This window comes from Longimycelium tulufanense (assembly GCF_014645795.1).
GTDB classification, from domain to species: domain Bacteria; phylum Actinomycetota; class Actinomycetes; order Mycobacteriales; family Pseudonocardiaceae; genus Longimycelium; species Longimycelium tulufanense.
In genome coordinates this window covers 68,118-125,788 of sequence record NZ_BMMK01000012.1, presented here as the reverse complement: position 1 = coordinate 125,788, position 57,671 = coordinate 68,118, and the positions used below count along the sequence as shown (strand labels likewise).

Annotated in this window: 45 protein-coding genes and 1 riboswitch (1 of these 46 only partly in view); of the genes, 25 read left to right on the top strand and 20 right to left on the bottom strand. The window is 70.3% G+C overall.

What is annotated here, in order from left to right; translation table 11 throughout:
* Positions 1–465 carry the beginning of an ABC transporter substrate-binding protein gene (locus IEY55_RS14635; RefSeq protein WP_229686385.1) on the bottom strand. The gene continues 603 nt to the left of window position 1, outside the view, so 465 of the gene's 1,068 nt are visible here — the first part of the coding sequence; the start codon lies at positions 463–465; its stop codon lies off the left edge, out of view.
* A gap of 312 nt (positions 466–777) precedes the next feature.
* On the bottom strand, positions 778–1,143 hold the full coding sequence (locus tag IEY55_RS14630) for a hypothetical protein (RefSeq protein WP_189058092.1): 366 nt from the start codon (positions 1,141–1,143) through the stop codon (positions 778–780).
* 142 nt (positions 1,144–1,285) lie between these two features.
* On the opposite strand from IEY55_RS14630, the gene IEY55_RS14625 reads away from it, so the two are divergent.
* Positions 1,286–2,290 (top strand): endonuclease/exonuclease/phosphatase family protein, encoded by a 1,005-nt coding sequence (locus IEY55_RS14625; protein WP_229686383.1) that lies wholly within the window; start codon positions 1,286–1,288, stop codon positions 2,288–2,290.
* 549 nt (positions 2,291–2,839) lie between these two features.
* Positions 2,840–3,175 carry a hypothetical protein gene (locus IEY55_RS14620; RefSeq protein WP_189058090.1) on the top strand — a complete coding sequence of 112 codons (336 nt, stop codon included), beginning with the start codon at positions 2,840–2,842 and terminating at the stop codon, positions 3,173–3,175.
* A gap of 45 nt (positions 3,176–3,220) precedes the next feature.
* Here the strand turns inward: IEY55_RS14620 and IEY55_RS14615 are convergent, their stop codons facing one another.
* The 5 genes from IEY55_RS14615 to IEY55_RS14595 form a co-directional block, all read right to left on the bottom strand.
* A complete protein-coding gene (locus tag IEY55_RS14615; protein WP_189058088.1) occupies positions 3,221–4,324 on the bottom strand; it encodes an NAD(P)/FAD-dependent oxidoreductase in 1,104 nt (367 codons plus the stop codon).
* Between the two features lie 414 nt (positions 4,325–4,738).
* Complete coding sequence (locus tag IEY55_RS14610) at positions 4,739–5,140, bottom strand: ankyrin repeat domain-containing protein (protein WP_189058086.1); 402 nt, start codon at positions 5,138–5,140, stop codon at positions 4,739–4,741.
* A gap of 49 nt (positions 5,141–5,189) precedes the next feature.
* On the bottom strand, positions 5,190–6,080 hold the full coding sequence (locus IEY55_RS14605; RefSeq protein WP_189058084.1) for a universal stress protein: 891 nt from the start codon (positions 6,078–6,080) through the stop codon (positions 5,190–5,192).
* Between the two features lie 67 nt (positions 6,081–6,147).
* A complete protein-coding gene (locus IEY55_RS14600) occupies positions 6,148–6,834 on the bottom strand; it encodes an ABC transporter ATP-binding protein (RefSeq protein ID WP_189058082.1) in 687 nt (228 codons plus the stop codon).
* A gap of 52 nt (positions 6,835–6,886) precedes the next feature.
* Positions 6,887–7,954: an FtsX-like permease family protein gene (locus tag IEY55_RS14595; RefSeq protein ID WP_189058080.1), complete on the bottom strand. Its 1,068-nt coding sequence runs from the start codon at positions 7,952–7,954 to the stop codon at positions 6,887–6,889.
* A gap of 166 nt (positions 7,955–8,120) precedes the next feature.
* On the opposite strand from IEY55_RS14595, the gene IEY55_RS14590 reads away from it, so the two are divergent.
* On the top strand, positions 8,121–9,308 hold the full coding sequence (locus IEY55_RS14590; RefSeq protein ID WP_189058078.1) for a sensor histidine kinase: 1,188 nt from the start codon (positions 8,121–8,123) through the stop codon (positions 9,306–9,308).
* Positions 9,305–9,934 carry a response regulator gene (locus IEY55_RS14585; protein ID WP_189058076.1) on the top strand — a complete coding sequence of 210 codons (630 nt, stop codon included), beginning with the start codon at positions 9,305–9,307 and terminating at the stop codon, positions 9,932–9,934. The genes IEY55_RS14590 and IEY55_RS14585 overlap by 4 nt, the downstream gene beginning before the upstream one ends.
* Here IEY55_RS14585 and IEY55_RS14580 read toward each other — a convergent pair.
* Positions 9,918–10,856: a class II glutamine amidotransferase gene (locus IEY55_RS14580; protein ID WP_229686382.1), complete on the bottom strand. Its 939-nt coding sequence runs from the start codon at positions 10,854–10,856 to the stop codon at positions 9,918–9,920. The genes IEY55_RS14585 and IEY55_RS14580 overlap by 17 nt on opposite strands.
* Positions 10,857–11,281: 425 nt before the next feature.
* Positions 11,282–12,046 carry a sigma-70 family RNA polymerase sigma factor gene (locus tag IEY55_RS14575; protein WP_189058074.1) on the bottom strand — a complete coding sequence of 255 codons (765 nt, stop codon included), beginning with the start codon at positions 12,044–12,046 and terminating at the stop codon, positions 11,282–11,284.
* 337 nt (positions 12,047–12,383) lie between these two features.
* Between IEY55_RS14575 and IEY55_RS14570 the strand changes: the two genes are divergently transcribed.
* The gene (locus IEY55_RS14570; RefSeq protein ID WP_189058072.1) at positions 12,384–12,686 is read left to right on the top strand and encodes an aldo/keto reductase; all 303 of its coding nucleotides are present in this window, start codon (positions 12,384–12,386) and stop codon (positions 12,684–12,686) included.
* A gap of 127 nt (positions 12,687–12,813) precedes the next feature.
* Here the strand turns inward: IEY55_RS14570 and IEY55_RS14565 are convergent, their stop codons facing one another.
* On the bottom strand, positions 12,814–14,496 hold the full coding sequence (locus IEY55_RS14565; RefSeq protein WP_189058071.1) for a glycoside hydrolase family 13 protein: 1,683 nt from the start codon (positions 14,494–14,496) through the stop codon (positions 12,814–12,816).
* 379 nt (positions 14,497–14,875) lie between these two features.
* Entirely contained in the window at positions 14,876–15,334 is a 459-nt protein-coding gene (locus IEY55_RS14560) for an Hsp20/alpha crystallin family protein (RefSeq protein ID WP_189058069.1), read from the bottom strand.
* Between the two features lie 272 nt (positions 15,335–15,606).
* Between IEY55_RS14560 and IEY55_RS14555 the strand changes: the two genes are divergently transcribed.
* The 7 genes from IEY55_RS14555 to IEY55_RS14530 all read left to right on the top strand — a co-directional run bounded on the left by IEY55_RS14555 (position 15,607) and on the right by IEY55_RS14530 (position 21,704).
* On the top strand, positions 15,607–15,888 hold the full coding sequence (locus IEY55_RS14555; RefSeq protein WP_189058067.1) for a metal-sensitive transcriptional regulator: 282 nt from the start codon (positions 15,607–15,609) through the stop codon (positions 15,886–15,888).
* Positions 15,889–15,921: 33 nt separating this feature from the next.
* Positions 15,922–16,134 carry a heavy-metal-associated domain-containing protein gene (locus IEY55_RS14550; RefSeq protein ID WP_189058065.1) on the top strand — a complete coding sequence of 71 codons (213 nt, stop codon included), beginning with the start codon at positions 15,922–15,924 and terminating at the stop codon, positions 16,132–16,134.
* 49 nt (positions 16,135–16,183) lie between these two features.
* Positions 16,184–18,442, top strand: coding sequence for a heavy metal translocating P-type ATPase (locus IEY55_RS14545; protein WP_189058063.1), 2,259 nt, complete (start codon positions 16,184–16,186; stop codon positions 18,440–18,442).
* A gap of 56 nt (positions 18,443–18,498) precedes the next feature.
* Positions 18,499–18,651, top strand: coding sequence for a hypothetical protein (locus IEY55_RS32050; protein WP_229686381.1), 153 nt, complete (start codon positions 18,499–18,501; stop codon positions 18,649–18,651).
* A gap of 111 nt (positions 18,652–18,762) precedes the next feature.
* Complete coding sequence (locus tag IEY55_RS14540; RefSeq protein ID WP_229686380.1) at positions 18,763–19,131, top strand: hypothetical protein; 369 nt, start codon at positions 18,763–18,765, stop codon at positions 19,129–19,131.
* A gap of 144 nt (positions 19,132–19,275) precedes the next feature.
* A complete protein-coding gene (locus IEY55_RS14535) occupies positions 19,276–20,427 on the top strand; it encodes a PLP-dependent cysteine synthase family protein (protein WP_189058059.1) in 1,152 nt (383 codons plus the stop codon).
* The gene (locus tag IEY55_RS14530) at positions 20,424–21,704 is read left to right on the top strand and encodes an MDR family MFS transporter (protein ID WP_189058057.1); all 1,281 of its coding nucleotides are present in this window, start codon (positions 20,424–20,426) and stop codon (positions 21,702–21,704) included. The genes IEY55_RS14535 and IEY55_RS14530 overlap by 4 nt, the downstream gene beginning before the upstream one ends.
* 137 nt (positions 21,705–21,841) lie before the next feature.
* On the opposite strand, the gene IEY55_RS14525 is transcribed toward IEY55_RS14530, so the two are convergent.
* The gene (locus IEY55_RS14525) at positions 21,842–22,204 is read right to left on the bottom strand and encodes a hypothetical protein (protein ID WP_189058055.1); all 363 of its coding nucleotides are present in this window, start codon (positions 22,202–22,204) and stop codon (positions 21,842–21,844) included.
* 299 nt (positions 22,205–22,503) lie between these two features.
* Here IEY55_RS14525 and IEY55_RS14520 point away from each other — a divergent pair, with 299 nt between their 5' ends.
* From IEY55_RS14520 to IEY55_RS14510, 3 genes are all read left to right on the top strand, one after another.
* Positions 22,504–24,009 carry an FtsW/RodA/SpoVE family cell cycle protein gene (locus IEY55_RS14520; RefSeq protein WP_229686379.1) on the top strand — a complete coding sequence of 502 codons (1,506 nt, stop codon included), beginning with the start codon at positions 22,504–22,506 and terminating at the stop codon, positions 24,007–24,009.
* Between the two features lie 164 nt (positions 24,010–24,173).
* A complete protein-coding gene (locus IEY55_RS14515) occupies positions 24,174–25,355 on the top strand; it encodes an LCP family protein (protein WP_229686378.1) in 1,182 nt (393 codons plus the stop codon).
* 235 nt (positions 25,356–25,590) lie between these two features.
* On the top strand, positions 25,591–27,651 hold the full coding sequence (locus IEY55_RS14510) for a hypothetical protein (protein WP_189058051.1): 2,061 nt from the start codon (positions 25,591–25,593) through the stop codon (positions 27,649–27,651).
* A gap of 326 nt (positions 27,652–27,977) precedes the next feature.
* Here IEY55_RS14510 and IEY55_RS14505 read toward each other — a convergent pair whose 3' ends face one another.
* Positions 27,978–29,555, bottom strand: a complete 1,578-nt coding sequence (locus IEY55_RS14505; protein WP_189058049.1) for an FAD-dependent monooxygenase — start codon at positions 29,553–29,555, stop codon at positions 27,978–27,980.
* 1,160 nt (positions 29,556–30,715) lie between these two features.
* On the opposite strand from IEY55_RS14505, the gene IEY55_RS14500 reads away from it, so the two are divergent.
* The 3 genes from IEY55_RS14500 to IEY55_RS14490 all read left to right on the top strand — a co-directional run bounded on the left by IEY55_RS14500 (position 30,716) and on the right by IEY55_RS14490 (position 34,679).
* On the top strand, positions 30,716–31,054 hold the full coding sequence (locus IEY55_RS14500; protein ID WP_189058047.1) for a histone-like nucleoid-structuring protein Lsr2: 339 nt from the start codon (positions 30,716–30,718) through the stop codon (positions 31,052–31,054).
* 147 nt (positions 31,055–31,201) lie between these two features.
* On the top strand, positions 31,202–31,402 hold the full coding sequence (locus IEY55_RS14495) for a DUF8847 domain-containing protein (protein ID WP_189058045.1): 201 nt from the start codon (positions 31,202–31,204) through the stop codon (positions 31,400–31,402).
* Positions 31,403–32,552: 1,150 nt separating this feature from the next.
* Positions 32,553–34,679, top strand: coding sequence for an MMPL family transporter (locus IEY55_RS14490; protein WP_189058043.1), 2,127 nt, complete (start codon positions 32,553–32,555; stop codon positions 34,677–34,679).
* 20 nt (positions 34,680–34,699) lie between these two features.
* Here the strand turns inward: IEY55_RS14490 and IEY55_RS14485 are convergent, their stop codons facing one another.
* Positions 34,700–36,103, bottom strand: a complete 1,404-nt coding sequence (locus IEY55_RS14485; RefSeq protein WP_189058041.1) for an MFS transporter — start codon at positions 36,101–36,103, stop codon at positions 34,700–34,702.
* On the opposite strand from IEY55_RS14485, the gene IEY55_RS14480 reads away from it, so the two are divergent.
* From IEY55_RS14480 to IEY55_RS14465, 4 genes are all read left to right on the top strand, one after another.
* The gene (locus tag IEY55_RS14480; protein ID WP_308424760.1) at positions 36,092–37,150 is read left to right on the top strand and encodes an alpha/beta hydrolase; all 1,059 of its coding nucleotides are present in this window, start codon (positions 36,092–36,094) and stop codon (positions 37,148–37,150) included. The two genes, IEY55_RS14485 and IEY55_RS14480, sit on opposite strands and share 12 nt — an antisense overlap.
* A 329-nt stretch (positions 37,151–37,479) precedes the next feature.
* Complete coding sequence (locus IEY55_RS14475) at positions 37,480–39,243, top strand: fatty acyl-AMP ligase (protein ID WP_189058038.1); 1,764 nt, start codon at positions 37,480–37,482, stop codon at positions 39,241–39,243.
* Positions 39,240–45,869 (top strand): type I polyketide synthase, encoded by a 6,630-nt coding sequence (locus IEY55_RS14470; protein ID WP_189058036.1) that lies wholly within the window; start codon positions 39,240–39,242, stop codon positions 45,867–45,869. Before IEY55_RS14475 ends, IEY55_RS14470 begins: the two co-directional genes overlap by 4 nt.
* 315 nt (positions 45,870–46,184) lie before the next feature.
* Positions 46,185–46,451: a UBP-type zinc finger domain-containing protein gene (locus IEY55_RS14465; protein WP_189058035.1), complete on the top strand. Its 267-nt coding sequence runs from the start codon at positions 46,185–46,187 to the stop codon at positions 46,449–46,451.
* A gap of 223 nt (positions 46,452–46,674) precedes the next feature.
* Here the strand turns inward: IEY55_RS14465 and IEY55_RS14460 are convergent, their stop codons facing one another.
* The 6 genes from IEY55_RS14460 to IEY55_RS14435 all read right to left on the bottom strand — a co-directional run bounded on the left by IEY55_RS14460 (position 46,675) and on the right by IEY55_RS14435 (position 53,568).
* On the bottom strand, positions 46,675–47,160 hold the full coding sequence (locus IEY55_RS14460) for a hypothetical protein (protein ID WP_189058034.1): 486 nt from the start codon (positions 47,158–47,160) through the stop codon (positions 46,675–46,677).
* Positions 47,157–49,235 (bottom strand): galactose oxidase early set domain-containing protein, encoded by a 2,079-nt coding sequence (locus IEY55_RS14455; RefSeq protein WP_189058033.1) that lies wholly within the window; start codon positions 49,233–49,235, stop codon positions 47,157–47,159. The genes IEY55_RS14460 and IEY55_RS14455 overlap by 4 nt, the downstream gene beginning before the upstream one ends.
* Entirely contained in the window at positions 49,232–50,821 is a 1,590-nt protein-coding gene (locus tag IEY55_RS14450) for an ArnT family glycosyltransferase (RefSeq protein WP_229686376.1), read from the bottom strand. The genes IEY55_RS14455 and IEY55_RS14450 overlap by 4 nt, the downstream gene beginning before the upstream one ends.
* Positions 50,822–50,868: 47 nt before the next feature.
* Positions 50,869–52,104, bottom strand: coding sequence for a glycosyltransferase (locus IEY55_RS14445; protein ID WP_229686374.1), 1,236 nt, complete (start codon positions 52,102–52,104; stop codon positions 50,869–50,871).
* A gap of 651 nt (positions 52,105–52,755) precedes the next feature.
* Positions 52,756–53,337, bottom strand: coding sequence for a disulfide bond formation protein B (locus tag IEY55_RS14440; RefSeq protein WP_189058031.1), 582 nt, complete (start codon positions 53,335–53,337; stop codon positions 52,756–52,758).
* A gap of 9 nt (positions 53,338–53,346) precedes the next feature.
* Positions 53,347–53,568, bottom strand: a complete 222-nt coding sequence (locus IEY55_RS14435; protein WP_189058030.1) for a DUF5993 family protein — start codon at positions 53,566–53,568, stop codon at positions 53,347–53,349.
* A 119-nt stretch (positions 53,569–53,687) separates the two neighbouring features.
* Here IEY55_RS14435 and IEY55_RS14430 point away from each other — a divergent pair, with 119 nt between their 5' ends.
* From IEY55_RS14430 to metE, 3 genes are all read left to right on the top strand, one after another.
* Entirely contained in the window at positions 53,688–54,467 is a 780-nt protein-coding gene (locus tag IEY55_RS14430) for an SDR family NAD(P)-dependent oxidoreductase (protein WP_189058029.1), read from the top strand.
* 5 nt (positions 54,468–54,472) lie between these two features.
* The gene (locus IEY55_RS14425) at positions 54,473–54,925 is read left to right on the top strand and encodes a cupin domain-containing protein (protein WP_189058027.1); all 453 of its coding nucleotides are present in this window, start codon (positions 54,473–54,475) and stop codon (positions 54,923–54,925) included.
* A gap of 89 nt (positions 54,926–55,014) precedes the next feature.
* Positions 55,015–55,235: riboswitch (cobalamin riboswitch) on the top strand.
* A gap of 117 nt (positions 55,236–55,352) precedes the next feature.
* A complete protein-coding gene (metE, locus tag IEY55_RS14420; RefSeq protein WP_189058025.1) occupies positions 55,353–57,647 on the top strand; it encodes a 5-methyltetrahydropteroyltriglutamate--homocysteine S-methyltransferase in 2,295 nt (764 codons plus the stop codon).
* The last annotated feature ends 24 nt before the right edge of the window (positions 57,648–57,671 follow it).

The window sequence follows — 57,671 nt, the reverse complement described above, 5'->3', positions numbered from 1 at the left end:
GAGGTGCTTGATGTTCGCGGCGGCGAACTCCTGGTCCGTCGGCGGCCCAACCGCACCGCCGCCCATGTTCATGCTCGCGAAGGTGTCGATGTAGAGCTCCGCGCCGGAACCGAGCAGCTTCTCCTTGGGGATGACCGAGTCGGACAGCACCGGCACCTTCTCCGCCGCCGTGGCGAACGAGCCGGGCAAAGTGCCCTTCCCGGGTGGGAAACCGGTCCCGATCACGCGGTCGCCCGCGCCGAGCCAGAACAACATCTCCAGGGCCGAGGCGTTGCTGGTGACGATCCGTTGGGGCGAGGCGGTGAACTCGACCCGCTTGTCCCCGCAGTCATCCACTGTCACGGGGAACCCCGCCGAGGCACCGGAGGTGGGTGCCTGTGCCGCCGGCCCCGCCTGGCCTCCTCCACAGGCGGCCGCCAGCACGGCGGTGCCCACCGCGAGGGCGCACATCACACGAGAGCGCATACCCAACTACTCCCTGATCTCGATCCTGTCGGCCCGGTCGCTCTGCGGCCCGTGCACCTAGTCGGGGCGGCGCACACGAAAGTTCCCGGCGACCACGAGATCAGTTGGCCGGGTTGCTGGGGAGCTGTTCCCCGGCAACCCGCCTGCCTGCTGGTCCAACCCCCGCCTGCGGGTGAGCCCCATCCCTGTCAGCGGAATTCGAGACACGCGTCACGTGACCAAGCTGCTACTCGCTCGCGACGCCATCAACCCGCGTTATAGCGGGTTGGCGAGCTACTCAGGACGGTGATGTCGACCGATGAGTCTGTTGGCCTAGATATCGAGGTACTCGTACCTGCTGTCTGCCCGCGAGATGAAGACCTGGCCGTCACGGACCTGCCACTCGCTCATGCCGTCCACCTCGTGGCTGGCAAGGAACAACCCACGGACCAGGTCGTTGTCCGCATCGGAAGCCGGAATCCCGGCAATTTCCCGAAGTTGGTCCAGTAGCCAGTCGACGGCCTGCTCGCGAATATCGGCGGAGTAGAAGATATAGCTAGTCCAGTTGACGGCTCTCCTCGGCGTTCCCCACCCACCGGAATAGTGGTCGTCGTCATGAGACTGGATGATGGCCTGAATCGCTACAAGCTGCTTTTCGTCGCACTCCAGCCATCCTCGGACCCCGACATACACGCCCATGAAGCATCCCCTGCATGGTCTGGGACAACGAAACCTCGGGACACGGTAGAGGAAAGCAGTGGTGGAGGCCACAGGTTTTCGATCCGCTTCGGGTGGCCGGCCGACGGTTACGGTTGGATCGGTTGAAGAACCTGGAGGGTGGATGACCAGCGTTGGGATGCCTGGGCCGGCAAGGGCGGCCGAACAGCCGCCTGTTTCTCGACGCGGACGGTTCCGCTCCTCCGTCCTGCTTGTCTGCGCGGTGGCGCTGGCGGGCGTAGCCGCGCTGGTGATGGTCCGACTGACGGGACTCGATGCTGGCACGTTTCTTGCGATGCCGGTTGCCGCGTTTCCCCTTGTCGCCGTGGGCACCGTTGGACTTCTTCTCGCCGTGCTGGCGCTGAAGGCCAGGTGGCTGGCTGTGACGGCGGTCGTACTGGTGGTGACCGAACTGATCTTGCTGGTGCCCCGGTTCGTTCCCCGAGACGTTGTCATCCCCGCCGACGTGCCGAGGTTGCGGATCGGCACCAGCAACACCTATGTGGGCCAGATCGACGCCCGTGCCCTCGTCGAGCTGGTTCGTGCCGAGCGGTTGGACGTCCTTGCCGTCCAAGAGCTGACGCAGCAGGGAGTACGTGAACTCGACGAGGCGGGTCTGCGCGAGCTGATGCCCTACCGCGAACTGCACCCCGAAGTCGACTCTTCGATCTACTCGCGGCTGCCACTCAGCCGTGGTGGACTTCTCGATCGTCCGACGACCTGGCCCCAGACCACAGCGGAACTGAGGGTTGGCGGTCGTGCGGTGAAACTCGTCGCCGTACACACCTTCTACCCGGCAGGTGATCCGCAGCAGTGGACGGTCGATCTCGAGGCACTGCGGGACGAAGCCGCCGCTGCGGGGCGGGACATGGTGGTGCTCGGGGACTTCAACGCCACGCTCGACCACGCACCGATGAGGTCGCTCCTGGCCGCCGGCCTTGTCGATACCCACGCTGAGCTCGGCCGTGGTTGGGCGCCGACCTGGCCGGTGGGAAAAGCTTTTTTGCCTCCGTCGTTCCAGATCGATCACGTGCTGCACGGCCCGGGACTGGTGGCGGTTTCGGCGCGTGAGCACACGATCGCCGGAAGCGACCACCGGGTTGTCACCGCGGAGCTTGCTCTCACCTGAGCCGACGCCATATGCCGGGCTCGTGACGCCTGGTCCACTCCAGGGTAGGTCGAGCCCTGACAGCCCGCTCGAGCCCAGCAGGTCGCCGAAACCCTTGAGCGCCCGTACTCCCCGTCGCGCCGAGCCGCAGCGGTTCCTGCACCACCTGTTCACCGACTGAACATCCGGACTCACTCCTTGGAGCTGCATAGCGGTCCCGGTACCGGGTAACCGGGGCCTACCAGCGCCGGTGGACCCGCGGGCGGAGTCGCATCGACGCCGGATCGTGCGGACTCGGCGTCCCTGGCGGCCCCCGCATGTCGTCCGGGCAGCGTTCCGCCGCTCGACCACCGGCGTTGGCTCGCAGGCAACCTTGGCCTGCGACTACTCGATTGGACGACGGAGCCGGCGATCTTTGCTCACCCCGGGTTGTTGACCTGGCAATGGTGCTGGGCCGTAAGGTGGAAGCTCCAAGGGTGAGTGGGTGCGGAACGTGATCATTGGTCCGTGCTCGGCAGGTCCTCGGCTCCATGTCGTTGTCAGGACGTGGGGTGGTGCGGAGGTGACGTGATGGACCTGGACCACTGGCATCGGGTCGAGTACTGGGTGGTCCGACGCGGCCAGCTCCAACTCGTGCGGACCGAGGACATCAACGATCACGGCTTCTACGTCGGAAGCAGCGCGCAACGCCGGGCCGGCACCACCGCGCCGGACTACGCCTGCGCGCTCGCCGAGGAGTTCTTCGACAAGTACCGGCAGCCGCCCGGCGAGCGGTGGCGGGTCAAGGTCTGGCGGATCACCGGCTTCGGCGGGGACAAGACCGATCCGGTGTGCGAGGTCGAGATGCGGTCGGGCGGTACGCCGGAGCCGGCCGCGAACGCCCGCACGTGGACCGGAGTCGCCTAGGACGTCGATACCTGTGCCGAGTGCGGTGACGGCCCGCGCCAGCGGTCAGCGCTGGGTGTTCCGCAGTGTGTCTCGGGTGGGCGCGATGCGTTCGACGGGCAGCCCCTCGGCGGGGGTTCCCGAGGCACCGGTGATCAGCGCCGCGGCGAGTCGGGCCAGCGCCGGCGCCATCTGGATGCCGTAGCCGCCCTGCCCGGCCAGCCAACAGAACCCGGGCACGTCCGCTGCCATTCCGACCACGGGGTTGCGGTCCGGGGCAAAGGTCCGCAGCCCCGCCCACGCGGTCCGAACACTGCGCAACCCCAACGTGGTCGCCGCGTTCACCCGCTCCAGTGCGAGGGCCACGCCGAGCTCGTCGGGCCGGGCGTCACCGGGCTGGTCGGGTGTCTCGTCGGCCGGCGAGACCAGCACGCTGCCACCCTCCGGACGGAAGTAGAACTCGTCATCGACGTCGCAGACCAGCGGCCAGCCCCGCGGGTCGACCGCCACCGGGCACACCGCCGCGGTCCGCCGGAGCGGCCGCAGCCCCACGGGCGCAACGCCGAGCCGTTCGGCGACCTGGTCGGCCCACGCGCCTGCCGCATCGACCACGACACCCGCGCGCACCTCGCCGGCACCCGTCTCGACCTGCCACCGGCCTCCGCGGTACTCGCCCGCGAGCAGCGTCGCTCCCTTCCGGATCTCAGCCCGGCCCGAGCGCCGGGCCACCGCGACGTAGTGCTGGTGCAGGCCGTTCACGTCGATGTCGGCGGCGGAATGGTCCACTGCGGCCCCCCCGACGTAGTCCGGCCGCAACACGGGGCACAGCTCCAGCGCCTCCCGGACGTCCAGCGGCGCCAGTCCCGGAGCCGCGCTGATCTCCTTGGCGAGCCGGTCCTCCTGGTCGGCCCGGGCGACTTGGATCATCGGCCGCGCCGAGAGCAGCGGGTCGGTGCCGGCGGCCTCGATGATCGGTCGGCTCGCGCGGGTCAGCGCGCGGACCTCCGGCGAGCCGTAGCTCTCCAAGAAGACCGCGGCGGAACGACCGGTGGTGTGCCGGGCGAGCTCGCCCTCCTGCTCCAGCAGCGCGACGCTGCCGAACGGCACCAGCTCGGCGGCCACCGACACCCCGGCCATGCCCCCGCCGACGACCAGAAAGTCCACGTGCACAATGCCCTCCCCGCAAGCAACCTGACCGACCCTAACTCCGCCGTCCCCGGGCAACCACGGAGTTCCGCTGGCAGCATTGGCCACTCCCGTCGTGCCCACCAATGAGTTGCCACCACAACCCGCCCGCGTGCCATCGGATCGATCACACGTCTGAACGGAGGTATTACCAAGCCCGGATCACGATCCGACGTCGGCGGGACGCTGTTCACCGCGGTCTTTGCGGTGGTTCGTCGAACGACATGGGTAAGTGCGAACTTCGCGACTCCATGCAGCCAGGCTGGCCCCGGCAGGTTGCACGCCCCGCGACCCGAACATGAAGGGAACGCAAATGATCAGGGGGCTATGAAAGCCTTGTACACCAAGAGAAACCAACGCCGTAGGACACCCGTCGGGTTGCCGGCGGGGGAACCGCGGTCAGCCTCCCTGCCCGAAAAGGGAAAGCAGATCGTCCCGGCCGAACATGCGTGCGGTGTCGACAGCTGACGGCTGTCCGGCGTACGGGTCGGCACCGCCGTCGAGCAACGCACGCACGACCTCGACCTCGCCCTTGAAAGTGGCGCCGGCAATGGGGGTCTGGCCCCGATCGTTGGGCCGGTCCGCGTCGGCGCCGCGCTCCAGCAGGGCCTGCACGGCACCCGCGTGCCCGTGGTAGGCGGCGAGCATGAGGAGGCTGTCGCCCTTCTCGTTGCTGAGGTTGACGGGCACGCCAGCGTCGACGTAGGCGGCCAGCGTGGCGCTGTCCCCGGAGCGCGCCGCGTTGAACAGCTTCGTGGCGAGCTCCTGTACATCGGGGTCCTGAGCCGGGTCCGTCGTCACCCGGCCAGCCTCGCACACCTGCCCTCGAGGCGGCCACCGCAGCGTCCGGTCAGCTCGGGCGCAGCACCGCCACCGGGCAGGTCGCCCGGTTCAGCACGGCGTGGCTCACCGATCCCAGCAGGGCCCGCCGCACCGCACCGCGGCCATGGCTGCCGACCACCAGCAACGCCGCCCCGTCCGCCCGCTCCAACAACGCGTCGACCGGCCGCTCGGTCGTCACCACCCGGTGCAGCGGCACGTCCGGGTAACGCTCCTGCCAGCCGGCGAGGGACTCCGACAGCAGCTCCCGCGCCTCCGAGCGGACCTCCTCCCAGTTGAAGTCCCACACCCGCACCGGTGCCAGCGCGTCCAGCGGCAGGTCGGCCCAGGCGTGTACGGCAACCAGCTCGTGCCCGTGCCGGGAGGCGAAGTCGAAGGCGAAGCCGATGGCCCCGGAGCTCACCCGGGAGCCGTCCGCCCCGACCACCACCTGGCCGCCGGTCTCCGGGCCCTGGTGCTCGGCCTCACCGCGGACCACGACCGTGGGGCCGGTCGCGTGCCGGACCAGCTCGGCCGAGGTGGAGCCGAGCAGGGCCCGCGCCGCGCCGGTGATGCCCGAGCGGCCGACCACGACCAGGTCCGCCTCCTCGCTGGCCTGGGCCAGCGTCTCGACCGGGTCGCCGGCCTCGATCTCGGTGGTGACGGTGAGGTCGGGGTGGGCCTGCCGGCACTCCTCGGCGGTGTCGGCGAGAATGCCCTCCAACCACTCCCGGACCGGCTCCTCGGCCAGCACGCCCGCCGGGAGCCGCACCTGGACCAGGTCGACGAACGGCCAGTGGAAGGCGTGCAGCAGGTGCAGCGGCCGGTGCCGGCTCGCTGCCTCCCTGGCGCCCCACAACGCGGCCCGGCGCGCGACCTCGGATCCGTCGAATCCCACCACCACGGCACCATGCCTGGGCATCGCGACCGCACCTCCCGAGCGTCGAGGCGACGGGCCCATCGTCCCGCCGCCGGGCGCGGTGCGCAGATCAGGCGGGCGTGGGGGTGACCGCGGTGAGCCGCCCGTCGTGCATCTCGACGACACGGTCCACCCGGTCGAGCTGCTCCCGGTCGTGGGTGACGAGCACGGTCGCCACCCGGTGGTGCCGCGTGACCTCGGCGATCAGCTCGACGATGCGGCGGCCCCGCTCGTGGTCCAGCGCGCTGGTGGGCTCGTCGACCAGCAGCACGCTCGGCTCGTTCATCAGCGCGCGGGCGATGTTGACCCGCTGCCGCTCCCCACCGGAGAGCTGGTGCGGCCGCCGGTTCGCCCGGTGCGCCACGCCGACGGCGTCCAGCAGGTCCAGCGCCCGACGGCGCCGGTCCCGCGGCCGGTGCCCGGCGAGGTGTGCCGCCACCAGGAGCTGGTCTTTCGCGGCCAGGGCGGACAGCAGGTTGGGCTGCTGGAACACCAGCCCGATCCGGTCGCGACGCAGCGCGGACCGTTCGGCCTGGCCGAGCCTGGTCACATTCGTCCCGTCCACCAGCACCAGCCCGGAGTCGGGGAGCAGCAGGGTGCCGGCCACCGCGAGCAGGCTGGACTTGCCCGAGCCGGAGGGGCCCACGACGGCGACCAGCTCCCCGGCCGACACCTCCATGCAGACGTGGTCGAGGGCGGTGATCGTGGTGTCGGCGTCGGTGTAGCTGAGGTTGACCTCACGCAGGACGAGGCTCATCAGAACTCCATTCGGCTTCCAGAACCCGGCCGAGGGCGCGGCGCGGATGACGTCAGCGGGCGGCACCCAGGGCGATCAGCGGGTCCACCGCCGTGACGCGGCGAACGGCCAGTGCGGCGCCGCCGGCTCCGAGCAGGATCATCACCAGCACCGGTAGCACCGTGGTCGCGGGATCGAGGACGAACGGCACGGCCCGCCCGGCCAACGCGCCGAGTGCCGCACCGACGAGCCCACCGAGGCCGGCACCGGCCACGAGCACCACGACGGCTTGCGCAAGGGCGTCGCGCAGTACGTAGCCCGTGCTGGCACCGAGCGCCTTGAGCACGGCGATCTCCGGCTTCCGCTGGATCGTCCACACGGTGAAGAACGCGCCGATCACCAGCGCGGAGATGACGAACAGGAAGCCACGCATGGCCTGCAGCGAGGCGTTTTCCGCGGCGTAGGAGCCAATCGCGGTGAGCGAGTCGTCCAGCGCGACGGTGTGGGTACCGATGCGGGCATCGGCCGCGGCGATGTCGGCGCCGGGAGCATCGAGCGCCACGACCGTGGCGCCTCCGGCGGCCCGCGGGTCCAACCGGTTCCAGTCGTCGAGCGTGAGCCAGATCCCGGGGGTGTGGCTGTAGTAGGCATCGCCGCCCACGGCTGCCACCCGGAAGATGCTGCCTGCGCCGAGGGTCACCTCGTCGCCGACGGTGATGCCCTCCTCCGCCGCGAGGGGGGCCGACACCACGACCTGTCCCGGGGCGAGGCCAGCCGGTGCGAGTGGGCTGCCCCGGGGCACGCCGAGTGCGGTCGCGCCGGCGGTGCGGTCGGCCACGGCGAGCCGGGTCGGGCTGATGCCGAGGGGATGCGCCCACTCCACGCCGGGCACCTCGGCCCAGCGCCGCCAGTCCTCCGGCCGGACCCGGCTGTCGGCGAAGGAGAGCTTCTCGCCGTCCGGTGGGGCGGCGAACGCCAGGTGCGTGGCGGGCAGCCCGGTGACGGCGGACACGTTCTGCTCGGCCAGCCCGGCGGTGAGCCCGGACAGCAGGGTGACGAGCAGCGTGATCAACGCGACCACGGAGCCCATGAGGGCGAACCGGCCCCGGGCGAAACGGAGATCACGCAATGCGACGAACACGATTGAGCCCCCTGGCGGTGTCTCGGGTCTGCACCTCCCACGCTCGCCCCGTCCGGCCGTGCCGGCATCGCTCCTCGGATCGGACGGGCGACGACGTCCGATCGACACCGGGGTCGAACTTTCGATTGACCCCCACCCCCGCGGGCAGACCTAAACTGGCTGTCGAATGACTGACCGGCCGTTCTCCTCGACCCTGGGACTGCTCCGTGCCGCCGTGCACGGCGTGTTGGTGACCCTGCTGGTGGTGGGGGTCGTCCGGTCCCTGGCCCGTGAGGACGCGCCGGCACCGGCGGTGCTCACCATCGCGGCATTGTTCGCCGCGACCTACGCGGTCGGCGTGGTGTCCGAGCGGCGGCTGCACACCCCGCGCCGGGGGCGCGTCTGGCTGCTCGCCGTGACCGCCGCGTGGGTGGGGTTGGTGTTGACCAGCCCCGACTTCGCGTGGGTCGCCTTCCCGCTGTTCTTCCTGCACCTGCACGTCCTGCCGCTGCGCTCGGCGATGCCGGCGGTGGTGGCGTTGACGGTCGCGGTCATCGCGGCCATCGGCTGGCACGAGGGGCGGCTCGCGGTCGGCTCCGTGCTGGGGCCGATCATCGGGGCCTCGATCGCGGTCCTCATGGCCACCGCATACCGAGCCCTCTACCGGGAGAGCGCCCGACGGCAGCAGCTGATCGACGACCTCGTCCGCACCCGGGACGAACTGGCCGTGGCACAGCGGAAGGCGGGCGCGTCGGCCGAACGCGAGCGGTTGGCCCGGGAGATCCACGACACCCTGGCGCAGGGCTTGTCCAGCATCGTGTTGTTGCTGCACGCCGCCGAGCGGGCCGACGACCGGGGCACGGCGCTGGGGCATGTGCGACGGGCCCGGAAAGCCGCCGAGGAGAACCTGGCCGAGGCGCGGCGTTTCGTGCACGCGCTGACGCCGCCGGCCCTGGTCGGCGGTTCCCTGTCCGAGGCGTTGGAGCGGCTGTGCCACACGACGGCCGAACGCATCGGCGCGCCCATCCGGTGGCATGTCGACGGCGAGCCGTCCCCGCTTCCCACCGAGCACGAGGTGACACTGCTCCGCATCGCGCAGGGCGCATTGGGCAACGTGGCCCTGCACGCACGGGCCGGTTCCGTGGGGGTGACCTTGTCCTACCTGGATGACATGGTGGCGTTGGACGTGGTCGACGACGGCATCGGGTTCGACCCCGAGAACCTCTCGCTCCGCAATGGTGAGGGCGGTGGGTTCGGGCTGCGGGCGATGCGTGGCCGGGTCGACGCGCTGGGCGGCACCCTCACGCTCGAGTCGGCACCCGGTGACGGCACCGCGGTGGCGGTCACCCTGCCCGTGCCCGGGGAGCCGTCATGACGGTAAGGATCCTGCTGGTCGACGACCATCCCGTGGTGCGCACCGGGCTGCGGGCGATGCTCGGTACCCAGCCGGACCTGGAGGTGGTCGGCGAGGCCGAGAACGGTGAGCGGGCGCTGGCGCTCGCGGCGACGCTGCGCCCGGACGTGGTCCTCATGGACCTCCAGCTGGGCGCCGGCATCGACGGTGTCGAGGCCACCCGCCGGATCGTCGCGCTGCCGGAACCGCCCCGCGTCCTGGTGCTGACCACCTACGACACCGATGCCGACATCCTGGCGGCGGTGGCGGCCGGCGCCGCCGGTTACCAGCTCAAGGACACCCCGCCGGAGGACCTACACGTCGCGATCCGCACCGCCGCGGCCGGGGACACCGCCCTGGCGCCCCGTGTCGCCTCCCGGTTGCTGGGCCGGATCCGCGCTCCCGGCACCCAGCTCACCGCCCGCGAACTGGAGGTGCTGCGGCTGGTCGCCGACGGGCTGTCCAACCGCGAGATCAGCCGCACGCTCATGCTCAGCGAGGCCACCGTCAAGACCCACCTGGTTCGGATCTACGACAAGCTCGGCGTGGACTCCCGTACGGCGGCGGTCGCCGCCGCCCAGCGCAGCGGGCTCATCCGCGACCGCTGACGCGCAGGGGCACGGTTTCTACCTCGCCCCCGCGACGGATCGTCACGACCGTGGACGGCGGCACCTCGATCCAGTGCGGTCCGTAGTGCAACTCCAGCGGCTCGGAGACGACGATGACGGCCTTCTCGGGAATGGGGATGCGGTCACCGGCGCAGGTTCGCAGGGCCTCCGGGCCCGCGTTGTAGTAGAGCGTCTTGGCGGTGTCGTCGGTCGCGTACCGCCACGCGTAGATCACCTCGCCGTCGGTGGTGGCGCCGGTGCACCGGAAGACGCCGTCGACCCCACGGTCCCGCTGTGCCCGCTCCACCCTGGCGATCGTGCGTTCGATGGCCCGGACAGGGTCCTCGGCGAGGCCGTAGGTGAGGGCGAGGAAGAAGCACGTCTCGGTGTCGTTGTTGCCCTTGATCGACGGGTACAGCTCCGGCGCGATCTCGAACCGGAGATCCCGCACCACGTGCTCGAACTCGTCGATCTCGCCGTTGTACTGCCACAACCACCGGTCGTGTTGGAACGGGTGGCAGTTCGTGCGGGTGACCGTGCCCCCCATCGCCGCGCGGATGTGTGCCAGGAACAGGCCGGAGCGCACCTGCTCGGCGATCCGGTGCAGGTTGGCGTCGTTCCACGCCGGCCGGACGTCCCGGTACACCCCGGGAACCTCGCGCTCGCCGTACCAGCCGAGACCGAAGCCGTCGCCGTTGGTCGTGACCGCCCCGGGGTGCTTGGCGTGCGCCATGGGCGAATGCGGCAGGTAGTTCTGCCGGGCGTACATGCTCTGGTCGATCAGCGAGTGGCTGGGACGCACGACCAATGTGTCCATGAAGATCGGCTCACCCGAGTACGCCAACCATCGACACATGACCCGCCTCCGATCACCGTTGGTGACCAGTGTGGCGTGCCGGTGTCCGTCCTGCCTGTCGTCCACGGAACTCGCGATGGGTGGCTGGGTTGGTGGCGGGGGCGAATCACTCGCGACCGAAAGGTGACGACGAGGGGAACGGCGGGTGTTCTCCAGGTGTAGAAAACGGACCGGGTGCGTGCGTTCGCTTCTACTGTTATTCCGTCTCCCGGAAGGGGGGTGAAACGCGTGGAGATCCTCGTGCGATTAACGGCGCTGGGGTTTGCTGTCGCGTCCAATGGGGGCGGAACCGAACAACACAACCGGGGCCGGTGGGCGGGTGGCATCGGGGTAATGGAGGCGAAGGCACGCTCCGTTGCGTCCGGCGTGGTGGACCAGTGCATTGGGAAAGTTCGGGTCAACCTGCATGATCGCTCGATCTTTCCGACCAGGCCCCTACGTGACATGCCTGCCGCGGCGCGCCGCCAGCCGGCTGCCCTTCCACCACCCGGTCAGGCCGACCGCGCCACGGCCATCCGCATCGACCTGTTGACGTGGGCCAGTTCCGTCGCCACGTCCTGGCACCGCGGGCACTCGGCGAGATGGTCCTCCACCCGGGCGGCCTCCTGCCCGTGCAGCCTCCGCCGGGCCCATGCGCCCAGGCGGCCGGCCGTGCCCCGGCACGCGTGGGCACCCACCGGGGCGACGTGGGCCTGCAAATACGCCTGGCGCAGCTTCTCCCGTGCCCGGTAGGCCAGCGCGGACACCGCGTTCGCGGTCATCCCGAAGACCGCGGCGGTCTCGGCGGGGGAGCGGCCCTCGATCTCGGTGTACCAGAGCACGGTGCGCCAGCGCGGAGACAGCCGGTTGAACGCGTCGAGCGCGAGCCACCGTTCCACGCACCGGCCGGTCTCGTCGGTGACCCCGTGCGCCCCCGCCACGGACTCCAGGTCATCGAGGTACACCTCGCGCTGCGACCTCCGGTGCCGTTCGTGGATCGTGTTGCGCACGGTGACGAGCAGGTAGCCGCGGAAGTTGGCGTCGGGGCCGGCCCCGGCGGTCAACAGCGCGAACACCTTGGCGAACGCCTCGGCGACGACGTCCTCGGGATCCTCGCCCGAGAAGCACAGCTGCGCCGCCAGACGGCGCGCCGCGCGGACATGACGGTGGTAAAGATCGGCGAACGCCTCGGTCGTACCCCCTCGGACCGCATTGATCAAATTCTGGTCGTAGCCGTTCGGGTCGGATGGGGCAGTTTCGGTTTGCTCCGCCGTCACGCTTCATCTCCCTCGTGCTGTGCCCACCTTGGTCGAGAGAGGGGGAAACACGCAGAGCATGACACCATTACCGCGTGGATATATGGGTGAGCGGAGAAGTGTCTCACGTGGTGGAAACTCGGAGGGTCTCGTTATGGTTCCGGTTATTCGTCGAGTACTGAATATAAGCTCGGTGGCGGCGACACCCCCGGCACCTTATCGGCTACCGGGATGGCCGGCTGGCCGAAACCGCTCAGCGGCCGGGAGCCGATGTCCTCACCAGTCCCGTGGCTCCGCTGGTGGCGGTGACGCGGGAGGAGCGATCGGGTGAGGACGAGAGGGTTGCGGGAGGCGGGTCGTGAAGTACCGGACGCTCGGGGCCGGTGGGCTGCGGGTCTCGGCGATCGGACTCGGTTGCATGAGCATGTCGGTCGCCCACGGTGTCGCGGACGAAGCGGAGTCAGGTGGTCCTGGCGATGAAGTTCGCCTCCGGCACGATGCGGACAGCGGGCGGGTGAACGATGTGGACACCTCGCCGGAGTACGTTCCGGTCTCCCGTGACGCGTCGCTGTGTCGGCTCGGCGTCGACCACATCGACCTCTACTACGTCCACCGCCGCGATCCCGAGGTCCCGATCGAGGACACCGTCGGTGCGATGTGAGGAAGCCGGACGATCCGGGCCCCAACGCGACGAATCGCGCTGGGGTGTTGCGAATGTGGTCGGCAGCACTGACATGGTGGGGAGGTGCTTCGCCGCAAGGCAACGATCTGTGCTGATGTGCGTGCGGCTAATCCGCCGTAGCGCTCTCGCTTTTCCCACTGTTGAGCCAGATCGCGTGGTCCGGCGGTAGAAGGCCATCGCCGAGCGGGCAGCTGACCAACAGCGGCTCGCTGCCTTCGGGGAGCGGGAACGGGTCGGGGGAGAGGTTCACCGCGCACAGGAAGTTCGGATCCCGAGCGAAGAGCAACACGCCGGAGGGTGCCTCGAGCCACCGCAGCGTGCCACCGCCGAGCGCCGGGTGTTCCCGTCGGATCCGGAGCGCGGCCCGGTACAGCGACAGCATCGAGTGCTCGTCATCGGCCTGCGCCTCGACGGTGTAGTCCTTCCACGCCACCGGTTGCGGCAGCCATGGCCGCGCGCCCTCGCCGGGGCCGAAGCCGAACGGTGGCGTATCCCCGGACCAGGGAAGGGGAACCCGGCAGCCGTCCCGACCCCGCACGGCGTGCCCGGACCGCTCCCAGGTCGGATCCTGCAGCAGCTCCTCGGGCAGATCCTCCACCTCCCACAGCCCCAGCTCCTCGCCCTGGTAGAGGTAGGCGCCACCGGGCAGGGCGAGCATCAACAGTGCCGCGGCCCTGGCGCGCCGAACCCCCAGCTCCAGGTTCACCGCCTCGAGCAACGCCTCCCGGCGCGGACCGTGGCCGCTGGTGTGCGGCCGGCCGTAGCGGGTGACCTGCCTGGTGACGTCGTGGTTGGCCAGCACCCACGTGGTCGGGGCACCGACCGCGTGCAGCGCGTTCATCGTGGTGTCGATGACCTCGCGGAGCCGGTGCGGGTGCCACGAGCAGCGCAGGAAATCGAAGTTGAACGCGGTGTGCAGCTCGTCGACCCGTACGTAGCGGGCCAGTCGGGCCGGGCTGGCCACCCATGCCTCGGCCACGAACATCTGTTCACCCGGGTACTCGTCGACCAGCCGTCGCCACGAGCGGTAGATCTCGTGTACCGGGTCCCGATCCCAGTGCGGGTGGTCCAGCCGGTCCGGTGGCTCCATCACGTCCTCGTGGTCGACGCCCAGGTTCGGGAGGCCACGTTGCTTGACCAGCCCGTGCGCGACGTCGATCCGGAATCCGTCGATCCCCCTGTCCAGCCAGAACCGTAGGATGTCGAGGAACTCCGCACGAACGTCCGGGTGTTCCCAGTTCAGGTCCGGCTGCTGGGGCGCGAACAGGTGTAGGTACCACTCGCCCGCCACGTCGTCGGGCGCTCGGCTCCAGGCCGGGCCACCGAACACACTGCGCCAGTCGTTGGGCGGCAGCTCCCCGTCACGTCCCCGGCCCGGGCGGAACACGTAGCGGTCCCGTTCCCGGGAACCGGGTTCCGCGGCCAGTGCGGCCTGGAACCAGGGATGGCGGTCCGAGGTGTGGTTCGGCACCAGGTCGATGACCACCTTCAGACCGCACTCGTGGGCCTCGCGGATCAGGGCCTCGGCGTCGGCCAGCGTGCCGTAGGTGGGATGGATCGAGCGGTAGTCGGCGACGTCGTAGCCCCCGTCGGCCATGGGTGAGGGGTACCAGGGGGTGATCCAGACGGCGTCCACGCCGAGGTCACGGAGATAGGACAGGCGCGAACGGATCCCGCCGATGTCGCCGGTCCCGTCACCGTCAGCGTCCGCAAAGCTGCGGATGTAGATCTGGTAGATGACGGCACCGCGCCACCACGCCGCATCGTGCACCAAAGGCAGCTCGTCCATACCGGATACTTCTACGGGCGGGGTTCGGTCTCGGGAAGGACGGCGGGCCGAACCGGTCGTAACCCGATCAGGTTGCACTGAACATGATCAAGCACGTACGGCGGGCGATTCTCGCCTCGGCTACCGGGAACTCGGGAGGCATCTGATCCGACACGTCGGTCAGGAGGTGGTGATGGCAACCGAGCCGAGGCGCCCGCGCCCCGATCTCGTGCACCTCAACCTGGTGGACCCCAACTCGGGCGGGTCGCGGCGAGGGACCATGTTGGACCGCACCGGCCAGCGGCACGCGAGCAGGCCGCCATGGCGTCCGATCACACCGTGGATCCACGTCGTCGCCCCAGCCCGCGGCGGTCGGCCGGGGCGGCCCGGCCCCCGCCGGTCACCGCCTGGTGATCTGGATCCTGCGCGGCTTGGCCCCCTCGGCCTTCGGGATCCGCAGTGTCAGCACGCCGTCGGCCAGGTTCGCCTCGATCCGCTCGGCGTCCACGTCGTGCGGCAGGCTCGTGCGGTACTCGAAGTGTCCGGTCCGCCGGGTCCGCCGGCGGACCAGGCCCTCCCGTCGGGTCTCCCGCAGCTCGCCGGTCACGGCCAGCTCGGTGCCCACCATCTCGACGTTGAGGTCCTCCTCCCGCACCCCGGGGACCTCGACGTCGACGATGTAGGCGTCGTCGGTCTCGCACACGTCGGCCAGCGGGGACCAGCCCGCCGTCGAGGCGAGGTTCGGCCCCAGGACCGACTCCCACAGCCGGCCCATCTGCGTGTAGAGGTCCTCGAACTCGCGGAACGGATCCCACCGGGTGGTCGGGTGCTCGGAGCGTGGGGCAGGCAGTGTCGTCATCGCGTCGGCCCTCCTCAACTCTTGCCGTCGGGCGCGAGCCGTCGCCGGGGCTCGGCGCCCCGTAACCCCGGTTACCCCGGCCCCCGCGGCGCTAAGCAGGCCCACCCTCGTCGTGCCGTCGGACGGGAGGAGCCCTCCGAGACGTCGCGCACCCTCCCCGAACCGGGCGGCATGCCCAGCGCGTCGACAGGTGACCGAGGACACTCTTATCCCTACCCCCCTAGGGTATAAGGTCGGGCACGGGAAGCGCCGAAAGCGCTAGGGAGGCGGCAATGCGCGGCTACACGGCTGACAAGGACGACTACCTCAAACGGCTACGTCGCATCGAAGGTCAGGTCCGCGGTCTCCAGCGGATGATCGAGAACGACGAGTACTGCATCGACGTGCTGACGCAGATCTCGGCGGCGACAAAGGCATTGCAGGCGGTGTCGTTGGGGCTGCTCGACGAGCACCTCCGGCACTGCGTCGCGCAGGCGGTCGCGGAGGGCGGCGAGGGGGCCGAGGCCAAGGTGCGCGAGGCCAGCGCGGCCATTGCCCGGCTCGTCCGCTCCTGACAGGAAGTTCCACCGAGGGAGAAAGAGGATCCGATGTCCCAGAGCACCTACACCGTCACCGGGATGAGCTGCGGGCACTGCGCCAACGCGGTCACCGAGGAGCTGGGCAAGATCGCCGGCGTGTCCGAGGTCGCGGTGGACGTCCCCGCCGGACTGGTGACGGTGACCAGCGCGGAACCGTTGCGCGAGGAGGACGTCCGCGTCGCGGTCGAGGAGGCGGGCTACGAGCTCACCGGCGTCAACTGACACCCGCCGACGCCGAGTCCGGACACCGGAGTAGAGCGAGGAGGACGCCATGAGCTCGGCGCTGTACGAGCGGGCCGGCATTCCCAGCCGGGTCGAGCTGGCGATCGGCGGCATGACGTGCGCGTCCTGCGCCGCACGCATCGAACGCAGGCTCAACAAGCTCGACGGGGTCACCGCGACCGTCAACTACGCCACGGAGACGGCCCAGATCGAGTGCCCGGCCGGCATGGACCCCGATCAGCTGGTGGCCCAGGTGCAGGCCGCCGGCTACACCGCGACCCCGCGCCGGCAGACCGCGGACTCCGATGCGGCCGAGGGGGCCGTGCCCGGGGACGAGACCGCCGATTTGCGTCTTCGGCTGCTCGTCTCGGTGGTGGCCGCCGCGCCGGTCATCGCCATGGCGATGATCCCGGCGCTGCAGTTCCCGTACTGGCAGTGGGTGTCGCTGATGCTGGCCAGCCCGGTGGTGCTCTGGGGCGGCCTGCCGTTCCACCGCGCCACCTGGGCCAACCTCCGGCACGGCAGCGCCACCATGGACACCCTCATCACCATGGGCACGCTGTCGGCGTTCCTGTGGTCCTTCTACGCCCTGGTGTTCGGCTCGGCCGGACGGCCCGACCTCACCCACGGCTTCGAGATCACCGTCCGGCGGATGTCCGGGGACGGCAACATCTACCTGGAGGTCGCCGCCGGGGTGATCACCTTCATCCTGGCGGGTCGGTACTTCGAGGCCAGGGCCAAACGGCGCGCCGGTGCCGCGCTGCGGGCCCTGCTCGAGCTCGGCGCCAGGGACGTGGCCGTGCTGCGGGACGGCCGGGAACAGCGGGTCCCCATCGGCCAGCTGGCCGTGGGGGAGGTGTTCGTCGTGCGGCCCGGCGAGAAGATCGCCACCGACGGCATGGTCGTTGACGGCGGTTCCGCGGTCGACATGAGCATGCTGACCGGGGAGTCGGTACCGGTGGAGGTCGGCCCGGGCGACCAGGTGGTCGGCGCCACCGTCAACGCCGGCGGCCGGCTGGTCGTGCGCGCCACCCGGGTAGGCGCCGACACCCAGCTCGCGCAGATCACCAAGCTGGTGACCCAGGCGCAGAACGGCAAGGCCGCGGTCCAGCGGCTGGCCGACCGGATCTCCGCGGTGTTCGTGCCGACCGTCCTCATCCTGGCGCTGCACACCCTCGTCGGCTGGCTGGTGTTCGGCGGCACCCCGGCTGAGGCCTTCACCGCCGCGGTGGCCGTACTGATCATCGCCTGCCCGTGCGCCCTCGGCCTGGCCACGCCGACCGCGCTCCTGGTGGGCACCGGTCGCGGTGCGCAGCTGGGGATCCTCATCAAGGGGCCGGAGGTGTTGGAGTCCACCCGGCGGGTGGACACGGTCGTGCTCGACAAGACCGGCACCGTCACCACCGGACGGATGGCCCTGATCGAGGTGCACGCGGCCAACGGGGTCGAGGTGGCCGACGTACTTCGGTTCGCCGGGGCGGTGGAGTACGCCTCCGAGCACCCGATCGCTCGCGCCATCGCCGAGGGTGCCGCGGCACGGGTCGGGGCCCTGCCCCCGGTCACGGGATTCGGCAACATCGAGGGTCTCGGGGTGCGCGGCATCGTCGACGGCCGCGCGGTGATCGCCGGCCGGGTCACCCTGCTGGAGCGGTCGGGAGCACGGATGCCGCGCACGCTCGACCGGATCAGGCAGGCGGCCGAGCAAGCCGGCCGGACCGCGGTGGTGGTGGGCTGGGACGGCGCCGTGCGTGGCGTCCTGGTCGTCGCCGACACGGTCAAGCCCACCTCGGCCGAGGCGGTCCGGATGCTCCGCGATCTGGGCCTCACCCCGGTTCTGCTCACCGGGGACAACGCCGCGGTGGCGCACTCGGTGGCCGCCCAGGTGGGCATCGACCAGGTCATCCCGGAGGTGTTGCCCGCCGACAAGGCGAACGTGGTCCGGCAGCTGCAGGCCCAGGACCGGGTGGTGGCCATGGTGGGCGACGGCGTCAACGACGCGGCGGCCCTGGCCCAGGCCGACCTGGGCCTGGCCATGGGCACCGGCACCGACGTCGCGATCGAGGCCGCCGACCTCACCCTGGTCCGGGGTGACCTACGGGCCGCGGCCGACGCGATCCGCCTGGCCCGCCGCACCCTGGGCACGATCAAGGGCAACCTGTTCTGGGCCTTCGCCTACAACGTGGCGGCGCTGCCGCTGGCCGCCCTCGGCCTGCTCAACCCGATGATCGCCGGCGCGGCCATGGCCTTCTCGTCGTTCTTCGTGGTGAGCAACAGCTTGCGGCTGCGCAGTTTCCGCGCCGCGGCCTGACCGGGTTCGCCTCGACACCCCTCACCCAGGTGGGGGTGTCGAGGCGAATTCGCCTTGTGCGCAATGCCACGGACGCGCTGATCGCGCGCGGTTGTGTGCCGTCGACACCCGTCGTCGGACCCGGCGGCTTCGGCGACAAAAACGCAGCGGAGCCGGCGGGTCGAATGTGCGGTGAAACCGGCGTGAAGGAACTCGGCGCCGGATTGTGACCCACCGTTATTACCCCACTGGAGGTAGCGCAAATCGGGTGAACCTTGTTAGTCTCGCCGCGAGATCGGTTCCTTCTTCGGCTAGTGTTCACGGTACACCCTGTTGTTTTGGTGTCGGTGGTGGTCAACGTGCGGGTTGTGTTACTCGCGGTGCTCCTCATGGGGCATCTGCTGAGTTGCCTGGCCGCCGTGCCCGACCCCGGGGTGGCCACCGGCGCCCGACCGCTCGCCGCGTCGGTGACGGCCGATATCGACTGTCACGGCAGGCATCTTCCGGACCGGCAGGGGCACGCGCACACGGGTTGCGACGTGGTCCGCACCGCCTCCAGCGAGGTGTCCGCGCCGTTGCCGGGTCCCGGCGCCGAATCGTTCGTGGTGTCCGCCGAGTCCGGTGTTCCCGGCTCGGTTCGTGCGGCTTCCGATGAGAAGAAACCGGCCAAGAAACGGCCGCAGTGCGTCCTGTGCGTGTGGCGGAACTGAACCATTCTCGGCCGCGGTACGTGTTTCACCCGACAGCTGATCGCCGCCCGGCGGTCGGTGACCCTGCGTGCCGCAATTCGCCGCTCCCCGCATTCACCTCTTCCTTTGCGCACGAGCGCGCCCGAACCAATCGTGAGGACGTCAATGACCAGCGACGCCGTCAATGCTGTCACCCTCGCCGTCGAGCGGGGCCGGTCGTCGATTCCGCTCACCACTCCCGCCCGCCTCGTCCCCTCCGCGTGGTCGGCCTGCGACACCCCGGCCGGACTGGTCGGCAACACGCCGGTGCTCTGGGTTGGTGAGCCGCTCTGCCCGCCCGGACGCGGCTTCTGGGCGAAGCTGGAGGGGGCCAACCCGGGCGGGATGAAGGACCGGCCGGGGCTGCACATGGTCCGCTGCGCCCGAGAACGCGGCGACCTGCGCCCGGGCGCCTCGATCGTGGAGTCCACCAGCGGCACCCTGGGACTGGGCCTGGCGCTGGCCGGCATGGTCTACCGGCACCCGGTGCACCTGGTCACCGACCCCGGACTGGAGCCGTCCGTCGAGGGCCTGCTCACCGCCTACGGGGCCGGCGTGCAGCGGGTGACCGAACCACACCCGGTCGGCGGCTGGCAGCAGGCCCGGCGGGACCGGGTCGCCGAGCTGCTGGCCGCCGAGCCGGACGCGTGGTGCCCGGACCAGTACCACAACCCGGACAACGTGTCCGCCTACGCCGGGCTGGCCACCGAACTGGTCGCCCAGCTCGGCCGGATCGACGTCCTGGTGTGCAGCGTGGGCACCGGCGGGCACTCGGCCGGTGTCGGCGCGACCCTGCGCCAGTTCTTCCCGGACCTGCGGGTGGTCGGCGTGGACACGGTGGGGTCGACCATCTTCGGCCAACCCGCCAGGCCGCGGCTGATGCGCGGGTTGGGAAGCAGCATCCATCCCCGCAACGTGGCCTACCCGCTGTTCTCCGAGGTGCACTGGGTGGCTCCGGCCGAGGCGGTGTGGGCCTGCCGCACGCTGGCCGCCAGCCACTACACCTCCGGTGGCTGGAGTGTGGGCGCGGTCGCCCTGGTGGCGTCCTGGCTGGCACGCACGCTCCCGCAACAGGTTCGCATCGCGGCGGTCTTCCCGGACGGGCCGCACCGCTACCTGGGCACCGTCTACGACGACGACTTCGCCGGTGAACACGGGCTGTTGGGCGTCGAGCCGGCCGCGGACCCCGACGAGATCGACCATCCACTGCACACCGAGGTGCGGCGATGGGCCCGGTGCCGCACGGTTGTGGATCCGGTCGCGGAGGGGCAGCGGTGAGGGCCACGCTGACCCAGTACCGGTCGTTCGACCGTGCGATCCGGTTGCTGTTGCTCAACCAGCTCGGTATCAACCTCGGCTTCTACATGTTGATGCCCTACCTCGCGGATCATCTTTCCGTCGGGCTCGGCCTCGCCGGCTGGTTGGTGGGGCTCGTGCTGGGTGTGCGCAACCTGTCGCAGCAGGGCATGTTCCTCGTCGGTGGCAGCCTGGCCGACCGGTTCGGCTACAAGCCGCTCATCGTCGCGGGTTGTGCCCTGCGTACGGCCGGGTTCGGGTTGCTGGCGGTGGTGGATTCGCTGCCGGCGTTGGTTGTCGCCTCCGCGGCCACCGGGTTCGCCGGAGCGTTGTTCAACCCGGCGGTGCGCGCCTACGTTGCGCACGATGCCGGGGAGCGTCGGGTGGAAGCGTTCGCGTTGTTCAACGTCTTCTACCAGACCGGGATCTTGGTGGGCCCGCTCGTCGGGGTCGCACTGACCAATGTGGACTTCCGTGTCACCGCGGGGGTCGCCGCCATCGTGTTCGCCGGCCTGACCGTGTTGCAGGCCAGGGAACTGCCGTCCCGCCGCGCGGAGTCCGGTCGGGCGGAGCGGGTGCTGACCGAATGGCGCGCGGTGCTCACCAATCGTCCGTTCCTGTTGTTCTCGTTGGTGATGATCGGTTCCTACGTGCTGCAGTTCCAGGTCTATCTGTCGCTGCCGCTGGAGATCCGCCGGTTGGCCAGCAACGAGACGAGCGCGACGGCGGGTGTGGCCGCGTTGTTCGCCACCTCGGGACTGCTTGCGGTGCTGTGTCAGGTGCGTTTCACCGCCTGGCTCAAGCAACGGGTTCCGCCCTCCCGCGCCATGGCGTTGGGCTTGGGCCTGATGTCCGTGGCGTTCCTTCCTCCGGGGCTGGCCGCGGTGCTGCCGGAGGTGGGCACGTCGGGCTGGTGGGGCACCGTGATCGCGTTCGCGCCGGTGGTGTTGTGCGGCCTGACCCTGACCATGGGAACGCTGGTGCTCTACCCGTTCGAGATGGACACCATCGTGACTCTTTCCGGGAACCGGCTGGTCGCCACCCACTACGGGCTCTACAACACGCTGTCCGGTCTCGGGATCACACTGGGCAACCTCGGCGCCGGCGGTGCACTCGACCTGGCCCGGGACTGGGGCCAGCCCGGCCTTCCGTGGCTGACGCTCGGCGTTGTCGGTGTTGCGTGTGTAGGTGCGCTGGCATTCCTGGAACGCACGGGACGGCTCACGGCGGACGTGACGGCGAAAGCACCCGTCGTCTGACCTTGGCCGGGGCCACCCGTCACCCGGCGAGTGGCCCCGGCCTGGTGGTCCGCCGACCGCGCGGTATCGAGGATGAAGCTTGTCGTGGGCGAAGTGAGTGATTTGCCTGATCCGTCAGAGCGGGCGTCCGGGCGGTGTCAACGGTTGCCGAAGAACAGCGGGCGGCCGATGCGGGCCTCGATCCGTACGTACCGCCACAACCGGTGCTGGCCGACGCGTGTTTCCCGCACCAGGTCACAGATCGCGACCACGGTGTCCATATCCGGTGCGTCGACGAGCACGTAGCTGGTCCACGGCCAGGAGGTGTTGGCACCCACCGAGACCCGGTCGTCGTCGAGCGTGCCGAGCACCGTCACACCGAACCGGTTCGTGAGGTTGGCGAAGGCGTGCTCCAGCGCCTCGGCCACGGCCGCCGACTCCTCGTCCGGCGCGTCGAAGAAAGCCTGGGTCGCGCCCAGGCAGAACAACACGCGCAGCGGCGTGGTGGTGGGCACCGACACGTCCCCTCCCAGTCGTGATCGAGCCGGGTACCCCTCCGAGCCTAGATCGACATCGCTGAGACGGGTGACATGACGTCCCCATTCGTCGCGTTTGGTTGCGTCGATCGTCCGGTTTGCCGGTATGGCGTCGCTCTCCTCGGAGCACAGCCCCCCGATCGGATGACCAAATGGACGAGCCGCGTCGTCCCGGTTCCACCCGATCGACCGATGAGCGGGCCCGACGGGCGTCGGAACGTCGAGAGGGGAGGGGCGCACGGGCCGCCGTGTGCCGGCGGTGTGCTGGGGAGGGAAGGGAAGCCTTGGAGAACGAGATCGCGCCGCCGGCGTCCCGCCCGGCCGCGTTCCGTCGCCTCGAGCTGGCCCTCATCCTGCTGGCCGGCGTGGTCGTCGCGGGGGCGCTCGCGCTCACCGACGCCAACCTTGGCCGGGGCCTGTCCACGGCACCGCTGGAGCTGGCCGGCGGGTTCCTCTGCCTGTTCCTGATGGCGCACGTCGCGGTCCGGTTGCTGGCACCGCACGCCGACCCGCTGTTCCTGCCGTGCATCGCCCTGCTCAACGGCCTGGGCATCGTGCTGATCTCCCGCATCGACGCCAGCGTGGCGGACCGGGCCGCCCGGCTGGGCCAGCCGATCCCGGCCGGCGACGCACCCAAGCAGCTCGCCTTCACCGCTGCCTCGGTGCTCATCTTCGTCCTCATCCTGGCGTGGGTCCGCGCCCCGCGGCAGCTGCGCCGCTACGGGTTCGTCTGCGGCCTTCTCGGGCTGGGCATGGTCCTGTTGCCGGTGCTGCTGCCCAGCGCGTTGTCCGAGGTCAACGGAGCCAAGCGGTGGGTGAAGCTGGGGCCGGTCTTCCTCCAGCCCGCCGAGCTGGGCAAGGTCGCGGTCCTGGTGTTCGTCGCGACGTTCCTCGCCCTCAAGCGGCAGCTGCTGCTCACCGTCGGCCGGCGGGTGATGGGCATGACGTTCCCCAGGGCCCGGGACCTCGCCCCGGTGCTGTGGGTGTGGGCGGTGTGCATCGGGGTGGCCGCTCTGGGCAAGGACCTCGGCACCGCCCTGCTGTTCTTCGGGACCGTGCTCGCGATGCTCTACGTCGCCACCGAGCGGGTGCGCTGGGTCGTCGTGGCGCTCGGCGTCTTCGTCCTCTGCTGCGTGGTGGCCTACCACGTGTTCGCCCACGTGCAGGTCCGGGTGGAGGCGTGGTCGGATCCGTTCGCGCACTACGACGGCGCCGGCTACCAGATCGGCCAGGGCCTGTTCGGTATGGGTACCGGCGGGGTGCTGGGAACCGGGCTCGGCCTGGGACGCCCGGACCTGGTCCCGTTCGCCCGCACCGACTTCGTCACCGCCGCCCTCGGTGAGGAGCTCGGACTGGCCGGCCTCACCGCCGTACTGCTGCTCTACCTCGTGCTGGTGACCAGGGGGCTGCGTGCCGCGATCGTGTCCCGCGACGACTTCACCACACTGCTGGTCACCGGGCTCGCCTTCTCCCTGGGGTTCCAGGTCTTCGTCGTGGTGGGTGGCGTCACCACCCTCATCCCCCTCACCGGCATGCCCATGCCGTTCCTGTCCTACGGCGGGTCCTCGCTGATGGCCAGCTACCTCGTTGCCGCGCTGCTGGTCCGCGCCTCCGACAACGCCCACCGGCCAGCGCCGGAACGGCCACCCCAGCGTGCCCCGCTCCAGGAGGCGGCAACACACCTGATGCACCGACCGAGCAGGAGTGCCAGATGGAGAACGGTTGGAGACCAGCCCGGCAGCACGACCGGGTCCCGCCACGTCCACTCCCACACCCCGACACCGAGGTGACCCGGCCCATCGGGCGGGTGGACGGCCGGCGGCACCGGTGGAACCAACCGGTCTCCGGCACCATCCGGCGGCACCCCGAACCGCGGTCTACGCGCGGATCCGCGCCCCCTCGTCGCGCGACAGCCCGGCGCGGGCGGGGCGGGTTCCGGCGCGCGGCGAAGATCGTGACCGCCCTGGCGGCGACCACCGTGCTGGCCACCACGGGATTCGCCTGGGCCACGCTGCGCGACCTCCAACGCGGACTCCTCACGTCCAACGCGCTCGGTGACGCCGCCGCGGCGCCCGGTGCGCCGATGAACATCCTGCTCATCGGTCTGGACAGCCGGCGGGACCAGCAGGGCCGACCATTGCCCCGGGAGGTCCTGGACCAGCTGCACGCCGGAACCAGCGACAACGGCGGCTACAACACCAACACCCTCATCCTCATCCACGTCCCCGCCGGCGGCGGCAAGGCACGCGCGTTCTCCATCACCCGCGACAGCTACGTGGACGTCCCCGGCGAGGGAAAGCGGAAGATCAAGGAAGCCTACGGACTGGCGAAGTTCCGGACCGAACAGCGTCTGATGGCGCAGGGCGTCGAGGACCAGGCGACAGTGGAGCGGGAAGGCCGGGAGGCCGGCCGCAAGGCCACCCTCACCGTGGTGCGCAACCTCACCGGGGTACCCATCAACCACTTCGCCGAGGTCAACCTGGCCGGCTTCTACCAGCTCGCCACCGCCTTGGGCGGCGTGGAGGTCTGCCTCAACAACCCGGTGCACGACAGCTTCTCGGGCGCGAACTTCCCCGCCGGCAAGCAGACCCTGGGCGGCGCGCAGGCGCTCGCCTTCGTCCGGCAGCGGCACGGGCTGACCAACGGCGACATCGACCGCACGCACCGTCAGCAGGCGTTCCTCGCCTCCGTGGCGCACAAGCTCCGGGACCAGGGCGCGTTCACCAACCCAGCCACCCTCCAGCGACTCCTCGACGTGGCCAAGCAGTACGTGGTCATCGACAGGGGCTGGGACCTGCTGTCCTTCGCCCGGCAGGCACAGAACCTCAGCGGGGGCAACATGTTCTTCGAAACGTTGCCCATCGAGGGTTTCGCGAAGATCAATGGTCAGGACGTCAACCTCGTCAATCCCGACAAGACCAGGAAGATCGTGCGGGAGGCGTTCGGCGAGAAGGTGGGTGACAAGGCCGCACCGACACAGGGACCGGGCGCTGCCCCCGCACTCCAACCCGGCACAGGCGCACCCGGAGGGAACACCACGGGAGTCGTCGAGCCCAACGCGGCCGTCGCGGGACCCACCACCTCCGACTCCGAGGGCGAGGTCGTCAAGGTGGACGGGATCCCCTGCGTCGACTAGCGGTTCCCGCGGCGGAGGAACGACGGTTCCCGTGGCGCGGCGCTCACCCGCATCCGCGTTTCCGTGGGATGGCCGGTCCGGCAACCGCGTGCCCGGGCCTGTCCGATCCACCGTGCGGACCGGCCACCGCCGGGCCATCACCCGGTGCGGTGAGCGCCGGTGAGCGCCTTTGCGGACTGCTTCCTAGCCTTGGTCCAGCCCGTCCGGGCACGGTGGCCACCCCGGGGAGGAAGCCATGCGGTGGGGCAGGTGGCTGGCCAGTGGAGTGGCCGCCATGCTGGCGTTAGCGATGGCGGTCGGCCCGGCCGCTCAATGGCGTCCCGCCGCGGCCTCCTGGCACGAGGACGATCGTCTTGTCCGGCAACGGAACGCCGTCCCACACGGCGGGGTGCGGACCGTGATGTCCGGCGGCAACACCATTGGTGCCTGGCTCAGGGAGGAACAGCCACGGGCCGATGGCTTCCGGCACATCGACAGTCCGGCCATGGTCTCGCGGTTGAAGGCACTCGGCGTCACCACCTACGTCTTCACCGTGTGGGAGGTGCGCAGCGACTGGGACGACCTTCGTGACGAGTTCGCGCCGCTGGCCCAGCAGAACGATCTCGACATCTGGGTCTACCTGGTGCCGCCGAGCGAGTGCTGGTCGCCCGAGGGCAGGTGCTCGTACCCCTACGAGCTCGACTTCGTGGCGTGGGGTGCGGCCATCGCGGAACTGTCCCTGGAGTACCCGAACATCACGGCCTGGGCGATCGACGACTTCAACTTCAACGAGGGAACGTTCACCGAGACCTACGTCGAGCGGTTTCTGGACACGCAGCGGGAGATCAACCCCGAGCTGGCCTTCTACGTCACCGCCTACTTCGGCTCCGCCACCGATGATCGCTTCCTGAACAAGTACGGCGCACATGTCGACGGTCTGATCTACCCGTACCTGGGCAACCACAACAACGTCCAGGATCCCGACCACGTGCGGGCAAACGTCGAGCTGATCCGGAGGAAGACCGAGCCGCGTGACCTTCAGCTGATCTTTCTCGTCTATGCCAACAGGTTCCTGGATGCACCCCGGCCGCCCACCGAGGACTACGTCGACAAGGTCCTCACCGATGCGATGTCCCTGATGGCAAACGGGGATCTGGCCGGTGTGTTGGCCTACGGCACACCGCTGGACGAGGCACCGCAGGTCAACACCGACCACGAGGCCCGCAGCGGTAACGGCAGGGTGAGCCTCCTCACGCAGGGACCGACCGACCCGGACGACTACGCCGAGGTGTGGCAGGAAGCGACCGTGGAACCCGACGCGTCCAGCCACCGGATCTCCTTCTTCCACCGCGACCTTCACCTGTGGAGCGCACCTGAGATCCGGCATCGGAAGGAGGTGCTGGTCAACAACGTCGTGGTGTGGTCCGAGGACGTGACCGCGACCGATGACGAGTGGCAGGAGGTCATCGTCGATCTCACCCCACTGCTCAAGGGCAGGAGCCAGGCGCGGCTGGCGTTCCGGTTGGTGGAGCTGGAAAGCGCGCACGGATGGGACATCGATGTCGAGGTTGCCTTCGAGCACGTCACCGCAACCGGTCTCACCCTCACCGACCCCGGCTTCGAGACGTCCAGCGCGTGGCACCCCTTCAGCAGCCGCCCCGGCCGGCTACTTCCGTCGATCGACAGGTACCTCCCGGACCGTCCGCAGCGGATATTCAACGTGGTTGCCAACCACTTCGGTGGGGACGAGGCCGAGCTTCCGGACCATCCGGCCGTGGCCGGCGCTGCGAACCGCTCGATGTATGGCAGGGGCTGGCTCCGGCTCGCCATCGACGAGAACACCTGGCTCGACGCCGGGGTCTGTGCCTCCGCCACGCAGTCGGTGCCGCTCGACACGCAGGCCGAGCGGTACGAGATCTCGTTCTGGCACCGTTCCGGTCGCCGAAGCATGTCCGGGCATCTCCGTAAGGAGGTTCTGGTCAACGGGCACCTGGTCTGGGCGGAGCACACCAACGGCCCGTGGGCACGCCTCTGGATGAACGGACACATCCTGCAAGGGCCCATCGACATCACCGAGCAGGTCGGGACGAGGGACGTCGTCGAGGTGACGCTGCAGGCATGCACGGTGGCCGAGGGACACCACGCGCCCCTCGATGTCGGCTTCGACACCATCGAAACCGTCGGACTCGACCTCCGCAACGCGGACTTCGAGACCGCCGACGGGTGGGTCACCACCAGCACCCATCCCGCGATGAACTCGGCCGTGCGTCGAGCCGACATCACCGCCTACCCGCTCGACGAGGTGTCTTCGCAGTGATCTGGTGCCGGTCCGGCCGGTGAATGCCATGCCGTGTCCGCAACGGACGCTGCCGACATCGCCGGCGCATCGCGGCTGACTACCCAGCCTGACGGGCGGGTGATCCGCCGCCGCCGCCCGTCACTGTTGCGCGGCCGTTCCATGATCTGCCGAGGTGCGGTTGAGCACGGCCGGCCCGCTGTCCCCATGGGGCCGCCGTTGTCCCCCGGGCTACGCCCAGCATTCTGTCGCTGACGTTTCTCCGGGCATGGGGGAGGGGCAGCGAACCGCGAACTCCTCCCTCGTGGACAACGCCACACCGCGAGGCGATGGCTCAGGACACGTTCTTACACGTTTCCTGAACGGTTGCCCGTGATACGCCGGTAGACCGCGTGCACGGCGGAGATCCGGCTCTCCACCGCCGCCACGTGCCCGTCCGGACGGACCAGGCACACCGAGTTCGGCGGGCATCCCAGCCGCGTTGCCACCCGCCCACCCGGGTCCAGCAGCAGCCTGCCCCGCAGTCCCGAACCAGGTGGCACATCCCACCGGGAGACCAACCAGTGCGTGTACGTGGGGGAAGAGGCGGGGAGAGAGGGGCGGCGGCGCGCGTCGCCGAAGTGCAGCGCCACGAAGCAGTCGTGCGCCAGCTGGTGAATGCTCACCGGCCCGTCCGGGCCGCGTAGCACGGTATCCGGCACGCGATCGCCGACCCGCACCGGCGGCGGGCTGTCCTGGGTGCGCAGCAGGCTGGACCGGCCCTCGCTGTCCAGCCGTACCCCCAGCAGCGAGCGGGTGCTCACCGTGCCCCACGACCCGGACACCGTCCGTGAGCCACGACGCGCGATGAGCCGGCGGGCCGCCTCCGCCAGCTCCCCCGCCCCGTGCGCGGCCAGCGGGTGCTGCTCGACCTCGTAGCCGTCGAGCAACTCCGCACTCGCCCGGTTCCGCAGCACCCACGCCAGCCGCCACGGCAGGTTGCTCGCGTCCAGCACCCCGACGTTGAGGCCCAGTGACCACAGCGGGCTGACCGAGTGCGCGGCGTCGCCGAGCAGGAAGACCCGGCCCACCCGCCAGCGCTGCGCCACCTGGTGGTGGGCGGTGTAAACCTGGCTGTCCAGCACGTGCAACCAGTCGATCTCACCGAGGAAGCGGCGCACCCGGGCCGCGATGCCCATCGGCGTCGGCGGTGGTGACTCGGGCGGCACCGGGTAGATCAGCCGCCAGTACTCGGGAAGCCGGACCAGCACCAGCCACTCCGCGGGGTCGACGAAGTAGCTGAGGTAGGGGTAGTCGCGCGGGTTGGCCAGATCGAGGTCGATCTCCACGTCCACGATCGCGTGCGACTCCGGCGGGGTGGTGCTCGGCGCGGCGACCCCGATCAGCTGACGCACCGTGCTGCGGGTGCCGTCGCAGCCGAGCAGGTAGGGCGTCTGGAACTGGTACTCGGTTCGCGCCGTGCGCACGGTGGCGGTGACCCCGTCGTCGCCATCGCGGAGATCGGTGAGCCGATGGCCGGTGCGCAGCTCGCCGAGGCCGGTGCGGAGCAGCACCCCGGCCAGCAGGCTGGTGAGTCGGTGCTGCGGGAGGTTGGCGAGGAAGGGAAACCGGGTGTCGCCGGCCAGCAGGTCGAACTTGACGGTCTGGGTGCGGCGGCGCGTGAACCGGTCGAGGTCGCCGATCTCGTCGACCCGTAACGCCGCGGAGACCACGTCCTCGGCCGCGCCGTAGCGGTCCAGGACCTCCAGGCTGCGCGACACCAGCACTCCGGCCCCGGCCCCGGTCGGCAGGTGTTCGTCCGCCTCCAACACCACGGAGCGGATGCCGTACCGGGCCAGGCCGAGCGCCGTGACCAGCCCGATGGGGCCGCCGCCGGCAACCAGCACCGGCCCCGCCACACCGCTGCCCGGACGGTGACCGTTCACGACTCCATCAAAGGGCAACGGGCTGCCGTGTCACTCCGCCATCGGGGCTACAGCACCCGGGAAACGGCTCTGTTGGCTATTTTTCTTCGTCCATCCGATGATGGCGACGGGGTCACGGACGGGTCACGATCCGGGTGGGAAGAAGCTGGCTTCCGCCGGTGGAGTGTTCGATGCGGGCGGAACCGGTGGGGTTTCGATATTCGGTCCGGACGGTGGGCTCACCCTCCGGTTCGACGCGTGGAGGATCCGTGCCCGTTCCCGCGGCCCGGACACCGCCGGTCGCCGCCGTTCTCCGGCGGCACACGGTGTGAACCTTCAACCGTTCTCCGGGGCAGTTGTCCGTGCTCGCGGGAGCGGCCGCCGGTGATCGGCTCGGGGACGTGATGTACCCCGCTGATGCGCCGCGGCCGGTTCCGGCCGTCTTTGTCCGGTGGAACGCGTGTGGCGAATCTGTTTCGTATCAGCCGTCGCGCCCCGGGTGGTCCACGCGCACGCCTCCTTCGGCGCGCTTGATCCCCGCCGGCAATTTCGCCCCGCGATGTGCTCGATCAGGTGATCAAGGTCGACGACGGCCTGGACCAGCGACGACGGCCGTGGGGATCACGACCGCGACGCGGTTGTCTCGTCACCGGTGCGGATCACCTCATCACTCTCCAGAAGTGCGGACGTTGATCGGAACGCAGTGCCCGCAACGCGGCTCGGGTGAGCAAGATTCGGCCGATTGGTGCGCTCTGCAGAATCGCGTGCACCCCCGGTAATCATCTGCTTCCCGATCGGTGTTGCCGGCGACCGGGGTCGGTTCCGCGTCCTCGGTTCCGCCATGCGGCGTGCCCGCCCCGCGCGAGCGGAGGTCCGAAAGTTCCGCCGGCGTTGCTGCGGTCGGGGGTTGACATCGCCCCGCCAGTCGGCGCATCCGGGAGAAGGAGGGGGAATATTTCACAGGGAGCACAGTTCGCTCCCTCTTTCGATAACGCCTGGTGGTGTGCTGGCCCCGCGTCGCGTGGTCGCGACTACTGGCGTGGCGGGGGCGGTCGGCCAAAGGGTTCCCCGTTCCGGCAGAAATGCGTCATAATTGCGATAGTTGGGGTCTTCGGAGTAAGGTGAGAGCCCCGGCATGGAAGACGTGGTTTGAATGCGCGGTATCGGGGAGGACGAGGTATATGGCGCAGAAGGTCACCGTGGAACTGGTCGACGACTTGGACGGCACCCGCGCCGAGGAGACGGTCGAGTTCGGATTGGACGGCATCAGCTACCAGATCGATCTGTCGAAGAAGAACGCGAACAAGCTGCGGAGCGCGCTGGAGAGCTACGTGGCGCAGGCGCGGCGGGCCGGTGGGCGCAAGCGTGCCGGGGCCCGGCGGGGCGGTCGGATGGCCGCCGCGGACCGGGAGCAGAACCAGGCGATTCGGGAGTGGGCGCGCAAGCGTGGCATGAAGGTCTCCGAACGCGGCCGTATCTCCACCGAGGTTCTGGAGGCGTACCACGCGGCGAAGAAGTAACGGTCGCGGCCGAGCCGGCGCCGGACTGAACCGGGTCGAGCCCGGATCCGACCGCTCCGGGTTCGACCCGCCGGCGCCGGCCGCGGCCTGCCCTCCCGTCCTGGCGATGCGTACCCTCAGGTGGTGGTCGCCGGAGAGGGGAGGAACGTGAGCCCGCAAACGTATCTCGCCCGCTTTGTGGGCGGTCCACTGGACGGGCGGTGGGAGACGTTTTCCGCACCCGCCGGGGCACCCCTGCAGACCGTCACCCACGTGTACCTGCATGGTGGACCGAAGATCCTGCACCACTACGATCTGAGCTACAGCGACGAGCAGGGTTGGGAGTACCGGCTGCGGGCGGCACAATAACGTCCCGCCCTCTTCCTCGCCCGGCCCGGTGGTGCCCGAAGGTTCTCGCCCGGCGATCTGTCGAAACGCCCGCCGGCCACCGCCGCCCGTGGTTCTGCAGTCCGGTTAGCCGTCCGCCTTCCTTCGGTTCAGATGGTGGGATCTCGTGGCGTACGTCAACGCGGGTGGGCGACAGATCTGTCGGTCGCCCCGGTACGCTTCCCGTCCGGATTGACACCGGGTGTCATCATCCGCGGTGTCCTCAATCATGGGGCTCGGGCCGGTGGCGTTGTTGGGCTACCACCGAGGCAGCTATGCCCGCCAGATCTCTGTCAAAAATCCACCGAACAGAGCTGCCCGCCGTGTGGTTGTGATCAAGTCCTTCGGGTCCACCCACCCGGGCCGGGTGCGACGCGTTGCCGGGCGTTGTTTCGCCGGCTAATCACAGACCCGGGAGGCCATGGACCGGCGGAATTCGACCCGAACGACGCGGCGCCGATGAGTGCGCATCGGGGCCCGGGCCCCGGCGGGAGCCCGGAGCAGGAGGCACCCGTGCGGTCGAGGCGATCTGCTATCCCGAGGCAGGTCGATGCCGGGCAGCCCTCCGGTCGCGACCGGTGTCCTGGCCCGCGCGCGGAGGGAAGGTCCCGGGCCGACCCGATTGATCGCTCGATCTCGGCTGCCAGCGGTCCACCTCTCGTGCTACAGGCCCCGGTGGCTGGTTACCCCTCAAGGCGCAAGCCTCAGGCGCGTTCCCAGCGAGTGCCGGGAAGGTCGGGGCCAGTCGTGGCCACCCGGTTGCGACTCATCCGGCCATACCACCCGCACCGTCCAGCCACTCGTGGCCGGTCCCCGCGCCCTCCAGCCGTTGCCACGCACGCAGCCTGAGTTTTAGGAGTTCCTCGACGTAAGGAACTTGCGGCCGCTCCCGCACAGCGCAAGCGCATCAACCGACCCGCTTGTCCCTTCGGACACTACGTCCCCCATCCGCCCGCGCGTCCCGTTTGTCGCCCAACCGGCTGTGTGGATACTCACTGACGGCGCAGGACTTGTTGCGCCGGGTGGGTGCCCCAGGTGAGTTTGGGTCCGGTGCGGGCACGCCCCGCCGACCCCGCCGTGCGCTTCGCAACTCCCCCGCGAAGGCCGCCGCACCCGCGCGAGGAGGACGCCGATGCCAGCCACCCGCACCGGCCCGCCCCGCCACCGCCTGGCCCCCGCCGGGGGCGGTGGTGCGGCCCGCTGGACGGTGACCGGCCTGTTGCTGGTGGCCTGGCTCGTGCTCGGCGTGTTCGGGGCCCCGTTCCTGAGCAAGCTCAGCGACGTCCAACGCAACGACGCGGCGTCGTTCCTCCCGGCGAGCGCGGAGGCGACCGAGGTCAGCGATCTGCAGAAGCGGTTCGCCGAGCGCAACGTGCTCCCCACGGTGGCCGTCTTCGAGCGTCCCAGCGGCCTGACCCCGCAGGACAGTGCCGCTGTTGCGGCCCGGGTGGCGGCGTTGGGCGGCGTCGCCGGGCTGGCCGGTTCGGTGCCCGCACCGATCCCGTCCCAGGACGGGCAGGCGGCGCAGGTCGTCGTGCCGGTCGACGGGCAGGACGGTGCCCGGGCCGGCAAGGTGGCCCAACACGTCCGTGAGGTCGTCGGCCACGACCTCCCGGACGGGTTGTCGGTGCACGTCACCGGTCCCGGTGGCTACGCGGCGGACCTCGGCGAGGTGTTCGCCGGCATCGACGGCAAACTGCTGATCGTCACCGCGCTGGTCGTCGCGGTGATCCTGGTGATCGTCTACCGCAGCCCGTTGCTGCCACTCGCGGTGCTCGTGGGCGCCGGTGTCGCGCTGGCGTTGGCGTCCCTGGTGGTCTATCCGTTGGCCAAGCACCAGATCGTGAACCTCAACGGCCAGACCCAGGGCATCATGCTGATCCTGGTGTTCGGCGCGGGGACGGACTATGCGCTGCTCATGGTGGCGCGATACCGCGAGGAACTGAGTCGGGTCGGTTCCAGGTGGATCGCGATGGGGCGGGCATGGCGCGCTTCCCTCGAGCCGATCGCGGCTTCCGCGGGCACGGTGATCGCCGGCATGCTGTGCATGCTGTTCAGCGATCTCGGCTCCAACAAGGGCCTCGGCCCGATCGCGGCGATCGGCATCGCGGCCGCGCTGTTGTCCGCCCTCACCTTCCTCCCGGCCGCGCTCGTCCTCTGTGGACGGTCGGCGTTCTGGCCGTTCCGGCCGGAGTTGCGTCCGGAGGACGAGGCGGCCGGACCGCGGACGCTGTGGGCCAGGGTGTCCCACCTGGTGGGGCGCCGGCCCCGGGCCACCTGGCTGGTCACGGCCCTCGTCCTGCTCACCGCGGCCGTGTTCGTGCCACAGCTCAAGGCGGACGGGGTCGCCAACCACGATGTCTTCCTCCAGCGCGCCGACGCCGTCACCGGCCAGGAGGTGCTCAGTCGGCACTTCCCCGGCGGGATCGGCACTCCTGCCGTGATCGTGGCGAAGACGGACGCCGCGCCACAGGTCCTCGATGCGGCCAAGAAGACCGACGGCATCGCCGATGTCGTGATCACACCGGAGAACCCAGCCGACCCCGGTACGCCCAAGACCGTGGACGGACTGGTGGAGATGACCGCGACCCTGCGGGCGTCGGCGGACTCCGAGGAAGCGATCGACACCGTGCGTCACCTGCGCGACGCGGTGCACGCGGTGCCGGGTGCGGACGCGAAGGTGGGGGGCGAAACCGCCAACCAGCTGGATGTACGGGACACCGCGCTACGGGACCGCACCGTGATCATCCCGATCGTGCTGGTGGTCATCTTCGTGCTGCTGGCGCTGCTGTTGCGCGCGATACTGGCGCCCCTTCTGCTGATCGCCACCGTGGTGTTGTCCTTCGGCGCGACGCTCGGCGTCGCCGCGCTGGTCTTCAACCACGTGTTCCACTTCCCCGGCTCGGACCCGTCGGTGCCGCTCTACGCGTTCGTCTTCCTTGTCGCGCTGGGCATCGACTACAACATCTTCCTGATGACCAGGGTCCGTGAGGAGGCCATGACCAAGGGGACTCGGGAGGGCACGTTGCACGGGCTCTCGGTCACCGGTGGCGTGATCACCTCGGCTGGGGTGGTCCTCGCGGCCACCTTCGCCGCACTGTCGGTGCTGCCGATCCTCTTCATGGCCCAGATCGCGTTCTTGGTCGCCTTCGGTGTCCTGCTCGACACCCTGGTGGTGCGCTCGCTCCTGGTGCCGGCGCTGTCGGTGGACGTGGGCCGACGCATCTGGTGGCCCAGCCGCCTCGGCCGCAACCGTTGACCGGGCGCTTGGCTGGCATGTCAGCTGGCGGGCTGGTGACTGCCCTGGCTGGTCGCCACCGATGCCGCTGGTCGCCGCGAGGGCGGGAGCGTCGCGGCGATGAGGCCGGCGAGCATGATCGTGGCCGCGGCGACCAGGAGGCACGCGGTGAGCCCGCTGAGAAACGCCGAGTGTCCCGCCTCGACGACCTGGCTCGCTACCGCGGTCGCGGTCCCCGGCGGGATCGGGACGGTTCCCTGCGCGATCGACGAGGCCGCACCCATCGTGGGCCCGCCGAGGACATCGGGCACGGCGAAGTCCCGCAACCGCTCGGGAAGAACGTCCGCGACCCGCCAGGACATCACACCGCTGAGCACGGCGATGCCGCACACCCCACCGAGCTGGGTGGCGACCTGCTGGACGGCGGAGGCCAACCCGGCCATGGTGGTCGGGGCGGTGCCGACGATCGCCTCGGTTCCCGCCACCAGGGCCACACCCGCACCGAGACCGCAGAGCAACGCCGAGGGCACGTAGTCCGCCAATCCGGTGTCGGCGGACAGGCGGGAGAGACCGAACAGCCCCACCGCGAGTACCAGCATCCCGCCGGCCGCCGGCCATCGCGGACCGAACCGTCCGGTAAGGACACCACCCAGCGGGGCGCTCAGCACGACCACGGCGGTGAGTGGCAACAACCAGCCACCCGCGCCGATCGGGTCCAGCCCACGCACGTTCTGCAGGTAGAGGGTCAGGAAGAAGAGCAGCCCGAAGATCGCGAAGAAGCTCAGGCCGATCAGGACCGTCCCGACGCGGACGGCGGGGAACCGGAAGAGGGCGCGCAGCCCGCCGCGTTGGCCTGCCTCCGAGCGTGACTCGGCGACCGTCCACCACGCCAGCCCGAGGGACAGCACCGCGAGCGGCGCGTTCAGCAGGAACACCGCGGGCCAACCGAAACCCTGTACCACGACACCGCCGACGAGTGGACCGCCGGCGATCGCCGCGGCGTTCACCGCACCCCACACCCCGAGCGCGAGATCCAGGCGCTCCTTGGGAAACGCTGCGCGCAGCAACGCCAGCGCCGCGGGCTGCAGGAGTGCACCGCTCACGCCCTGCAACGCACGGAGCACGACGAGTGCGGCCACGCTGCTGGAGAACGCGATTCCCAACGACATCAGGCCAAAACCGGCGACCCCCACGAAGAAGATCTTGCGCCTGCCGACCCGGTCGGCCAACCGCCCCGCCGGCAGCAGACCGACGGCGAGCGTGACGAGGTAGGCGTTGGCGATCCACTGCAACTCGCCCAGGGAGGCGCCGATATCGCGGGCGATGTTCGGACCGGCGATGGCCAGTGCCGTGCCGTCCAGGCCGACCATCACCCCGCCCACCGCCACGGCGACCAGCGTGGCCCACGGCCGTTTCGGGGAATTCAACCGGTGATGGTTCGTCATGGAGCCGCCTTTCGCCGTGGCGAAGGACCAAAAAAGCTACCGACCGAACCCAATCCTGCCGGTCTCGGCCCGGACCCGACTATGACGTACGTCTCACCGGAAGGGAATCGCGATATTGCTCTTCTACTGTTGTTCGCACCTCGAGGGGTGGTGGAAATGCGTTGTGCGCCGCCGTCGTCGACGGAAGTGGTCGCGGAGAGCTGGCTTGATGATCGCGTTCTCGAGCTGAAACTGCGGTCGGCCAGCCTGCAAAGGGTGGTGACCGTTGCGCTGCTGACCCCGCGCGACTGGAATGCGCGCGGGAACCGGCGGTGGCCGACGCTCTACTTCCTCCACGGCGCGGATGACGGCCCGGACTGTTGGATCCACAAGACCGACCTGCCGGCGCGGGCCGCGGAGTTGGACGCGCTCGTGGTGCTGCCCGAGGCCGGCCCGATGGGCTTCTACTCCGACTGGCTCGGCCCGGACTCGCACGGCGTGGTCCCGCGTTGGGAGAGCTTCCACCTCGGCGAGCTGCCCGCCGTGCTGGCGCAGCGGTACGCCGCCGGCGGCCCCCGCGCCGTGGCCGGGGTGTCCATGGGCGGCCACGGCGCCATCCGGTACGCCGCGCGCCACCCGGGGCTGTTCACCGTCGCGGTCTCCTACAGCGGCCTGCTCCACACCACCCGTGCCGGCATGTCGGCCCTGATCGGCTGGCTGATGGTGCGGCAGCGGGAGCGACCGTTCGCGCTGTGGGGGTCGCCGTGGCGGTCCCGCCAGCGCTGGCGGGCGCACGACCCGTACCACCTGGCGTCCGCCCTGCGTGGCACCCGGGTGCTGCTGACCGCCGGTACCGGCCGGCCCGCGCCCGGCGACCCGCGGGTGCGCGGTTCCGGGCTGATGGAGGCGGTGGTCGCCGCGAGCACCGCCGACCTCGCCGGCCGGCTCGCCGCGCTGGGCATGCCGGCGCAGTTGCTCCGCGTGCCGGGAACGCACGACTGGCCGACCTGGCAGCGCGCGCTGGAGCGCTCCTGGCCCTTCGTTGCCGATGCCCTCAAGGTCGCTTGAACTCGCCCGGCAAGATTAGAACGTTTTTTTAACGACCCTTTCCTGTGCGGTAACTGAAACAGATCGAATTGGGTGCTGAGCGGGTCGGTGCGATGCTTCACAGATCGTAACAGTTGCGCTTCGTTTTGTTCGCTGGTTAGTCTCTCGGCATCCGTCCCGACGGATCAGTTCCTGGGCGATGAGGCCCGGCCATACCCGCAGTCGAGATCATTTCCGCCGCGCCGCCGCCGGAGCCCGGAAATGGTCGGCGTGCCGGGGGAATGGGCCGCCTATTTCTCCGTGCGCTGAGAAACCGTTGCTCCAACCTTCTTCCCCCGAGGTGGGTGACCATGGTTTTCCCCGACACCGCCACATCCAGCACCGCAGCCACGCCGGAGCCGTTGACCACCAGCATCGCCGGTCACGCCACATCGGACACGGTGGCGTTCACTTTCATCGACTACACCACGAATCGCGACGGTGTCGCGCACAGCTACACCTGGCGGCAGCTCGACCGCCGGGCGCGGGCCGTCGCCGCCCGGCTCAGCCAGGTGACCACGCGGGGGCAGCGGGTCGCGGTGCTCGCTCCCCAGGACCTGGACTACGTCGTGGCGTTCCTGGGTGCGCTGTACGCCGGAACGGTTGCGGTTCCGCTGTTCGCCCCCGAGGTGAGCACGCACGGCGACCGGCTGGTGGGAGCGCTCGCCGACTGCGATCCCGAGGTGTGGCTGACCTCCGAGCAGGCCCTGGACACGGTGCGCCAGCTTGCCGACGGCCAGCCGGTACCGCGCCCCAAGCAGATCATCGCGGTGGACAGCGTGGACCCGGCGCTGGGGCGGGACTTCGAGCCTGTGTCGGTCTCCCTGGACGAGCCCGCCTACCTGCAGTACACCTCGGGCTCCACGCGCCGGCCGGCCGGGGCGGTCATCACCCACCGCGCCGTCGCGGCCAACGTTGCGCAGGCGCGGCATGCCTACGGTGTCGACGAAACCACCACCTTCGCCGGCTGGATCCCGTTCTTCCACGACATGGGCCTGGTCCTGCTGTTGGCCCTGCCGCTGGCGGTGGGCGCACACTCGGTGTTCACCACGCCGTTCGCGTTCCTGCGGCGTCCGATGCGGTGGCTGCGCCAGCTCAGCGACTACCCGAATGTCGCGACGGCGGCACCGAACTTCGCCTACGAGTACGCCGCCGCCAAGGTCAAGCCGGAAGAGCGGTCCACATTGGATCTGTCGAATGTGCGGGTGGCGTGCAACGGTAGCGAGCCGGTGCGGGCCGGCGCGATCGAGGGTTTCCTGGCCGCCTTCGGCCCGCACGGCTTCGCCGCACAGGCACACCGGCCGTCGTTCGGGCTCGCCGAGGCCACCGTCTTCGTGAGCACCACGCCCGCCGGGCCGCCACGCATCACGAGCTTCGACCGCGAGGGGTTGGGCGTGCGACGTGCCGACCCGGTGGCCGACACCGCCCGCGGCGCGGTGAGACTGGTCTCCGCCGGGGTGCCGGTCGGGCAGCACGTCCTGATCGTCGACCCCGACACCGGAGCCATCCGGCCGGACAACACGGTCGGCGAGGTGTGGATCCACGGCCCGAACGTCGCCGACGGCTACTGGCAGCAGCCGGAGCGTTCGGCCGAGACCTTCGACGGCCGGCTCGCCGACGGCCCGGCCGACCTGCCCGCGCGGGGTTGGCTGCGCACCGGGGACCTCGGCGTCTACCACGACGGCGAGCTCTACATCACCGGGCGGATGAAGGACCTCATCATCGTCGACGGCAAGAACCACTACCCGCACGACATCGAGGCCACCACGCAGGAGGCGCACCCGGCGATCCGGCGGGACCACGTCGCCGCGTTCGCCGTGGCCGAAGGTGATGCCGAGGCCGTGGTCGTGGTCGCCGAGCACTCCCGGCACGCCGAGCCCGACCAGCTCGACCCCGCCGAGGTCGCGCGGGCCGTGCGGCTGGCCGTCGGCGAGCACCACGACCTCGCGCTGCACGACTTCGTGTTGACCCGTCCGGGCGAGGTGCTCCGCACCTCCAGCGGCAAGATCGCCCGGGCGGCGACCCGGAAGCGGTACCTCAGCGGCGCCTATCGCGACGAGGAGGGCGCCCGATGACCGACACCGTCACGCCGGCCTGGCTCCGGCAGTGGCTGGTGGACCAGGTCGCCGAGCTGCTCGGGCTGCCACCGGCCGAGATCGACCTGCACCGGCCGCTGAAGGAGTACGGGCTGTCCTCCCGGCACGCCGCCGGGCTCGGCGGTGAGCTGGAGGACCTGCTCGACCGGACGCTGCCGGCGACCCTGCTGTGGGAGCACCCCACCATCGCCGCGCTCACCACCGCGCTCGCCGGGCCCGAGGAGGAGCCGGCCGAACCACCCGTGGCCATTCCGGCTTCGGGGGGATCGCGGCCGGACACCGAGCCGGTCGCCGTGATCGGTATCGGCTGCCGGCTGCCCGGCGGTATCGCCGGCCCCGAACAGTTCTGGCGGGCGCTCGTCACCGACACCGACCTCGTCTCCGAGGTGCCCGAGGGACGCTGGGAACAGTTCGCCGACTGCTCCTCCGCCGCGGACACCCTCGCCAGGACCACCCGGTGGGGTGGTTTCCTCGGCGACGTCGCGGGTTTCGACGCGGAGTTCTTCGGGATCTCGCCGCGGGAGGCCGCCAGCATGGACCCGCAGCAGCGGATCCTGCTGGAGGTCGTCTGGGAGGCGCTCGAGCACGCCGGCGTCGCCCCCGACCGGTTGCGCGGCAGCGCCACCGGTGTCTTCGTCGGCATCAGCGGCAACGAGTACAGCCACCTGACCTTCTCCGAGATCGACCACATCGACGCCTGGAGCGCGACCGGGGCCGCGATGAGCATCGCGGCGAACCGGCTCTCCTACGTGCTGGACCTGCGCGGGCCGAGCATGTCGGTGGACACCGCGTGCTCGTCCTCGCTCGTCGCCGTGCACCTGGCCATGCACAGCCTGCGGATCGGTGGCAGCGACCTCGCGCTGGCCGCCGGTGTCAACCTGCTCCTCGGTCCCGGCGTCACGGTCAACTTCGACCAGATGCAGATCACCGCGCCCGACGGCCGGTGCAAGACCTTCGACGCCTCCGCCAACGGAATGGTGCGGGCGGAGGGTGCCGGCGTCGTCGTCCTCAAGCGACTGTCGGATGCCCTGCGCGACGGCGACCGCGTGCTGGCCGTGCTGCGTGGCTCCGCGGTCAACTCCGACGGCCGCTCCAACGGCCTCACCGCACCGAATCCGGAGGCGCAGGAAGCGTTGCTGCGTCGGGCGTACACCAACGCGGGCGTCGATCCCGGCGAGGTCGACTTCGTGGAGGCGCACGGCACCGGAACGCTGCTGGGCGATCCGATCGAGGCCAGGGCGCTCGGCGCGGTCCTCGGCAAGGACCGCCCCGTCGACCGCCCGCTGCTGATCGGCTCGGTCAAGACCAACGTGGGCCACCTGGAGGCGGCCGCCGGCATCACCGGCCTGATCAAGACCGTGTTGTCGTTGGTACACGGGCGAATTCCGGCCAGCCTGCACTTCCGAGCGCCGAACCCGCACATTGACTTCGACGGGCTGCACCTGGCGGTGGCCGCGCGGCAGCAGCCACTGCCCGCGCCGGCCCGGCCGGCGCGGGCCGGAGTCTCCGGGTTCGGGTTCGGCGGCACCAACGCGCACGTCGTGGTCGAGCAGTTCGTCCCGGATGACGCCGCACCCGAAACGAATGACCCGCGCCCCGCGGGGTCCCCGCCGGCCCGGGAGTTCGTGCTCGCCAGCACCGCAGCGGACCGGTTGCCCGATATCGCGGCCGGGCTGGCCGACTGGCTGGCCGGCCCGGGCCGCGACGCCGATCTCGGCGACCTCGAGCACACCCTGGCCCGCCGGGCCGCCGGCCGCAGCCGCGCGGTGGTCGCCGCGTGCGACCACGGTGGCCTTGCGGCCGGGCTGCGCGCCCTGGCCGCCGGCATCGCCGCGCCGGGCGTGTCCACCGGCACCACGGGACGGATCGGTCGCGGGCCGGTGTGGGTGTTCCCCGGCCAGGGCTCGCAGTGGGCGGGTATGGCCCGCCGGTTGCTGGCCGACGAACCCGCCTTCGCCGACGCGATCGACGAGCTGGATCCGTTGCTGCAGGCCGAAGCCGGCTTCTCGCTGCGCGAGATCCTGGTGCAGGGCGTGGAACCGGCCGCCGTGGAACAGGTGCAGCCGCTGCTGTTCGGCGTCCAGGTCGCCCTGGCAAGGCTGTGGCGTTCCTACGGGGTCGAGCCGGCGGCGGTCGTCGGCCACTCGCTCGGCGAGGTGGCCGCCGCGGTGGTGGCCGGGGCACTGTCCCCAGCCGACGGGGCGCGGGTCATCGCCAGCCGCTCCCGGCTGGTGGCCAGGGACGCCGACAGGGGCGCCATGGCCGTGCTGGAGCTGCCCGCGCAGGACGCGGCGGCGCTGCTGGACGGCTACCCCGGCGTCGAGATCGCAGTGTTCAACGCACCGAGCCAGACCGTGGTCGCCGGCCCGCCCGACCAGGTCCACCAGGTGGTGGCCGAGGTCGAGGCGCGCGGCATGCTCGGCCGGCTGGTGAAGGTCGACTACGCCTCCCACCACCCGGCGCTCACCGGCGTGGCCGCCGAGCTCGCCGCCGAGCTTGCGGGCGTGACGGGCGAGCAACCCGCGGTGCGCTGCTACACCACGGTGCTCGACGACCCGCGCCGGACTCCGTCCTTCGACGCCGGCTACTGGGCCGCCAACCTGCGGCAGCCGGTGCGGTTCCGGGACGCGGTGGCCGCGGCCGTCGCCGACGGCTTCACCACGTTCGTGGAGATCTCGCCGCACCCGGTCCTGGGCCACGCGGTCAGCGAGAGCGCGACCGTGAGCGGCGCCCGCGACCCGCTGGTGCTCGGCACCCTGCGCCGCGACCATGACGACGTGCTGCAGTTCCACGGCCAGCTCGGCGTCCTGAAAGCCGCGGGTCTGGCCACGCCGCCGACCTCCGGCCGGATGCTGGACCTGCCCACCACGCCCTGGCGGCACACCCGGTACTGGGTCGAGCCGCGCCGCGCCGCGACACTGGCGCCGGACGGCGACGCGCACCCGTTGCTCGGTGTGCACCTGGAGGTGCCGGACGACCATCGGCACGTGTGGCGGACCGATGTCGGCGTCGCGGCCCTGCCCTGGCTGGCCGACCACCGTGTGGACGGTCGGCCGGTCATGCCCGCGGCGGCCTACGTCGAGATCGCCCTCGCGGCGGCCATCACGGTGTTCGACGTTCCGGCGGAGCAGGTGACGGTCGGCGAGGTGATGTTGCAGCAGCCGCTACCGCTGGACGAGCACACCATGATCACGACGACGTTCAACCCGACCGGGTCCCGGGAAGGCCGGATCACCGTCCACACCCGGCCCGACGGCGGGGAGTGGGTGCTGCACGTCTCGGCCACCGTGACCGCCCTTGCCACCGGTACCGGGACCGCCGACTGGCGGCCCGAACGACTCGCGGACGCGACCGAATTGGACCCCACCGACGTCTACGCGGTGCTACGCACCATCGGCCTGGACTACGGCCCGGCCTTCACCGGCATCAGCAGGGTCTCTGTCGGTGAAAACGCCGCCGTCGCCACCGTGGGTGTGCCGGCCGAGGCCGGTGGCCATCCGGCGTTCGGGGTCCACCCTGCACTGCTGGATGCTGCACTGCAGGCATTCGGCGCGATGCTGTCGGCACCCGGTACGGACGATGACGGCACGCTCTACCTGCCGATGCAGTTCGGTCAGGTGCGCGTGTTCGCTGACCCGAGCCAGGGTGTGCAGGCGCACGTTCGCGTCGCCCCCGCCGCGGCCGATGCCGGGGGCATGCTCGGCGACCTGCGCCTGGCCGACGCCGAGGGAACCGTGCTGCTGGAAGTCACGGACGTGTTCGTCCGCCGCGTCCAGCGCCGCGAGATCGCCGCGCCGCTGTCGGAGCGATTGCTGGAGAAGGCATGGCGGCGCACGGACCTGCCCCGGGCCACTTCCGGGCTGGGCCGGTACCTGTTGCTGACCGACGGCACCGCACCGGTCGACGAGGTGTTCGAGGCGGCGGCCACCGAGCTCGTGGGCGGCGGCCACGAGGTCGACGCGGTGGCGCCGGACCGGCTCGCCGAGGCGCTCGGCACCGGGGTGCCCCCGGTCGGTGTCGTGCTCGGTGTCGCCGACGCCGAGCCCGGACCGGTCGATCTCGACCGGGCACAGCAGGCCGTCCTCACCCTGGCCAGCGTGGTGCGGACCCTGGTCGAGACCGGCGGCACGCCGCCCCGGCTGTGGCTGGTGACCACCGGCGCCTCCGGGGTGCTGGCTGACGAGCCGGTCCGGCCCGGACCGGCCGCCCTGCGCGGCGTGCTGCGCGTGCTCGGCTACGAGCACCCGGAGCTGCGGGCCAGCGGGGTCGACCTGGACCCGGCCAACCCCGCTGCCGAGGCGGGGGCGCACCTGGCCGCCGAGCTGACCGCGGGTCGCGACGACGAGGTCTCCTGGCGGTCCGGGCAGCGGTATGCGGCCCGGCTGACCCCGGCCGAACCGCCGGAGTCCGACGCCGTGGTCGTGCGCCCCGGCGACGCCTACGTCATCACCGGTGGCCTCGGCGGTCTCGGGTTGTTCCTGGCCCGCTGGCTGGCCGACCGGGGCGCCGGACGCATCATCCTCAATGGACGGTCGGCACCACGGCCCGAGGCTGCCAGCCAGATCGCCGAACTGACCTCGGCCGGCGCCGACGTCGAGGTGGTGCTCGGCGACATCGCCGAGCCCGGGGTGGCCGAACGGCTCGTCGACACCGCCCGGAACGGCGCGGAACTGCGGGGCGTGGTGCACGCGGCCGCGGTGTTCGACGACCGCACCGTGCTCCGGCTGGATGCCGAGACACTGGCCCGCACCTGGCGCGCCAAGGCGTACGGCGCGTGGCGGCTGCACGAGGCCACCGCCGGGCTCGACCTGGACTGGTGGGTCGGCTTCTCCTCCGCCGCGGCCCTGCTCGGCCTGCCCGGGCAACCCGCCTACGCCTCGGCCAACGCCTACCTGGACGCCCTGGTGGCGATGCGACGCGCGCTCGGCCTGCCCGGCACCACCATCGCCTGGGGCACCTGGGCCGAGGTGGGCGCCGCGGTCGGGGTGGACGTGCCGTGGCTGCACCCCATCGACCCCCGTGAAGGGCTGGAGGTGCTCGAGGGCACGCTCGCCTCGCACCGGGACGGTGTCGGCGCCATGCGGCTGAACGCCCCCCGCCTGGTGGGTGCGTTCCCGCAACTGGTCGAGACACCGTTCTTCGCCGAGATGTTCGCCGACTACGCCGCGGCCGAGCGGGACAGCGCGGACTGGCGGGGCATCGCCGCCGTGCGCGAGCGCGAGCCGGCCGAGGCCCGTCGCCTGGTGACCGCGCAACTGCGCGCCCGGGTGGCCGCGGTGATGGGCTTCAGGACCGAGGAACTGGACGTCTCCACCCCCCTCACCGCGCTCGGCGTCGACTCGCTGCTAGCGGTGCGGATCCGCAACGTCGTGCAACACGACTTCGAGCTGGTGTTGCCGGTCGCGTTGATGCTGCGCGGGGTGAATGTGGTTGAGCTGGAGAAGTGGGTGCTGTCCGAACTGGGACTCGGCCCCGTCGAGCCAGCGACCGCACCCGCCCCGCCCATCCCCCGGCAGGGCAGCCAGCCGGTCCTGGTGCCGCCCCGGGACGCCGCCGAACGGCTGGTGCTCAGCGTCTGGCAGGACGTGCTCGGCCACCGGGTCGGGGTGACCCAGAACTTCTACGAGATCGGCGGCGACGCCGACCGGGCCGCCCAGGTCGCCGCCCTGCTGGCGCAGCGCGGCGGGTACGAGCTGCCCGTGTCGGAGCTGTTCCGGCACCCGACCATCGAGCGGATGGCCGCCCACTTCCGGGAGCAGGAGTCCACCGGCTCCCCGCTGCGGGTGTTGCGGGACGGCGCCGGCCAGCCACCGCTGTTCCTGTTCCACCCCGGTGGTGGCGACACCGCCGTCTACCGCCAGCTCGTCGAGCTGCTCGACCCGCGTCTGCCCGCCCACGGCTTCGACCGGATCGAGGGGGCACCCACGGTGGAGGACCGAGTGGACCACTACCTGCCCGAGCTGCGGCGGGTGCAGCGCGGCGGGCCGTACCGGCTGGCCGGATGGTCCTTCGGCGGGTTCCTCGCCTTCGAGGTGGCGCACCGGCTGCACGCGGCAGGGGAGGAGGTCGAGCTGGTGGGGCTGATCGACCCGATCCTGCCGCTGCCCACGCCGGAGCTGCTCGACCCGGTGCAGATGCTGCGGACCCGGTTCGAGCGGTTCGGCGAGTTCCTGCGCGACAGCTACGGGCGGGACGTGGAGCTGCCCTACGAGGAGCTCATCGGCCTGGACGACGAGGGCCAGGCCGAACTGGTGGTGCGCACCATCCGATCGGCCGGCCTGGTCAACGAGGAGGTCAGCGAGGCGATCCTGCGCCACCAGCGCACCTCCCTGCTGGACGCGCTGTCCCAGGAGCGGTACGACCCGCCGACCTACGAGGGCCGGGTCGTGTACTACAGCGCCGCCCAGGGCGTGCCCGGTGGGTTGCGGGACCCGCGGTACGACCGCCAGGACCCGGCCCGCGGCTGGGATGAGGTCTGCCCCAACCTCGAGGTCATCACCGTGCCGGGGCACCACCTCTCGTTGCTCGACCCGCCCAATGTCGACGTGATCGGCCAACACCTGCGTCGGGTGCTCACCGGCGACCTTCGCCGCGTGGCCGCCTGACCCTCCCTGGAAAGGAGAGCCGCCGCCCACCGCGCCGGGCGGCGGCTCTCTGTGTCCGGCACCGGTATCCGGCACTGCGGTGCCCACTCGTCGGCACGGGGGCAACAGCTCCGGTGCCCGGTCCACCGCGGTGACCGCGGCCTGTGGGGAAGCGCCCTGCCAAGCGGCCGGGACGCAACACCGGCGATATTCCAGCCGCCACGGGCTGTTTTCGTTCGGGGTGCGACCAACCCGTGCCGGGGAGAGGATGGGTGCTCGCAGCGCACGCTGTTCGGCCCCCGTTCGCCAGGGGCACCGCCAACCCGGGAGGACCCGATGGCCACCTGCGAACATCTCGCCGCCGCACCCTCGGACGCCGAACCGGCGCCCCCAACGGACGGCTGTGCGGAATGCCTTGCCCAGCACCGCCGCGACTGGGTGAAACTTCGGATGTGCCTGTCCTGCGGTCACATCGGCTGCTGCGATTCCTCACCGGGCAGGCACGCGACCACCCACTTCCAGGACACCAGCCACCCGGTGATGCGTTCCTACGAGCCCGGCGAGACCTGGCGTTGGTGCTACGTGGACGAGGTCGTGAGCTGACCCGGACGGGGCGGTGTCGGTGGCCGAGGGGGATCCCGGACACCGGCGAGCCAGTGCGGGCTGGGCCGCACGCTCATCACGGTGCCCGGCGCGAGTGTCCTGACCCAACGGAAACCATCACCTGCTGAACAGGTGTGCGAGGTCGAGCGGGCTGCGGGTGGGATGGCACCGGCTCCGGCAGGGTGCCTGCGGCCAGCGCGCCGGGCCGGTGCCGTCCCCTCTGTCAGTCGCCGTCCCCGCAGGCTATGCCGTCGCCATTGCGGTCCAGCCCGTGCCGGTCACGCCCGTGCACACGCAGCGAGCCGAAACCGCGTTCCCGCAACCACTGACAGCCGTCGGCCACACGGTCCGGGAAGTTCCATGGCACGCACTGGTTCCGTTCCCCGTAGGTGTGGTCGCATCCGTCGTTGTTCGCCGGCACCGGGACAGCCGCCGACGGCGCTGGTGGACGTCCCGTCGTGGAAGTCGGCTTCGCACCTTGGGCTGACGGCACGGACGGCACCCGTGTCGCCGGCTGGCTCATCGACGCAGCGCCGCTTTCCATGGAGGGCTGGGCGAAAGGCAGCACGTGTGGCTCGGCTCGGCCGGAGGCCCCAGGGGCCCCGTGTTCCTCGCTCTCGGGGTACAGCACGGTCGCGATCGCCACCACGATCCCGACGGCGAGCACGGACGCGAGCATGATCGCTCGGTTCCGCCGCGAGTCCCTCATGTCAGATGCACCCACTTCGCCACCGACGGAACGCCCTTGTCGTTGGTCACGAACAACATGTACCAGCCGGGAGGGGCCAGGTTCGGGTTGCTGGTGACGTTGAGGTCGATTTCGTTCCCCCGCACGGTCATCGGCAACGCGACGTACCGCTGGTTGGGATCCGAGGAGTGGGTCACCGCTGCGGGTCGGATCAGGGCGGCTCGGCTGACCTGCTGGTCCACCGTGATGTGCTGGGTGCTGCCGTAGCGCCACTCCTGGCTGGCCAGCTCGGTGATCCGGGGCCGCGGCCCCTGGAACAGGTAAGGCGGCGAGTAGAAGGACAGCCGTTGGTCGAAGGAACCGTCGCCGGGATTGTTCCCCACCGCCATCACCCGGCCGTCCGGGAGCAGGAACGCCGAGGAGTGGTACCCCCGAGGCACCGGGTCGGTCGCCATTCCCGGAGTGAACGTGTTGGTGAGCGGATCGAACATGGACGCCTCGAACACCTCGTCAGCACGGTTGTGCAGGGCACCGCCGGTCTCGAACACCTTGCCGTCCGGCAGGAGCACCGCCGAGATGTACATCTTTCCCTGGTGGTCCTGCTGCGGGGAGCCGTCGGCGTTGTGGCCCAGCGGGATCCGCGGACCGGGCTCATATCGGGGGTTGGCCTGCTTCAGGTCGATGATGTCGGTGTGCCGATTGGCATCCACGTTGGAGTAGATGTTGCCGCCACCCAGGGTCAGCACCCGCTGATCCTGCGCGGGAGGCAGGAGCACGCTCATCGACTGGTCGCGGTTGTCCTTGTCCTGCAGCCCGGGGACGTCGTGCACCTCACCGCTACGGTGGTCGTAGATCGAGGCACCGGTGCCGGGCAGGCCATTTCCGAACACGTGGCTTCCGGTATAGAACAGTCGCCCGTCCTGCATGAGGATCATCGCCGGGTACAGCCCCCAGAACTTCCAGTTCTGGCGAATCTCCCCGGTGCCCAACCAGCGGCCTTGCTCGTGAGAGTAATGCTCGACGGTGACGCTGCCGTCGCCCCGCTCGTTGAGGCCACCGAGCGACAGGACGTCACCGTTTCCGAGCGCGGTCGCCGATGGGTACCAGTGTCCATCGTTGAGGTTGTTGACCCGTTGGTAGGCGTTCGTCTTCGGGTCGAACACGTAGGAGCTGCGCAGGCCCGTGTAGCCACGGCTGCCATCCTCCGTGGGGTAGGCACCGTTGCCGCCCATCACCAGCACGCGCCCGTCCGGAAGCTGCGTGTGGCCAGCACAGAACAGGTCCTCCGGAGTGTCCACGGGAGTGAACTCGTGCGTGGCCGGGTCGTAGACCGTGGTACTGAAGCTGCCGGCCGCAAAAGCGGACGGATCGTTGCCCGATCCCGCGATCAGCAGCACCTTGCCCGTATGCAACAAGACGGAGTGGATACCGCGAACCGGGGCCCGGTAGGAGGCAACCTCCCAGGAGCCCTGCGCACAGCCCTGTTCGGCCGAGCAGGGCTGCGGCTTCTTCCTGTCCTTCCTCACCTCGGTCGTCGAGTAGTCGTCGGTGACCAGCTCCCCCGGACCGTAGATCGCTACACCCCAGGCGATGTGGTCGGTTCCGGCAGGAACCGCAGGAGTGCGCACGACCGCGGCTCGATAGGTGTCGCTGACCGGGAGCGTGGCCAGGTCGGTCCAGTACTGCCAGCCCTTCTCCACATCGTGCCGGAACGCGGTCACGACCGTGTTTGGCGTGGTCGTCATGTACCACACGCTCAGGTCGTACTGGTGGCCTGCGGTGACCTTCGGAGCGCAGGTGGCGTTCTGGCGCTGCAGGAACTTCCGGTCTCCACTGGTGCGCTCGGTCAGCGAGACCCGTAATGCGTTGGATCCACCGTGGGCCTGCGAGCTCAACCCGGCCGAGTAGCGGTTGTCACCCCACCCCACGTCCTCCCAGCAGTCGGCGGCACCGTTGTCGACGTTCTCCACGCCGGGGTTGCGCACCAGGTTCTCCTCGGCGGCGGCCTGGGTGGCCAGGGCTGGCACGAGGGCGGTGACCAGCACGGCCAGCCCGCCCAGCGCGGCCAGTCGCGATTGCGGTCTGCTCCGTGTCATCGCGCTCCTTTCCGTTCGTTCTGTTGGACACGCCGGATCTCGACGCGGTCCGGGCCGGTGCCGAACGTGACGATCACGTAGGAATGCTGCAGCGCCGCGGTGACAGTGGGCAGGCCGCGGGTGTTGGCGCGCATCATGGGGGTGGAGACCACGAGATCGAGGTCCTGCCACCCGCCGGGGAGCGCCGCACGCACCGCGGGGTCGAGGTCCAGCTTGTAGAACCAGATCGCCCCCAGGCCGGGGGCGTAGCCGGCACGTACCGCATCAAGCCAGAGCGCGTCGTCGACGACGATGCGCTCACCATGGTCGGCAGGCGGGTGCTTCCGTAACCAGGAGGCGGCTGCCAGGTAGTCGTCATTGGCGGCCGATGTGAAGGTCGAGGCGTTGGCCGTGTACCAGGAGGGGGTGATCGCGATGCCTGCCGTCATTGCCCCGCACAGCAGAGCGGCGCCAGCCACCCTGACCGATGGGGACCGGTACCGTAGCAACCGCTTACGCACCACCTCGGTGACCAGGAAAGCGGTGCCGGCAAGCAACAGAGCGAGAAATGGCAATGCCTGCACCACGTACATCGCTGGCAAGTAGCCGTTGGGACGCAGCGCGACCAGCACGAGCAACACCGCGGCCAGTGCCGCCGGGCGAAGCCGTCGCACGGCGAGACCGACGGCCGCCCCCACAAGGCCGACGATGATCAGCACGGCGTCGTACTGGAACCAGATGGAGACTGTCTGCTGCGCCGCGCTTCCCTCGGTGAACACGCTCCCGGATCCCGCACGACCGACGAGCTGGAAGCGCAGCGCACCCAACAGGGAGACGTGGCCTTGGCCCGCGAACAGCTCGCCTTTCAGCAGCGCATAGAGTGGATAGAAGACGAGGACCAGCACGAGGCCCGCGCAGTAGCCGGCAAAGGAGAACTTGCGTGTGCTGGGGTGGGTGCCCTGACGGAGTGCGAGCAGGACCGCGGGAACGGCAACCGCCATCGTCTCCTTCGACAGCAGGGACACCGCCGTGCAGGCACCCGCCGTGATGTGATGCCAGAGGTGTCGTCGTGGAGAGAGCGCGAGCACGAAAGCGGCGAGTATCCACACGACCGCCACGTTGTCCAGGTAGATCTGTCGATGGAGCACGACAGCCAACGGGGACCAGGTGAAGACGATGACGGCGAGTGCCGCTGCCCATCTGGGCAGGGCCATCCGCCGTGCCAGCAGGTACAGCAGCGCGTTGGCGACCAGACCCACGACGACCATGACCAGCCTGCCGTTGGCGACCACGAGCCCATCGGAGCCCAGCAGGTCGGGCAGCCAGGACAGCAACGCGAGCTGGATCCAGCCGAGCGGAGGATGGTCGTACCAGTACGTGTAGTGCGTCAGGCCGACACCTTCCCGGACCGCCCATGCCTGGGCGAGGTAGGTGCCTTCATCGGTGCCGATTCCGGGGAAACGTGTGATGTTCCACGCCAGCGCCGGCAGGGAGAGAACCAGCAGGGCGGTGATGAGGAGTGTGTCGTTGGGGGAGCGTGGTCGGCGACGGGGTCTCGGGGGCGGGGTGGGTCTTGTGGACGAAGGTTTGGTGAGGACAGCGGTCACCGTGATCTCCAAGGAGCCGGGGGACGGGCGGGGCCGGGGCGGCGCGGTCAGTTGAGGTGCGCGCCGACGTGCCGGGTCAGCTCCCAGTCGGTACGGCCGGTGCGCTCCCGCCACACCGCCCGTATTGCCGCCGCAGCCAAGATGACCATGTACAGGGGCGCACCGAGCACGAGCTTGAGGTAGTGCACGACATGGACCCGGACGCCGTACTGGCTGCCGAAATCGTGCAGCCCGACCGCCTCGAAGGCCAGTGTGGCCAGCGTGGGGACCACGGGCAGGAACGCGACCAGCGTGACCGACACGGGAACGTCGAGGAACAGTGCGATCCCGAGCCCGAGCGGTATCGCGATTCCGGTGAACGCCTGGACGAAGGGGGAGGACAACGTGTACCGGGCGAGCACGCGTTGTCGGAACGACGGCAGGCGGCGCCAGTCTCCCTTCCGGAGCACCTGGAGGAACCCCTGGTTCCACCGGGTGCGTTGCTTGAACAGGCCGCGCACCGAGCCCGGGGTCTCCTCCCGGGTCACCAGGAGGGAGTCGTATGCGACGACGACCTTGCAGCCTCGGCTGGACAACCGGACACCCAGGTCGCAGTCCTCGGCCAGGCATCCCGGGTCCCAGCCGCCGGCCTCGCGGAGTACGTCGGTGCGGACGAAGACGGTGTTGCCGCCGAGCGGGATGAAGCCCTTCTGTGCCTGGAGGTGGAGCCGGCTGCGGAACCAGAAGAAGTACTCCAGGCAGTTGCGCAGGCTGTACCAGCTGGAGTGGAAGTTCACCAGCTGCACACCTCCCTGGACCACGTCGGCGCCTGTGGCCCGGAACGCGTGGTCGACATGGGTGAGCAGGTCGGGGTGCACGATGTCCTCCGCGTCGAACACACCGACGATGTCGCCCTCGCAATGGGATAGGGCGGTGTTGAGTGCCTTTGGCTTGTTCTTGGTCTCGTGATCGTCCACGACCACGGAGACGCGGTCGGGGTGGCTTTCGGCCATGCGTTGCGCGACCGCTGCGGTCCCGGGGTCGTCGTGCCCGACAATGATGAGAATCTGGAAGTTGGTATGTCTCGACTGAAGTAATCGCTTGATCGTGTGTTCCAGGACACGTTCCTCGTGCCGTGCTGGCACCAGGAGCGAGAACGTGAGCTGGTGATCGCCGTCGGGCTCGGCGAACCGGGTCGACTGCAGCGTCTCCGGCGTACGCCAGGCGTGCAACATCCACCAGAGGGTCAGCGCCGCTGCGATGCACAAGCCCAGAGACAGCAGCATGACTACGGCAGGGATCACGGGAGCTCCAGCGTGGGTCGAAGGTGTCGGACCGCCCGAGCGGACGGCCAGCCACTTCTCGGCACGCCCCGGACCCCGAGGCCGGCAGCCCCGTGCCGCACATCGGGGACTGGCGTGCTTGTGTGGCAGAAACGGCGGGGGAGGGGCAGGGGCAGGACCGGGGGACTAGCGGGAGGCACGCGGTCTCGGTGCCTGAGTCCGGCGCCCGCTCATGTCGACCACCCCCTGCTGACTACCGCAATGTTGCTTGCGTTTGCGGTAGCGACCGCCTGACCGCCACCTGCTGTCTGTTCGTACCTCGTCCGGGGTTGGTGACGCCAAACGCACGATGCGAGATGACTCGGTGAAACGTGAACATGATTCCGTTTGGTGAGCGCGTGCTGGGCCGTTCAGGTGCTCCATGTCGTCGGCGACAGTCAGGATGGTTGACGGCCGTCCCGGCGTTTGGCCCTGTCATCCGACTGCCGAGGAGGGGAGCGTCAGTGACGCTCCGCCAGCAGACCCAAGTCGATCACCATTTCGGTGGAAGTTTCGCGTTCTGCGTCGTTCCGTGGGCACCGCACGCTGGAGGAAGCACGAACCCACCGAAGCGACCCCGGCGGCGAGGTCCCGCGCCGGGAGCGTGGGCATCCTCGTCACGCGAGGAGAACGTCAGGGAAGCACGCCCAGGTCGTAAAAGAGTTGGTAGCGGTCCGGGTCGTCGGGCAGGACCCAGTGGAAACCTTCCAGGGCGAAGACCGCCACCGCGTTCGCGGCGACGATCACACCGAACAGGCCGAGCACCGCCCAGGACACCGAGCCGAACTCGACGCGACCTGGTGCGAGTTCGCGGGCGAAGAGAAGAACCAGACCCGCGGCCAGCAACATCACCACGAACGTGATGAACGCCCACGTGTACAGATGCAGCCCGAGGACCGCAGCGCCGTAACCGGGATCGGGTGGCTTGATGTGCAACAGGATCTGGCGCGCAGAGATCGTCGCGCCCGCGACGGCGGCGACCACGCTCATCCCGTAACCGGTGGCGAGATCGGCGACTGTCACCTCACCACGCCGGGCCCGGGCGATGACGTAGCCGGGGCCGAGTGCACACAACACCATCGCCGCCCGCTGCAGCATGCACAGCGGACACGGGTACTCCCATCGGCCGAACTGGACGAGGAACCCACCCAACAGCACGCCAGTGTAGGCGAGGACGACCAGGTGCGAGAACCAGAAACCCAGCTGCCGCCGCATCGTCCGCCCCTAGAAGTTCAGGTCCAGCGGGCTGGTCACGTGGTGGTCGAAAAGCAACAGGGCCAACACGAGGGACACCGCCCATACCGTGAGTACCACCCAGCGACGACCGCTCCAGAACAACAACGCCACCGCCGCCGTCAGCAGGAGGAAGATCACGGTGTCCACGGCCCACCTCCGACTCGGCGCGACGCCCTCCCCGATCATCACCACCGCCGGTCGCCCGCGCATCCGTAATGACGTCACCCGTTTGGGCGGTGTTGATCTCCGGTTGACCGCTGTCGCAAGGTGATGCCGGCACCCGCGGTGTGTGTCACCGTGAGCGCGGGGACATCGAACGGAGGCCGACCATGCCCGAATCTCCCGGCTTGCCCGACCTTTCCGGCCTGGTCGCCCTGGTGACCGGCGCGGGCGGCAACGTGGGCCGGGGCATCGCCCGCCGGTTGGCCGCCGCCGGTGCGGCCGTGGTGGCGCACTACTGGTCCAGCGCGGACAGTGCGCGGAAGCTGGCCGAGGAGATCCGCTCCGCGGGCGGCGCGGCCGACTGGGAGCGCGCCGACCTGCGCGACCCGGCCGATGTCGACGCGCTGGTACGGGCCGTGGTCGAGAAGTTCGGCCGGGTGGACGTGCTGGTGAACAACGCCGGCGTGCAACCGGTCTGCCCACTGCCGGAGATGGGATTCGGTCAGTGGCGGGACATGTTCGGCGGCAACGTCGACAGCACCTTCCTCACCACCCAGGCCGTCGCCCGCCAGCTGATCTCCCAGGGGCACGGCGGATCGATCACCTCGATCGCCTCCATCGAAGCACTCCAGCCCGCGCCCAACCACGCCCACTACAGCGCGTCGAAAGCGGCCGTGCTCATGTACGCGCGAGCCGCTGCGCTCGAGTACGCCCCGCACGGCATCCGCGTCAACGTGGTCTCGCCCGGCCTGATCGGCCACGAAGGGCTCGACGAGGAATGGCCGGACGGCGTTGCCCGATGGGTGGACGCCGCGCCGCTCGGCCGACTCGGTACACCCGAGGACGTGGGCAACGCCTGCGCCTTCCTCGCCTCGCCACTGGCCGGCTGGATCACCGGCCAGAACCTGGTCGTCGACGGCGGCGTGTCCGCCCGGCCCACCTGGTGAGCGCGATGCACCCGGAAGCGGCCGCCCTCGTCGCCGCGCTCGGCCTGCAGCCACTGCCCGTCGAGGGCGGGCACTTCGCGGAGACCTGGCGGGACGACAACGGCTCGGCCATCTACTACCTCATCGCCGCGCCCGACTTCTCCGGCATGCACCGGCTCACCCACCCCGAGGTGTTCGCCTACCACGCCGGCGCGCCGGCCCGCATGCTCCTGCTCCACCCGGACGGCAGGGTCGAGCGCCCGGTGCTCGGCCCGAACCCCGTCGCCGGTCACCGGCCCCAGGTCGCCGTGCCCGCCCACACCTGGCAGGCCACCGAGACCACCGGGGCCTGGAGCCTGCTGGGCACCTTCATGGCCCCGCCCTACCACGACGACATCGTGGAGTTTGGCCGCACCGAGGACCTCGCCACACGCTATCCCGCGCACGCCGAACGGATCCGCCGGCTCTGCCGGCGCTGAGCGCCGGGAACCTGTCAACCTCTGCCCTGCGTCGTCCCACGTCCTGGCACCGCTCTGTGCCGCGGGTGGCGGCTCCCGCCGCGGTGGGTAGGGTCGATCAGGTGACCGGTTCGCCCGGCCAGCCAGGTCGGGCGTCGCAAGAGGGAACCCGGTGCGAATCCGGGACTGCCCCGCAGCGGTGAGCGGGAACGACCGCCGTCATCCGAGCACTGGACGCGTGCGCGTCTGGGAAGCGACGGCCAGTAGGACCGGCCGGCGAACGCCGGCCCCGCCCGCGAGTCCGAAGACCTGCCGGTCGCCCGCGTACCGCCGGTGCGCGGACGTCCACGGCCTCGGGGGAGGGCGCGGGACCGGGAAGCCACCCCACCTGGCGACCCCTCCACACGGCCCTGGACGCGATGGCACGGCCTCGGAGGGAAGGAGCGCCATGAAGTCAACGGTCCTCGGCTACCCGCGTATCGGTCCGGGCCGGGAGCTCAAGCGCGCGGTCGAGCGTTACTGGGCGGGGGAACTGGGCGAACGGGAGCTGCACGCGGAGGGTGCGCGGCTCCGTCGCACGGTGTGGGAGCAGCTCCGGGACGCCGGGTTGAGCGAGATCCCCTCGAGCACGTTTTCCTTCTACGACCAGGTGTTGGACACCGCGATGCTGTTCGACGCGGTCCCCGAGCGGTACCGCCGGCTCGGCCGGGGTGCGCTCGACACGTCCTTCGCGATGGCCCGCGGCACTGCCGAGGTGGCGCCGCTGGAGATGACCAAGTGGTTCGACACGAACTACCACTACGTCGTCCCCGAATTCGGCCCCGGTACCGCGTTCCGGCTCGCCGACGACGCTCCCGTCCGCGAGGTGGCCGAGGCACGGCAGCTGGGTGTCACGCCCCGGCCGGTGCTTCTTGGCCCGGTGAGTTTGCTGTTGCTGGGTAAGCCCGAGACCGGCGCCGGCCCCGAATTCCGTCCGCTGGACCTGCTGGATGCACTCCTGGAACCGTACGCGGAACTGCTCGCCACGCTGGCCGATGCCGGAGTGGAATGGGTGCAGCTCGACGAACCGACCCTGGTTGCCGACCGCACCGAGACCGAACTTGCGGCGGTCCAGCGTGCCTACGACCGGCTGGGGTCGTTGTCCCGCCGCCCCAAGCTCGTTGTCGCCAGCTACTTCGGCGATCTCGGCGACGCGCTGCGTGTACTGGCACGGACACCCGTCGACGGCCTGGCCCTCGACCTGGTTGCTGGGGAACGGAACCTGACGCTGCTGACCGACCAGGGCGGGTTGGGGAACAAGACCCTCTATGCCGGTGTGGTCAACGGCCGCAATGTGTGGCGGACGGACCTGCGCGCAACGCTGTCGCGATGCGTGCCCCTGCTCGGGCTGTGCCGGGAACTGGTGGTGAGTACCTCGTGCTCGCTGTTGCACGTCCCCCTGGACCTCGAGCTGGAACTGACCGGTGCCCCTACCGGCCTCGACCCGCTGTTGCGCCCCTGGCTGGCATTCGCCCGGCAGAAGGTGGACGAGGTCATCATCCTGGCGCGGGCCCTGGGCGAGGGCGCGGCCGTGGTGGGTGGGGAACTCTCCGACAACGACGCTGCCTTGCGTACACGGCGCAACGCCACCTGGTCGGTCGTGCCCGAGGTGCGGGAACGGCTTGCGGCCCTGCGACCGGAAGACAGCCGTCGTGCGACACCGCACGAAGAGCGCGCCAGGCTGCAACGCGAGTCGCTGGGACTGCCGGAGCTTCCCACCACCACGATCGGTTCCTTCCCCCAGACCAAGGAGATTCGCCGGACACGTTCGGCGTTCCGCTCCGGTCGTATCGAGCCGCAGGAGTACGAGCGCCGCATGCACGCGGAGATCGACCACGTGCTGGAGCTCCAGCGACGCGTGGGGTTGGACGTGCTGGTGCATGGTGAGCCGGAACGCAACGACATGGTGCAGTTCTTCGCAGAGCGCCTCGTCGGGTTCGCCTCCACCGAGCACGGTTGGGTGCAGTCCTACGGCACACGGTGCGTGCGCCCGCCGATCATCTTCGGGGATGTGCATCGCCCGGAGCCGATCACGGTGGAGTGGACCCGGTACGCGCAGAGCCGCACCGACCGGCCGGTGAAGGGGATGCTGACCGGGCCGGTGACGATGCTGCTGTGGTCGTTCGTGCGCGACGACCAGCCGCACGAGGCCACCGCACGGCAGATCGCGCTCGCGTTGCGGGACGAGGTGGCCGACCTCGAGGCGGCCGGCATCCGGGTGATCCAGGTCGACGAACCCGCACTCCGTGAGGGACTGCCGTTGCGGCGGGACCAGCAGGCCGGGTACCTGGGCTGGGCGGTGGGCGCCTTCCGCCTGGCCACCAGCGGGGTGGCCGACACCACCCAGATCCACACCCACATGTGCTACTCGGAGTTCGGCGAGATCGTGGCCGCGATCGACGACCTCGACGCGGACGTCACCACGGTGGAGGCGGCCCGCTCGGGGATGAGTCTGGTCAAGGATCTGGGCGGGTACCGCCGGCAGATCGGCCCGGGCGTGTACGACATCCATTCGCCACGCGTGCCCGACGTGGCGGAGATCGTGGCCCAGCTCCGCCAGGTGATCGAGGTGGTCGGCCCGCACCGGGTGTGGGTCAACCCGGACTGTGGACTGAAGACCCGCGGCTACGCCGAAGTGGAGCCTGCCCTGCGGAACATGGTGGTCGCGGCGAAACAGCTCCGCGCCCGTGTCACCGTCCACTGAGGACACCTGCGGGCGGGACACCGG

Excerpts from the sequence above, each read along its gene's own strand:
- IEY55_RS14535 (WP_189058059.1), top strand. The coding sequence starts at position 19,276 with ATGACCAGCGACGCCGTCAATGCTGTCACCCTCGCCGTCGAGCGGGGC.
- IEY55_RS14510 (WP_189058051.1), top strand. The coding sequence starts at position 25,591 with ATGCGGTGGGGCAGGTGGCTGGCCAGTGGAGTGGCCGCCATGCTGGCG.
- IEY55_RS14485 (WP_189058041.1), bottom strand. The coding sequence starts at position 36,103 with ATGACGAACCATCACCGGTTGAATTCCCCGAAACGGCCGTGGGCCACG.
- IEY55_RS14565 (WP_189058071.1), bottom strand. The coding sequence starts at position 14,496 with ATGGACGAGCTGCCTTTGGTGCACGATGCGGCGTGGTGGCGCGGTGCC.
- IEY55_RS14480 (WP_308424760.1), top strand. The coding sequence starts at position 36,092 with ATGGTTCGTCATGGAGCCGCCTTTCGCCGTGGCGAAGGACCAAAAAAG.
- IEY55_RS14490 (WP_189058043.1), top strand. The coding sequence starts at position 32,553 with ATGCCAGCCACCCGCACCGGCCCGCCCCGCCACCGCCTGGCCCCCGCC.
- IEY55_RS14475 (WP_189058038.1), top strand. The coding sequence starts at position 37,480 with ATGGTTTTCCCCGACACCGCCACATCCAGCACCGCAGCCACGCCGGAG.
- IEY55_RS14430 (WP_189058029.1), top strand. The coding sequence starts at position 53,688 with ATGCCCGAATCTCCCGGCTTGCCCGACCTTTCCGGCCTGGTCGCCCTG.
- IEY55_RS14500 (WP_189058047.1), top strand. The coding sequence starts at position 30,716 with ATGGCGCAGAAGGTCACCGTGGAACTGGTCGACGACTTGGACGGCACC.
- IEY55_RS14545 (WP_189058063.1), top strand. The coding sequence starts at position 16,184 with ATGAGCTCGGCGCTGTACGAGCGGGCCGGCATTCCCAGCCGGGTCGAG.
- IEY55_RS14630 (WP_189058092.1), bottom strand. The coding sequence starts at position 1,143 with ATGGGCGTGTATGTCGGGGTCCGAGGATGGCTGGAGTGCGACGAAAAG.
- IEY55_RS14435 (WP_189058030.1), bottom strand. The coding sequence starts at position 53,568 with ATGCGCGGGCGACCGGCGGTGGTGATGATCGGGGAGGGCGTCGCGCCG.
- IEY55_RS14620 (WP_189058090.1), top strand. The coding sequence starts at position 2,840 with ATGGACCTGGACCACTGGCATCGGGTCGAGTACTGGGTGGTCCGACGC.
- IEY55_RS14460 (WP_189058034.1), bottom strand. The coding sequence starts at position 47,160 with ATGAGGGACTCGCGGCGGAACCGAGCGATCATGCTCGCGTCCGTGCTC.
- IEY55_RS14625 (WP_229686383.1), top strand. The coding sequence starts at position 1,286 with ATGACCAGCGTTGGGATGCCTGGGCCGGCAAGGGCGGCCGAACAGCCG.
- IEY55_RS14550 (WP_189058065.1), top strand. The coding sequence starts at position 15,922 with ATGTCCCAGAGCACCTACACCGTCACCGGGATGAGCTGCGGGCACTGC.
- IEY55_RS14470 (WP_189058036.1), top strand. The coding sequence starts at position 39,240 with ATGACCGACACCGTCACGCCGGCCTGGCTCCGGCAGTGGCTGGTGGAC.
- IEY55_RS14605 (WP_189058084.1), bottom strand. The coding sequence starts at position 6,080 with ATGCCCAGGCATGGTGCCGTGGTGGTGGGATTCGACGGATCCGAGGTC.
- IEY55_RS14585 (WP_189058076.1), top strand. The coding sequence starts at position 9,305 with ATGACGGTAAGGATCCTGCTGGTCGACGACCATCCCGTGGTGCGCACC.
- metE (WP_189058025.1), top strand. The coding sequence starts at position 55,353 with ATGAAGTCAACGGTCCTCGGCTACCCGCGTATCGGTCCGGGCCGGGAG.
- IEY55_RS14555 (WP_189058067.1), top strand. The coding sequence starts at position 15,607 with ATGCGCGGCTACACGGCTGACAAGGACGACTACCTCAAACGGCTACGT.
- IEY55_RS14455 (WP_189058033.1), bottom strand. The coding sequence starts at position 49,235 with ATGACACGGAGCAGACCGCAATCGCGACTGGCCGCGCTGGGCGGGCTG.
- IEY55_RS14465 (WP_189058035.1), top strand. The coding sequence starts at position 46,185 with ATGGCCACCTGCGAACATCTCGCCGCCGCACCCTCGGACGCCGAACCG.
- IEY55_RS14560 (WP_189058069.1), bottom strand. The coding sequence starts at position 15,334 with ATGACGACACTGCCTGCCCCACGCTCCGAGCACCCGACCACCCGGTGG.
- IEY55_RS14440 (WP_189058031.1), bottom strand. The coding sequence starts at position 53,337 with ATGCGGCGGCAGCTGGGTTTCTGGTTCTCGCACCTGGTCGTCCTCGCC.
- IEY55_RS14425 (WP_189058027.1), top strand. The coding sequence starts at position 54,473 with ATGCACCCGGAAGCGGCCGCCCTCGTCGCCGCGCTCGGCCTGCAGCCA.
- IEY55_RS14600 (WP_189058082.1), bottom strand. The coding sequence starts at position 6,834 with ATGAGCCTCGTCCTGCGTGAGGTCAACCTCAGCTACACCGACGCCGAC.
- IEY55_RS14590 (WP_189058078.1), top strand. The coding sequence starts at position 8,121 with ATGACTGACCGGCCGTTCTCCTCGACCCTGGGACTGCTCCGTGCCGCC.